At 67.7% G+C, this 55,551-nt stretch carries 54 protein-coding genes and 1 pseudogene (1 of these 55 only partly in view); 35 read left to right on the top strand and 20 right to left on the bottom strand.

Going from position 1 to position 55,551, the window contains the following annotated elements:
- Together AC07XS_RS07045 and AC07XS_RS07050 are read left to right on the top strand one after the other, a co-directional pair.
- Positions 1-809 (top strand): YDG domain-containing protein (locus tag AC07XS_RS07045; RefSeq protein WP_494732660.1); only part of this gene is annotated, 809 nt, incomplete at its 5' end.
- A gap of 299 nt (positions 810-1,108) precedes the next feature.
- On the top strand, positions 1,109-1,720 hold the full coding sequence (locus AC07XS_RS07050; RefSeq protein ID WP_182714171.1) for a MarR family winged helix-turn-helix transcriptional regulator: 612 nt from the start codon (positions 1,109-1,111) through the stop codon (positions 1,718-1,720).
- A gap of 78 nt (positions 1,721-1,798) precedes the next feature.
- Here AC07XS_RS07050 and AC07XS_RS07055 read toward each other — a convergent pair whose 3' ends face one another.
- On the bottom strand, positions 1,799-3,553 hold the full coding sequence (locus AC07XS_RS07055) for a methyl-accepting chemotaxis protein (protein ID WP_224762151.1): 1,755 nt from the start codon (positions 3,551-3,553) through the stop codon (positions 1,799-1,801).
- Between the two features lie 300 nt (positions 3,554-3,853).
- Between AC07XS_RS07055 and AC07XS_RS07060 the strand changes: the two genes are divergently transcribed.
- The 4 genes from AC07XS_RS07060 (at position 3,854) to ligD (ending at position 8,765) form a co-directional block, all read left to right on the top strand.
- Complete coding sequence (locus tag AC07XS_RS07060) at positions 3,854-5,356, top strand: methyl-accepting chemotaxis protein (protein ID WP_182714170.1); 1,503 nt, start codon at positions 3,854-3,856, stop codon at positions 5,354-5,356.
- A gap of 5 nt (positions 5,357-5,361) precedes the next feature.
- On the top strand, positions 5,362-5,874 hold the full coding sequence (locus tag AC07XS_RS07065) for a chemotaxis protein CheW (RefSeq protein WP_054766834.1): 513 nt from the start codon (positions 5,362-5,364) through the stop codon (positions 5,872-5,874).
- Positions 5,855-6,124, top strand: a complete 270-nt coding sequence (locus AC07XS_RS07070) for a hypothetical protein (protein WP_054764773.1) — start codon at positions 5,855-5,857, stop codon at positions 6,122-6,124. Before AC07XS_RS07065 ends, AC07XS_RS07070 begins: the two co-directional genes overlap by 20 nt.
- A gap of 82 nt (positions 6,125-6,206) precedes the next feature.
- On the top strand, positions 6,207-8,765 hold the full coding sequence (gene ligD, locus AC07XS_RS07075; RefSeq protein ID WP_182714169.1) for a DNA ligase D: 2,559 nt from the start codon (positions 6,207-6,209) through the stop codon (positions 8,763-8,765).
- Between the two features lie 136 nt (positions 8,766-8,901).
- Here the strand turns inward: ligD and ku are convergent, their stop codons facing one another.
- On the bottom strand, positions 8,902-9,747 hold the full coding sequence (gene ku, locus AC07XS_RS07080; RefSeq protein ID WP_182714168.1) for a non-homologous end joining protein Ku: 846 nt from the start codon (positions 9,745-9,747) through the stop codon (positions 8,902-8,904).
- Between the two features lie 141 nt (positions 9,748-9,888).
- Here ku and AC07XS_RS07085 point away from each other — a divergent pair, with 141 nt between their 5' ends.
- Both AC07XS_RS07085 and AC07XS_RS07090 read left to right on the top strand, forming a co-directional pair.
- Positions 9,889-10,635 (top strand): cytochrome c oxidase assembly protein, encoded by a 747-nt coding sequence (locus AC07XS_RS07085; RefSeq protein WP_182714167.1) that lies wholly within the window; start codon positions 9,889-9,891, stop codon positions 10,633-10,635.
- Positions 10,632-11,351, top strand: coding sequence for a cytochrome b (locus tag AC07XS_RS07090; protein ID WP_224761256.1), 720 nt, complete (start codon positions 10,632-10,634; stop codon positions 11,349-11,351). The genes AC07XS_RS07085 and AC07XS_RS07090 overlap by 4 nt, the downstream gene beginning before the upstream one ends.
- Positions 11,352-11,400: 49 nt before the next feature.
- Here the strand turns inward: AC07XS_RS07090 and AC07XS_RS07095 are convergent.
- Positions 11,401-11,988, bottom strand: a pseudogene (locus tag AC07XS_RS07095) (c-type cytochrome); the annotation flags it as partial.
- A gap of 96 nt (positions 11,989-12,084) precedes the next feature.
- Here AC07XS_RS07095 and AC07XS_RS07100 point away from each other — a divergent pair.
- From AC07XS_RS07100 to AC07XS_RS07115, 4 genes are read left to right on the top strand one after another with little or no spacing between them, the layout of a single operon-like run.
- Positions 12,085-12,489: a c-type cytochrome gene (locus AC07XS_RS07100; protein WP_054764778.1), complete on the top strand. Its 405-nt coding sequence runs from the start codon at positions 12,085-12,087 to the stop codon at positions 12,487-12,489.
- Complete coding sequence (coxB, locus tag AC07XS_RS07105) at positions 12,479-13,456, top strand: cytochrome c oxidase subunit II (RefSeq protein ID WP_152949537.1); 978 nt, start codon at positions 12,479-12,481, stop codon at positions 13,454-13,456. The genes AC07XS_RS07100 and coxB overlap by 11 nt, the downstream gene beginning before the upstream one ends.
- Entirely contained in the window at positions 13,453-16,005 is a 2,553-nt protein-coding gene (locus AC07XS_RS07110) for a cbb3-type cytochrome c oxidase subunit I (protein WP_182714165.1), read from the top strand. The genes coxB and AC07XS_RS07110 overlap by 4 nt, the downstream gene beginning before the upstream one ends.
- Positions 16,006-16,039: 34 nt before the next feature.
- Entirely contained in the window at positions 16,040-16,291 is a 252-nt protein-coding gene (locus AC07XS_RS07115; RefSeq protein WP_321208037.1) for a hypothetical protein, read from the top strand.
- A 5-nt stretch (positions 16,292-16,296) separates the two neighbouring features.
- On the opposite strand, the gene AC07XS_RS07120 is transcribed toward AC07XS_RS07115, so the two are convergent.
- The 3 genes from AC07XS_RS07120 to AC07XS_RS07130 all read right to left on the bottom strand — a co-directional run bounded on the left by AC07XS_RS07120 (position 16,297) and on the right by AC07XS_RS07130 (position 18,959).
- Entirely contained in the window at positions 16,297-16,620 is a 324-nt protein-coding gene (locus AC07XS_RS07120) for a hypothetical protein (RefSeq protein ID WP_182714164.1), read from the bottom strand.
- Between the two features lie 61 nt (positions 16,621-16,681).
- A complete protein-coding gene (locus tag AC07XS_RS07125; protein ID WP_182714163.1) occupies positions 16,682-17,512 on the bottom strand; it encodes a TIGR02587 family membrane protein in 831 nt (276 codons plus the stop codon).
- Between the two features lie 46 nt (positions 17,513-17,558).
- Positions 17,559-18,959 carry a UDP-N-acetylmuramate--L-alanine ligase gene (locus tag AC07XS_RS07130; RefSeq protein ID WP_182714162.1) on the bottom strand — a complete coding sequence of 467 codons (1,401 nt, stop codon included), beginning with the start codon at positions 18,957-18,959 and terminating at the stop codon, positions 17,559-17,561.
- 69 nt (positions 18,960-19,028) lie between these two features.
- On the opposite strand from AC07XS_RS07130, the gene AC07XS_RS07135 reads away from it, so the two are divergent.
- From AC07XS_RS07135 to rpoD, 5 genes are all read left to right on the top strand, one after another.
- Positions 19,029-19,868, top strand: a complete 840-nt coding sequence (locus tag AC07XS_RS07135; protein WP_182714161.1) for an LD-carboxypeptidase — start codon at positions 19,029-19,031, stop codon at positions 19,866-19,868.
- Between the two features lie 260 nt (positions 19,869-20,128).
- Positions 20,129-21,991, top strand: coding sequence for a DNA primase (gene dnaG, locus AC07XS_RS07140; RefSeq protein ID WP_321208036.1), 1,863 nt, complete (start codon positions 20,129-20,131; stop codon positions 21,989-21,991).
- A gap of 45 nt (positions 21,992-22,036) precedes the next feature.
- A complete protein-coding gene (locus AC07XS_RS07145; RefSeq protein WP_182714159.1) occupies positions 22,037-22,276 on the top strand; it encodes a hypothetical protein in 240 nt (79 codons plus the stop codon).
- Entirely contained in the window at positions 22,273-22,677 is a 405-nt protein-coding gene (locus tag AC07XS_RS07150) for a type II toxin-antitoxin system VapC family toxin (protein WP_182714158.1), read from the top strand. The genes AC07XS_RS07145 and AC07XS_RS07150 overlap by 4 nt, the downstream gene beginning before the upstream one ends.
- Positions 22,678-23,041: 364 nt before the next feature.
- Positions 23,042-24,988: an RNA polymerase sigma factor RpoD gene (gene rpoD, locus AC07XS_RS07155; protein ID WP_182714157.1), complete on the top strand. Its 1,947-nt coding sequence runs from the start codon at positions 23,042-23,044 to the stop codon at positions 24,986-24,988.
- A gap of 42 nt (positions 24,989-25,030) precedes the next feature.
- Here the strand turns inward: rpoD and AC07XS_RS07160 are convergent, their stop codons facing one another.
- The gene (locus tag AC07XS_RS07160; protein ID WP_054764792.1) at positions 25,031-25,294 is read right to left on the bottom strand and encodes a DUF2798 domain-containing protein; all 264 of its coding nucleotides are present in this window, start codon (positions 25,292-25,294) and stop codon (positions 25,031-25,033) included.
- Between the two features lie 202 nt (positions 25,295-25,496).
- Between AC07XS_RS07160 and AC07XS_RS07165 the strand changes: the two genes are divergently transcribed.
- Genes AC07XS_RS07165 through AC07XS_RS07175 form a run of 3 tightly spaced genes read left to right on the top strand, consistent with a single transcriptional unit; the run spans position 25,497 to position 26,960 of the window.
- Positions 25,497-25,676, top strand: coding sequence for a DUF2256 domain-containing protein (locus AC07XS_RS07165; protein ID WP_152949548.1), 180 nt, complete (start codon positions 25,497-25,499; stop codon positions 25,674-25,676).
- 56 nt (positions 25,677-25,732) lie between these two features.
- A complete protein-coding gene (locus AC07XS_RS07170; RefSeq protein WP_182714156.1) occupies positions 25,733-26,473 on the top strand; it encodes an extensin-like domain-containing protein in 741 nt (246 codons plus the stop codon).
- 37 nt (positions 26,474-26,510) lie between these two features.
- The gene (locus AC07XS_RS07175) at positions 26,511-26,960 is read left to right on the top strand and encodes a hypothetical protein (protein ID WP_152949550.1); all 450 of its coding nucleotides are present in this window, start codon (positions 26,511-26,513) and stop codon (positions 26,958-26,960) included.
- Between the two features lie 4 nt (positions 26,961-26,964).
- On the opposite strand, the gene AC07XS_RS07180 is transcribed toward AC07XS_RS07175, so the two are convergent.
- Genes AC07XS_RS07180 through AC07XS_RS07195 form a run of 4 tightly spaced genes read right to left on the bottom strand, consistent with a single transcriptional unit; the run spans position 26,965 to position 28,735 of the window.
- Positions 26,965-27,312: a DUF1428 domain-containing protein gene (locus tag AC07XS_RS07180; protein WP_054764796.1), complete on the bottom strand. Its 348-nt coding sequence runs from the start codon at positions 27,310-27,312 to the stop codon at positions 26,965-26,967.
- Between the two features lie 22 nt (positions 27,313-27,334).
- Positions 27,335-27,817 carry a VOC family protein gene (locus tag AC07XS_RS07185; RefSeq protein ID WP_152949551.1) on the bottom strand — a complete coding sequence of 161 codons (483 nt, stop codon included), beginning with the start codon at positions 27,815-27,817 and terminating at the stop codon, positions 27,335-27,337.
- Positions 27,817-28,275 (bottom strand): SRPBCC family protein, encoded by a 459-nt coding sequence (locus tag AC07XS_RS07190; protein WP_054764798.1) that lies wholly within the window; start codon positions 28,273-28,275, stop codon positions 27,817-27,819. Before AC07XS_RS07190 ends, AC07XS_RS07185 begins: the two co-directional genes overlap by 1 nt.
- A 13-nt stretch (positions 28,276-28,288) precedes the next feature.
- Entirely contained in the window at positions 28,289-28,735 is a 447-nt protein-coding gene (locus AC07XS_RS07195; protein ID WP_054764799.1) for a VOC family protein, read from the bottom strand.
- Positions 28,736-28,791: 56 nt separating this feature from the next.
- Here AC07XS_RS07195 and AC07XS_RS07200 point away from each other — a divergent pair, with 56 nt between their 5' ends.
- Together AC07XS_RS07200 and AC07XS_RS07205 are read left to right on the top strand one after the other, a co-directional pair.
- Positions 28,792-29,487, top strand: coding sequence for a transcriptional regulator (locus AC07XS_RS07200; RefSeq protein WP_182714155.1), 696 nt, complete (start codon positions 28,792-28,794; stop codon positions 29,485-29,487).
- 91 nt (positions 29,488-29,578) lie between these two features.
- Positions 29,579-31,486 (top strand): methyl-accepting chemotaxis protein, encoded by a 1,908-nt coding sequence (locus AC07XS_RS07205; protein WP_182714174.1) that lies wholly within the window; start codon positions 29,579-29,581, stop codon positions 31,484-31,486.
- A gap of 13 nt (positions 31,487-31,499) precedes the next feature.
- Here the strand turns inward: AC07XS_RS07205 and AC07XS_RS07210 are convergent, their stop codons facing one another.
- Positions 31,500-31,709 carry a flagellar basal body rod C-terminal domain-containing protein gene (locus tag AC07XS_RS07210; protein WP_182714154.1) on the bottom strand — a complete coding sequence of 70 codons (210 nt, stop codon included), beginning with the start codon at positions 31,707-31,709 and terminating at the stop codon, positions 31,500-31,502.
- A 205-nt stretch (positions 31,710-31,914) separates the two neighbouring features.
- On the opposite strand from AC07XS_RS07210, the gene AC07XS_RS07215 reads away from it, so the two are divergent.
- The 3 genes from AC07XS_RS07215 to AC07XS_RS07225 all read left to right on the top strand — a co-directional run bounded on the left by AC07XS_RS07215 (position 31,915) and on the right by AC07XS_RS07225 (position 35,173).
- Positions 31,915-33,828, top strand: a complete 1,914-nt coding sequence (locus tag AC07XS_RS07215; protein WP_182714153.1) for a DEAD/DEAH box helicase — start codon at positions 31,915-31,917, stop codon at positions 33,826-33,828.
- A 38-nt stretch (positions 33,829-33,866) separates the two neighbouring features.
- On the top strand, positions 33,867-34,190 hold the full coding sequence (locus AC07XS_RS07220; protein WP_182714152.1) for an Mpo1-like protein: 324 nt from the start codon (positions 33,867-33,869) through the stop codon (positions 34,188-34,190).
- 92 nt (positions 34,191-34,282) lie between these two features.
- Positions 34,283-35,173, top strand: a complete 891-nt coding sequence (locus tag AC07XS_RS07225) for a hypothetical protein (RefSeq protein ID WP_182714151.1) — start codon at positions 34,283-34,285, stop codon at positions 35,171-35,173.
- Between the two features lie 72 nt (positions 35,174-35,245).
- On the opposite strand, the gene AC07XS_RS07230 is transcribed toward AC07XS_RS07225, so the two are convergent.
- The 5 genes from AC07XS_RS07230 to AC07XS_RS07250 form a co-directional block, all read right to left on the bottom strand.
- Positions 35,246-35,806, bottom strand: coding sequence for a 3D domain-containing protein (locus AC07XS_RS07230; RefSeq protein WP_082382608.1), 561 nt, complete (start codon positions 35,804-35,806; stop codon positions 35,246-35,248).
- Between the two features lie 84 nt (positions 35,807-35,890).
- On the bottom strand, positions 35,891-36,715 hold the full coding sequence (locus tag AC07XS_RS07235; RefSeq protein ID WP_182714150.1) for a sulfite exporter TauE/SafE family protein: 825 nt from the start codon (positions 36,713-36,715) through the stop codon (positions 35,891-35,893).
- 35 nt (positions 36,716-36,750) lie between these two features.
- Entirely contained in the window at positions 36,751-37,437 is a 687-nt protein-coding gene (locus tag AC07XS_RS07240; RefSeq protein WP_182714149.1) for a hypothetical protein, read from the bottom strand.
- Between the two features lie 75 nt (positions 37,438-37,512).
- The gene (gene dusA / locus AC07XS_RS07245) at positions 37,513-38,529 is read right to left on the bottom strand and encodes a tRNA dihydrouridine(20/20a) synthase DusA (RefSeq protein ID WP_054764806.1); all 1,017 of its coding nucleotides are present in this window, start codon (positions 38,527-38,529) and stop codon (positions 37,513-37,515) included.
- 218 nt (positions 38,530-38,747) lie between these two features.
- Positions 38,748-39,677, bottom strand: a complete 930-nt coding sequence (locus AC07XS_RS07250) for a LysR family transcriptional regulator (protein WP_054764807.1) — start codon at positions 39,675-39,677, stop codon at positions 38,748-38,750.
- Between the two features lie 93 nt (positions 39,678-39,770).
- On the opposite strand from AC07XS_RS07250, the gene AC07XS_RS07255 reads away from it, so the two are divergent.
- From AC07XS_RS07255 to AC07XS_RS07300, 10 genes are all read left to right on the top strand, one after another.
- Complete coding sequence (locus tag AC07XS_RS07255; RefSeq protein WP_182714148.1) at positions 39,771-41,273, top strand: CoA-acylating methylmalonate-semialdehyde dehydrogenase; 1,503 nt, start codon at positions 39,771-39,773, stop codon at positions 41,271-41,273.
- Between the two features lie 143 nt (positions 41,274-41,416).
- Complete coding sequence (locus AC07XS_RS07260) at positions 41,417-42,556, top strand: isobutyryl-CoA dehydrogenase (RefSeq protein ID WP_182714147.1); 1,140 nt, start codon at positions 41,417-41,419, stop codon at positions 42,554-42,556.
- A gap of 66 nt (positions 42,557-42,622) precedes the next feature.
- Positions 42,623-42,904 (top strand): type II toxin-antitoxin system Phd/YefM family antitoxin, encoded by a 282-nt coding sequence (locus AC07XS_RS07265; protein ID WP_182714146.1) that lies wholly within the window; start codon positions 42,623-42,625, stop codon positions 42,902-42,904.
- Complete coding sequence (locus tag AC07XS_RS07270) at positions 42,885-43,295, top strand: type II toxin-antitoxin system VapC family toxin (RefSeq protein WP_182714145.1); 411 nt, start codon at positions 42,885-42,887, stop codon at positions 43,293-43,295. The genes AC07XS_RS07265 and AC07XS_RS07270 overlap by 20 nt, the downstream gene beginning before the upstream one ends.
- 7 nt (positions 43,296-43,302) lie before the next feature.
- Positions 43,303-44,349 (top strand): enoyl-CoA hydratase/isomerase family protein, encoded by a 1,047-nt coding sequence (locus AC07XS_RS07275; RefSeq protein WP_182714144.1) that lies wholly within the window; start codon positions 43,303-43,305, stop codon positions 44,347-44,349.
- A gap of 51 nt (positions 44,350-44,400) precedes the next feature.
- On the top strand, positions 44,401-45,303 hold the full coding sequence (mmsB, locus tag AC07XS_RS07280) for a 3-hydroxyisobutyrate dehydrogenase (RefSeq protein ID WP_182714143.1): 903 nt from the start codon (positions 44,401-44,403) through the stop codon (positions 45,301-45,303).
- A gap of 242 nt (positions 45,304-45,545) precedes the next feature.
- The gene (locus tag AC07XS_RS07285; protein ID WP_182714142.1) at positions 45,546-46,043 is read left to right on the top strand and encodes an RNA polymerase sigma factor; all 498 of its coding nucleotides are present in this window, start codon (positions 45,546-45,548) and stop codon (positions 46,041-46,043) included.
- Positions 46,040-47,008 (top strand): FecR domain-containing protein, encoded by a 969-nt coding sequence (locus AC07XS_RS07290; RefSeq protein WP_182714141.1) that lies wholly within the window; start codon positions 46,040-46,042, stop codon positions 47,006-47,008. Before AC07XS_RS07285 ends, AC07XS_RS07290 begins: the two co-directional genes overlap by 4 nt.
- A gap of 112 nt (positions 47,009-47,120) precedes the next feature.
- Entirely contained in the window at positions 47,121-50,375 is a 3,255-nt protein-coding gene (locus AC07XS_RS07295) for a TonB-dependent receptor (RefSeq protein ID WP_182714140.1), read from the top strand.
- A gap of 66 nt (positions 50,376-50,441) precedes the next feature.
- Positions 50,442-51,935: a CehA/McbA family metallohydrolase gene (locus AC07XS_RS07300; RefSeq protein ID WP_182714139.1), complete on the top strand. Its 1,494-nt coding sequence runs from the start codon at positions 50,442-50,444 to the stop codon at positions 51,933-51,935.
- A 29-nt stretch (positions 51,936-51,964) separates the two neighbouring features.
- On the opposite strand, the gene AC07XS_RS07305 is transcribed toward AC07XS_RS07300, so the two are convergent.
- From AC07XS_RS07305 to AC07XS_RS07315, 3 genes are all read right to left on the bottom strand, one after another.
- Positions 51,965-54,103 (bottom strand): TonB-dependent receptor plug domain-containing protein, encoded by a 2,139-nt coding sequence (locus tag AC07XS_RS07305; protein ID WP_182714138.1) that lies wholly within the window; start codon positions 54,101-54,103, stop codon positions 51,965-51,967.
- 104 nt (positions 54,104-54,207) lie between these two features.
- Positions 54,208-54,687 (bottom strand): PraA/PraB family alkane oxidation protein activator, encoded by a 480-nt coding sequence (locus tag AC07XS_RS07310; RefSeq protein WP_156314155.1) that lies wholly within the window; start codon positions 54,685-54,687, stop codon positions 54,208-54,210.
- A 217-nt stretch (positions 54,688-54,904) separates the two neighbouring features.
- A protein-coding gene (locus AC07XS_RS07315; RefSeq protein WP_182714137.1) for a TonB-dependent receptor crosses the window boundary here: on the bottom strand, positions 54,905-55,551 show its 3' portion. The gene runs 2,350 nt beyond the window's last position; only the last 647 of its 2,997 coding nucleotides appear in the window; its start codon lies beyond the right edge, outside the window; its stop codon occupies positions 54,905-54,907.

Raw genomic sequence — 55,551 nt, forward strand, 5'->3', positions numbered from 1 at the left:
GCACGACGGCGGGAACCTGGACCTTCGCCGACCGCAACGCCGGAACCGGCAAGACGGTGACGGTCAGCGGCGTCGGTCTGACGGGGGCGGATGCGGGCAACTACACCGTGACCATCCCCGCTACGGCCCTGGCCGACATCCTTCAGCGTGCGATCACCGCCAATGTGTCTGCGTCTAACAAGACCTATGACGGCACGACGGCGGCCGCGGGAACGGTGACATTGAACGGCGTGCTCGGCGGTGACAGCGTCGGCGCCACCGCCGGATCCTTCGCCTTCACCGACGCCAACGCCGGAACCGGCAAGACGGTGACGGTCAGCGGCGTCGGCCTGACCGGCGCCGATGCTGGCAACTATACTCTCACCGTGCCCGCATCGACTCTTGCGACCATCCTTCGACGGTCGATCACCGTGTCCGCCGACGCGGTTTCCAAAACCCAGGGCGCGCCGGATCCCGCGCTAACCTACGCCGTCACTACCGGCAGTCTTGTAACCGGCGATGCGCTGACCGGCGCGCTTACACGGTCCCTAGGCGAGGCGCCAGGCGCCTACGCCATCACCCAGGGAAGCCTTGCGGCCTCGGCGAACTACCAACTCACCTTCATCGGCAACAGCTTGACGATCACGGCGGTCCCGGTCGCTCCGACCACGCAAACAGCGACCGTTCAGGAAATCCAGGGTCTCGTCGCCTATCTCGCCTCGTATGAGACGCCAGGCAGCCGCGAGGGTGCATTGAGTGTCGTAGACGAGCGCGGCGACTGCAATGGCGACCGGGGGACAAGCGACTGCGCGATTGACCCAACACGCTGACCCTGACCGCTGAAGGTTATCCAGGTTCTGCGGGATGCCTAGTCTGTTATTTTTATAGCGTCTCATGAGCGGCGCCTGTGGTGACACCGTCATGTTGCGCGGCCTTGCGGTGGCGGCTTTAACCTGGGACAGGGTCTTGCCGATCGCCCATCATTCAGGCGTGGCCGGGCTTATCCCACGACAGCCTTAACTTGGCCCGACAATGTCTGTTGACGATTACATACCCCGCCCACTCGGGAAAATCCTTATTGCGTGCAGGGTACTTGGGTGAAACTGTCAGGCTAAGAAGGAAACCTGACATGCACGACGGCGCCCGACACGCCGAGCCAGAAGATCGACCCCTCGTCTGTGGCGATCCTGCGACCTGCGCAGGTCACCGCCCGGACGCGAACTGCGGCGACTGCGGCAAGGGCGACGCCGGCAACACCCTGGGGCTGACGGTTGCGATCCTGGCGCGGCGGTGGGCCGCCCACCTGGACGAGGTTTTGGCCGAAGCCGGCTTCGGCGTCGGCCAGTTGGCCGTGCTGACGCTGTTGCAGAACCGGCCTGCCGGCCTGACCCAGCGCGAGGCCGCCGACCTTTTGGCCGTGTCAGAGGCGGTCATGTCTACCCGCACGGCCGCCCTGCTGTCGGCGGGGTTGGTGAGCCGTCAGACCCTGATCGGCGACCGACGGGCGCATCTGTTGCAGATCACCGCCGAGGGACGGTCGGCCCATGACGTCTGGTCTAAGTGCCTGTCCTGCGTTCAGGAGCAGATTCTCGAGTCCGTCGGGGCCGAAGACTTGGCCGTGACCCAGAGAACGCTCGAAAAGATCGGCGCGGCGGTCGAACGGCTGTCTGAGCAGGAGGGGCGCAAGCTCAAGCCCGCCCCGCGTCGACGCCCGCCCGCTGCGTCCGGTCCCAGGGCCTGATCGGCTGAAAATCCAAGCGAGCGCTTGACTGACGCTTTGGCCGGAACCGCTGCGCGGCGCCGGCCAAACGATCGGGTTCTAGAACTCTTCCCAGTCCGCCTCGACGCTCTGGGCGGCGGCGGTCTGACGGCCGGCGACGGCGGCCAGCTTCACCGGCGCGGGACGGGGCGGCGAGGCGGGGCGAGCGGCGGCGAGCGGGGCGGCGGCGAGCAAGTTTGATCCGGCGCCCAGGCGGAACCGCCCGATCATCGAGGCGAGGTTCTCGGTCTCCTGGCGAAGCGAATGGGAGGCGGCTGTCGACTCCTCCACCATCGCCGCATTCTGCTGGGTGACCTGGTCCATCTGGTTCACGGCGGTGTTGACCTCGGCCAGGCCGGTCGACTGTTCGCGCGCCGAGGTGGCGATTTCGGTGATCAGGCCGTCGATCTCGGCGACCCGGTCCACGATGACGGCCAGGGCCTGGCTGGTTTCGCCGACCAGTTTCACCCCCTTGCCCACCTGACTGGTGCTGCCGGCGATCAGGCCCTTGATCTCTTTCGCCGCCTCAGCCGACCGCTGGGCCAGGGCTCTAACTTCAGACGCCACGACGGCGAAGCCGCGACCAGCCTCGCCCGCGCGCGCCGCCTCGACCCCGGCGTTCAGGGCCAAAAGATTGGTCTGGAAGGCGATTTCGTCGATGACGCCGATGATCTGGTTGATTTCGCCAGAGGAGCGCTCGATCTCGGCCATGGCGCCGATCGCTTCTTCCATGACGGCGCCGGACCGTTCGGCGTCGCCGCGCGCCCCGGCGGCGACGGTCGCGGCCTGCTGGGCGTTGGCGGCGCTGCGTTGGACGGTGGCGGTCAGCTGATCCAGAGCCGCGGCGGTCTCCTCCAGACTGGCGGCCTGCTGTTCGGTGCGGCGCGACAGGTCGTCGGAGGCCACGCCGATCTCGTCGGCGCCGGAACGGATGGCGCCCGCCGTCTCGCCGACGCTTTTCATCGTCGCCTGCAAGGCGTCGACGGCCGCGTTGAAGTCGGTTCTCAGCTTGTCCAGTTCCGGGATGAAGGCCGTGGTGATGCGGCGCTCCAGGTCGCCCTGGGCCAGGGCGGTCAGGGCGTCGCCGATCTGTTCCACCGCCTCGACTCGACGGGTCACGTCCACGGCGACCTTGACCACCTTGGCCACCTTGCCGTCCGGATTGACGATGGGGTTGTAGGAGCCCTGGATGATGACGGCCCCGCCGTCCTTGCGGACGCGCCGGAACTCGCCGGACTGGAACTGGCCGGACGACAGGGCGGCCCAGAACTGGCTGTACTCAGGACTGTCGCGATAGGCCGGCTCGGCGAAGATGGCGTGCTTGCGCCCGACGATCTCTTCTAACTGATAGCCCATGGCGTCCAGGAACAGGCGGTTGGCGTTGACGATGGTCCCGTCCAGGGTGAATTCGATCATGGCCTGAGATCGGCCGATGGCCTCGATCTGGGCCGCATAGTCCTCGCTGGCGAGCCGATAGCGGGCGTCCGCCCATTCCACGACGAAACCGGCGGCCTTGCCGCCCTGTTTCAGCGGCGTGACCAACAGGTCGAAGGCGCGACCCCCGACCCGGATGGTGGCCGAATGGGGTTCGCTCAAAGTCGCCAGCATCCGCCGCTGGTGGGCCGGGTTCTTGTGGAAGACGTCGATGTTGGAGCCGACCAGCCGATCAACGCTGAAGTTGGGCAGGTCTGACCGTAGCTCGGCTTCCGCCTCTTGCAGAAGATTGCGAACCGCCGGGTTCAGATAGGTGATGTTCAGGTCCTTGTCGGCCAACATGATGTTGGTGCGAAGAGCCTCTACAGCCGTTTCCAGCATGCCGCTCGCCGGCTTTTTCCCCTTGGCCCACATATCCGCTCTCGATGCTGCGGGCGTTCGTCGCCCTTTGGCTGCAGCGTTAGTGCTCACTCATTACTGGAAAGTGTACGGAATGTTTATCTGAACCCAACATCGCTGTGCTTTTCGGGGATACTAGTACTTTTACTTACAAACGAAGTTAAACTGGTAGTGGCATAGCGGCATCGACCAAGGTTGTAAAAGCTTCGGGCGCGAAGCATCGTATAGCGAAGCGGTAATGTGGGTCTGGGAAAAGGCGGCAAAGAAGAGAAAGCCACCCGAATGCGTAAGCTGTTCAATCGACCGCAGGCGGAAAGCGAGGAGCTCTTGGAGCTTCGCGCCATCGTCGCGGCCGTTCATTTGTCTCAGGCGGTGATCGAGTTCGATCTCGACGGCGTGGTGCTCGACGCCAACGCCAACTTCCTTGCGGTGCTCGGCTATGAACTGTCCGAGATCAAAGGCCGGCATCACCGGATGTTCGTCGATCCGGCCGAGGCCGGCTCGCCGGCCTATGCCGAGTTCTGGAAACGGCTGAACGCCGGGGAATTCGTCGCCGACAAGTTCGTCCGTTACGGCAAGAACGGCAAGCGGGCGGTGATCGAGGCGTCGTACAATCCGATCTTCGACGTCAACGGCAAGCCCTATAAGGTGGTCAAGTTCGCCATTGACGTCACCGCCGTCGAAGAGGAGCGCGAACGCCGCGCCGAGGCTGATCGTCAGGCGGCGGCCGTTCAGGCCATGGTGGTGCGAAATACGGGCCAGGGCCTGTCGGCCATGGCCTCGGGCGATCTGTCCTATCGGATCGAAGAGGATTTTCCGGGCGAGTACGCCGCTCTGCGCGAGAACTTCAACCGCGCCATGGCGGCGCTGGACCAGGCGATCGCCGTCATCGGCGGCAACGCCGAGACCATGCAGTCCGGCGCCAAGGAAATCAGTTCAGCGGCCGAAGATCTGTCCCGTCGCACTGAACGTCAGGCGGCCAGCCTGGAAGAGACGGCGGCCGCCCTGGATCAGATTACGGCCACCGTCCGCCGGACGGCCGAGAACGCCCAGGAGGCCGACAAGGTGGTCAGCCAGACCCGCGCCCAGGCCGAAACGGGCGGCGCCGTGGTCCAACGGGCGGTGGACGCCATGGGCGAGATCGAACGCTCGTCCGACCAGATCAGTCAGATTATCGGCGTCATCGACGAGATCGCCTTCCAGACCAACCTTCTGGCGCTTAACGCCGGAGTCGAGGCGGCGCGCGCCGGCGAGGCCGGGCGGGGCTTTGCGGTCGTGGCCTCAGAGGTGCGGGCCCTGGCTCAGCGGTCGGCGGACTCGGCCAAGGAGATCAAGACCCTGATCTCCGCCAGCGGCGCCCAGGTCAAATCCGGCGTCGTCCTGGTGCGTGAAACCGGCGAGGCCCTGACCGGCATCGCCGGCCGGATCGTCGAAGTCACTCAGCTGATGAGCGAGATTCGCGGATCGACCCAGGAACAGGCGGTCGGCCTGGCCGAGGTCAACACCGCCGTCAATGAAATGGACCAGGTGACCCAGCAGAATGCGGCCATGGTCGAGGAGTCGACGGCCGCCAGCGTGGCCCTGAGCCGCGAGGCCGCCGAACTGGCCCAGCTGGTCGGCCGGTTCACCACCAGCCAGGACGGCGGCTCCAGCCGACCTGCGCCGCTGCAAGAGGCCCATGGCCGGATCGCCGCCTTCGCGGCCGACCGCCCTGCGCCCCGACTGAAACTCGCCGCGGGCGGAGGCCGACAGGCCGCCGTTCACTCCGAATGGGAGGCCTTCTGATGTCCATGGCGCATACTCAAACCGACGCCTTTTCCGTCAACCGCGCCGGCGCCGGCCGTCGTGAGATGGTCGGCTTCCGGGTCGGGGACCAAGCCTTCTGCATCGACATCACCTCGGTGCTGGAGATCCGGGGCTGGACCCCCGCGACGCCCGTGCCCCAGTCGCCCCATTATATGAAGGGGGTGGTCAATCTGCGCGGCAGCGTCCTGCCGATCATCGATCTGGCCGCGCGTCTGGGCCTGCCGACGACTGAACCCTCAGCGCGTCACGCCATCATGGTCGCCAACTGCGGCGGGCGGACCGTGGGCCTGCTGGTCGAGGGAGTGTCCGACATCGTCCAACTGGACGACGCCGACCGCCAGGCGACGCCGGACATGGGCCATGGCCAGGGTGGGGTCGTCGCCGGAATCTTCGCGGTGGACGGCGCCATGCTCAGCCTGCTGGACCTGGACAATCTGCTGCCGCCGGACCGCAGCCGTCCCGCCGACGAGGCTTTCGATGCGATCGCCGCAGCTTGAGATCCCGGCCGCAGACGCCTCCTGGCCCCCGTACGGCGTGGCGGCCTGGCTGGCCGATGAGGTCGATGAGCGCGATCTGAGCCCTGTCATGCCGGACGGCTGCGACAGGGCCGGCATGGTCTCGGCCCTGCTTCAGATGGCCCTGTCGGTGTCTGAAGAGGGCGCGCCCTGGGCCGACGACGTCTGCGTCCTTCTTCTGTCGGGATGGGGCGCCTTGCAAGCCGCCGCTTCGGCCAACGAAACCGTCTGACGGTCGCCGGAGAGCCGGGTGATCGAATTCGCCCCATGCACGTTGTCGTCCGACCAGGGACGAAGACGGGCGAGGCGGCGACATGGCGAACGGATTGGAAGCCTATCGGGCCAAGCGCGACTTCACCCGCACCCCCGAACCGGCGGGAAAGACCAAGGCCGGACGCAAGGGCCGGCTGACCTATCTGATCCAGCGCCATGCGGCCACCCGGCTGCACTACGACTTCCGCATCGAACATGACGGGGTCCTGAAGTCCTGGGCCGTCACCAAGGCGCCGTCGCGCGATCCGGCGGTCAAACGACTGGCGGTGGAGGTGGAGGACCACCCCCTGGCCTATGGGACGTTCGAGGGGACCATTCCTTCCGGCAACTACGGCGCCGGGACCGTCCAACTGTGGGACCGCGGCGAATGGGAGCCGCAGGAGCCCGACATAGAGGCGGCGCTGAAGCGCGGCTCGCTGAAGATGATCCTGCACGGCGAGCGGCTGAGCGGCGGCTGGGCCCTGGTGCGGCTGAAGTCCGATCGCGGCAAACCGTCCAAACGCAACAACTGGCTGCTGATCAAGGAGAAGGACGAGGCGGCCGTGCCCGGCGAGGGCGACGCCAATATGGAGATCGACGCCTCCGTCGCCAGCGGCCGGAGCCTGGCCGAAATCGCCGATGGCAAGACCCAATGGACCGCCTCCCGCCCCGTGGCGCGCAAGGGCCCCAAGCCGCCGAAGGCCAAGCCGCGCGAAGCGGACCTGGCCCAGCCGCCCGCCTTCCAGCCGATCCAGCTGTGCAAGGTGGCGGACCATCCGCCTGGGGGCGCCGGCTGGGTGCATGAGATCAAGTTCGACGGCTATCGCATCCAGATCGCCGTCGGCGGCGGGCGTGCGCGGCTCTACACCCGTCGGGGCCATGACTGGACCGACCGCTTTCCCGAACTGGCGGCCGATGCGGCCCAGTGGCCCGACGGGGTGGTGGACGGCGAACTGTGCGCCCTGACCGAGGACCATACGCCGGACTTTTCCGCCCTTCAGGCCGCCATAGCCGACGGAAAGACCCAGGACCTGGTCTATTTCGTCTTCGACCTGCTGAAGGAGGGGCGGGACGATCTGACGGCCCTGCCGCTGTCGCACCGGAAGGCGCGGCTCCAGGCCCTGATCGACCGGATCCCGGCCAAGGCGCGGGGGAGGGTGCGCTATGTCGATCACTTCGCCTCCACCGGCCAGGCGGTTCTGGACAGCGCCTGCCGAATGGATCTGGAGGGGGTGATCTCCAAGACGCTGAACGCCCCCTATCAGCCGGGCCGGTCCTCGACCTGGGTCAAGTCCAAATGCCGGGGCAGGGATGAGGTCGTCATCGGCGGCTGGTCGTCGGAGGGCGGGACGCGCTTTCGCTCCCTCCTGGTCGGCGTGGCGGAGGAGGAGGGGGGGCTGCGCTACCTCGGCCGCGTCGGGACCGGCTATTCCGCCCCCCTGCTGAAGACCCTGCTGCCCGCGCTGAAGGCGGCGGCGGCCGAGACCTCGCCCTTCGTCGGCAAGGGGGCGCCGCGCGGCGGCAAGGACATCCACTGGCTGCGGCCGGTTCTGGTGGCCGAGCTGGAACACGGCGGCCTGACCGAAGGCGGCTCCCTGCGCCATGCGGCCTTCAAGGGGCTGCGCGAGGACAAGCGGGCTCAGGAGGTGGTCGATAAGCCGCAACCGCCGTCGTCGAAACAGGCGGAGAAGGCCGCGCCCGCGCCGCGCAGAACGGGCAAGGACAAGGTGATCGTCGCCGGCGTCACCCTGTCCAGCCCGGACAAGGTTCTGTGGCCCGCCGCCGGGGGGCGGCCGGCGATCACCAAGACGGATCTGGCCCGCTACTATGAACAGGCGGCCGAACGGATCCTGCCCCATGTCGCCGACCGGCCGGTGTCGATCATCCGCGCGCCCGACGGGATCGAGGGCGAGACCTTCTTCCAGCGCCACGCCATGCCGGGCTCGAACCCGCGGCTGAAGCTGATCGACGTGCATGAGCGCAAACCCTATGTCGCCGTGGTCGATGTCGGGGGGCTGGTCGCCGTCGCCCAGTCGGGCGGGCTTGAGCTGCACCCGTGGGGCTGTCGGCCCGGCGATCCGGAGACGCCCGAACAGGTCACCTTCGACCTCGATCCCGACGAGGGGTTGGATTTCGAAGCGGTCATCGCGGCGGCCAAGACGGTGCGAAAAACGCTGGAGGCCAAGGGGCTGAACCCCTTCGTCAAGACGACCGGCGGCAAGGGGCTGCACGTCGTGGTTCCGATCCGCTCGGACGGCCGCAGCCGGATCGAATGGGACCGATGCAAGGCCTTCGCCAAGGCCGTGGCCGAAGAGGTGCGCCGCGCCGATCCCGACCGGTTCACCACCACCCTGGCCAAGAAGGCGCGCGGCGGAAAGATCTTCATCGACTATCTGAGGAACGGTCGGATGGCGACGGCGGTCGCCCCCTGGTCGGTGCGGGCGCGGCCGGGCGCAGGCATCGCCTTTCCCCTGTCCTGGGGCCAGGTCAAGGCGGGCCTGGATCCCCGGGCCTTCACCCTTCACGACGCCCCGGCCCTGCTGAAGAAGTCCGATCCGTGGAAGGACTTCAGGGCCGGCGAGGTCAGCCTGCGGCCCGTGCTGAAGGCGATGGGGCTTTAGAGGGGCGGTTCTGGTGAGTATTGCTAGTGCTAGTGAGCAAGGCATGAGCAGTGGAAGTGTCCGCTGGTCCGCGCCCAGCCCACCTCTTGCTCACCAGCGCTAATCACTAGCACTAATCACTATAACCCCGACCCCATCACGCCGCCGTCTTGCGCGTCGCCGGCTTCTTCTTGGCGGGGGCCTTTTTCTTCGGCTTGGCGCCGGTCGCGGAGCCCTTGAGGCTGTTGCGCAGGGCCTCCATCAGATCGATCACATTGGTGTCGTCGGGCTCGGGCGCCTCGACCACCGACTTGCCGCCCTTCTGCTTGGCCTTGACCATCTCGCGCAGGGCCTCGTCATAGCGGTCCTTGAAGTCGGTCGGATCGAAGTCCGTCTCCTTCTGGGCGATGATCCGGCCGGCGATCTCGACCATGTCCTTGTCCGCCTTGACCGAGGGAATGTCGTCGAAATAGTCCTCGGCGGGCCGCACCTCGTCATGCGCCCGCAGGGAATAGGCCACCAGCCCCTTGCCGCGCACCTCCAGGGCCAGCTGCCGTTCCCGCCCGCGCAGGACCAGGGTCCCAATGGCGATCTTGCCCGCCGACTTCATCGCGTCGCGGATGACGGCGAAGGCCTCGGCCCCCACGCCCTTTTCGGGCACCACATAGAAGGGGTCGTCCCAGTACAGACGGTCGATCTCGTCCTCGTCCACGAAGCTGTCGATGCAGATGGTGCGGGTGGTCTCCAGCTTGACCTTGTCGAAGTCGGCGTCGTCGAACAGGACATATTCGTCCTTGGCCACCTCATAGCCCTTGACCAGATCCGACCGTTCGATCGGGCCGGTGTCGGGGTCGGTCGGCACCATGCGGATGCGGTTGTTGGTCTCGGGGTTGATCAGGTGGAAGCTGACGTGGGCGTTGGAGGCGGTGGCGGTGTAGAGGGCGACCGGACAGGTCACCAGCGACAGTTTCAAATGCCCCTGCCAGGTGGGTCTTGCGGCCATGATCGTCTCCTCGCCTCCGGTTCGGTGACCTAACGCCGCAGGGCTGCGGGCGTTTCCGCGCGGAACCGGCCGGCCTGTCGCACCTTTCCGATGTGAAGCTTGCAGCAAGGGCGGGCCCATGCAGCCGACCAGACGATCCTGATGAACCAGAGCCTGACCCCCGTCTTGGGCTGGACGCCCTATTGCGGCCCCGCGCCCGCCGCCGGCGACTGGCGCTGGAACCTGGACCCCGTGCTGCTGCTGGTCATGGCCGGGGCGACGGCCCTGATCCTGATGTGGACGCACGGCCGGTCGCGGGGCTTGGGCCTGGCCGCCATGGTCGTGCTGGGCGTCAGCTTCGTCTCGCCCCTTTGCGCCCTCAGCTCGGCCCTGTTTTCGGCCCGGACCGTGCACCACGTCCTGCTGGTCGCCGTGGCGGCGCCCCTGCTGGCCGAGATGCTGCCGAGACGGCGATACGGGTCTCTGGCCCTGGCGACCTTCGTCCAGGCGGCGGTGCTGTGGGTCTGGCATGCGCCCGCCGCCTATGGCGCCGCCCTGTCCAGCGACCTGGTCTATTGGATCATGCAGCTCAGCCTTCTGGCCTCCGCCGTCTGGTTCTGGGCGGCGGCGCGGGCCGCCAGCGCGCCTGCGGCCGTGGTCGGCCTGTTGGCGGCCATGCTGGCGATGGGGCTCTTGGGCGCGGTCCTGACCTTCGCCGGCCAGGCCGTCTATGCGCCCCACGCCTATACGACCCTGGCCTGGGGCCTGACCCCGCTGGAGGACCAGCAGGCGGCGGGGCTGATCATGTGGGCGCCGGCGGCGGGCCTCTATCTGCTGGCGGCCCTGTGGCGGCTGGGCCGGATGCTGGGGCCGGACCTTCCCGCCGAGGCCGGGGTGCGTCCGGCGTGATCGAAAAGCTCTTCACCCAACTGTTGGAATGGGCGGCGGGCCACCATGACCAGGGCCGCTATTCGCCGGTCGGCATCCTGTTTCACTGGGTCATGGCCGCCCTGGTGATCTTTCAGCTGGGCTGGGGCTGGTGGATGGGGCGTCAGCCGGTCGGCGGTCAGATGCTGGCCGCCTATGATCTGCATTTCGCCGTGGGCGTCCTGATGCTGATCCTGGTGATCGGACGGCTGTCCTGGCGGCTGCTGGCGCCGGACCTGATCAATGATGCGGACAAGCCGGGGTGGGAGAGCTGGGCCGCCCACGTCACCCACTATGTCTTCTACATCTGCCTGTTCGGCCTGCCCCTGTCGGGCTGGGCCATGATCTCGGCGACGGACCGGACGCGCGAACTGGAGACGCTGGGCTTCATTCCCTGGCCCCTGCTGCCCTTTCAGGACCTGTCGAACAGTCAGCTATGGGCGATCGAGGCGGCGGCGGAATGGATGCATTGGGGCCTGGTGGTCACCCTGCTGCTGATGATCCCCATCCACGCCGGGGCCGCCCTCAAGCACCATCTGATCGATCGGGACGACGTGTTTCACGCGATGCTGCCGGTCGTGCCGCTGCGTCGACGGAAGCGGACCCGGTGGCAGAGGCGCTGGCGGGCGCTGGAGAAGCAGGTTGCGCGGACAGCCAAAGCCCTATGGCGCGGACTTCTAGGTCCGAAAGCGGTTTGACGGCGGCGGCCATGACGCCGCGCGGATCGTTGCGGCGTTCGCCCGACTTCCACCGCTCCATCTGTTCGACCAGATAGGGGTAGGGCTGACCCGCGATCTGAGGATTGCCGCCCAGGCCGGTTCCTTCGCCGTTCAAGCCGTGACAGGCGGCGCAGGCCACCACCCCTCGCGCGGGATCGCCCCTCAGATAGACCAACGGCGCAGGGGCGGCGGCGTTCCGTTCCGTCGGCGGGATCGGCAGTGCGGCGTAATAGGCCGCCACCTCGCGTCGGCTTCTCTGATCCAAGGCCTTGGCGATGCGCGTCATCTGGTCGTCGGCCCTGAGGCCCGAGGCGTAGTCCTCCATCTGTTTCTGCAGATAGCCGACGTCCAGGCCCGCCAGGCGCGGCGCGGCGGCCCCGTCGCCGCCGCCGTCCAGGCCGTGACAGGTGAAACAGGCGTTGGCCGCACCGCCGGCGCCGCCGCTGAGGGCGATGACTTCGCCATTGGCCGAAAGAACGCGGTCGGTGTCGGTCGCCGCCGCCTCGCATCCGGCCAGCAGCATCAGGAGCATCAGAGGGGCAAGGGGCGCGCGCACCTGCATCCAACCCCCGCCTACGGCCCCGGTTCCGAAGGCGCCGCCCGACGGAGACGCCATGTCGCAGCCGGGGAACTTCCTCCTCCTGCGGGGATTGGTCTGGCGAAGCTTTCGAGGCCTGGCCCGAGGCGATTCAGGGCGGGGGACCGGGCGGCGATGAGATGGGGCGGACAGGGCGAGGCAGGGCGGACCGCCGCCGCGGCTCTGCTCGCGCTCGCCTCGGCGGGCCTCGGCGCCTGCGTCGACAAGGCGGATCAGCCCCGGCCGGTGGCCCAGGGCGATCCGGCGCGCGGCCTGGCGGTCATCGAGGCCGTCGGTTGCGCCGCCTGCCACACGATTCCCGGCGTCGCCTGGCCCGAAGGCCGCAGCGGCGGCGACCTGGCGGGCTTCGGGGCGCGCCCCTTCATCGCCGGGCGCCTGCCGAACCAGCCCGGCGTCCTGACCCGCTGGCTGATCGACGCGCCGTCCCTGGATCCCGGAACCGCCATGCCCCCCATGCCCCTGAACCACGCCCAAGCCCGCGACGTCGCGGCCTATCTGTATACGCTCGATGACGACTGAACCGACGCCGGGAACCGCGGGCTGGCCCCCGCCTGTGCTGGACCCGGCCGGCCCCTTCGCCGGGCCGATCGAGGTGGTGGCCTGGGTGCTGTTCGTCATGGCGGCGGTGGTGATGACCGTGGTGCTGATCGCCCTGGGGATCGCCCTGTTCGGCCCCCGGCGGTGGAAGCGGCGGGTCAGCGGCGAGCGTCTGGTCTGGATTGGCGGCCTGGCCTTTCCGATCGTGGTTCTGACCGGCCTTCTGATCTACGGCCTGACCACGACCGCGCGGGTCGCCGAGGCGCCGCGACCGGGCGAGATGCGGGTCCGCGTCACCGGCGAGATGTGGTGGTGGCGGGTCGCCTATCTGGACGACCAGGGGCGCGAAATCCTTCAGGACGCCAATGAGGTCCATATCCCCGCCGGTCAGCCCGTGGTGTTCGAGCTGGAAAGCGCCGACGTGATCCACAGCTTCTGGGTTCCGCGCCTGGGCGGCAAGACCGACATGATCCCCGGCCGGCGCAACTTCATGCGGCTGCAGGCCGATCAGCCGGGAACCTACGGCGGCCAGTGCGCCGAATACTGCGGCGGGCCCCATGCGCTGATGGGGCTGGTCGTGGTGGCCCATACGCCCCAGGAATTCGCCGCCTGGCGCGCGCGTCAGGCCGGGCCGGCCGTAGCCCTGGATGCGGCCGCGCCGACCGCCGCAATGATCGCGCGCGGCCGCGACGTCTTCGCCGCCTCCGGCTGCGGCGCCTGCCACACCATTCGGGGAACCGAGGCCAATGGTTTGGCCGGTCCCGACCTGACCCATGTCGGCTCCCGCCAGACGATCGGGGCGGGCATATTGCCGAACAATCAGGGCACTCTGGCGGGCTGGATCTCGGACAGCCAGGGCGTCAAGCCCGGCAACCGCATGCCCTCCTATCCGGTCCTGACGGGCCAGGACCTGCGCGCCGTCTCGGCCTATCTGGACAGTCTGAAATGAGTTCGGAAACCGGGTTCGATCCCGAACTCTATAAACGCTTGCCGAGCCGCGACCCCCGCCCCGAAGGCGAGCTGGAGCAGCTGGAACAGGTCTGGTGCGCGCCGCGAAAGCCGTGGGAATGGATCACCGCGATCAACAACAACTATATCGGCGTCTATTACGTCGGCGCGGCCATGCTGTTCTTCGTGCTGGCCGGGGTTCTGGCCCTGTTGATGCGGACCCAGCTGGCCCTGCCGATGACGGGCTTCTTGGCCCAGGAGACCTACAACCAGATCTTCACCATGCACGGCACGGTGATGATGTTCCTGTTCGCCGTGCCGGCGGTCGAGGCCCTGGGGGTGCTGCTGCTGCCCCAGATGTTGGGGGCGCGCGACCTGCCGTTCCCGCGTCTCAGCGCCTACGCCTTCTGGGCCTATCTGATCGGTGGATTGTGTTTCTTCTGCTCCCTCTTCTTCGGCCTGGCGCCGAACGGGGGCTGGTTCATGTATCCGCCCCTGACCTCCATGGCCTATTCGCCGGGGATCAACGCCGACTTCTGGCTCCTGGGCATCGGCTTCATCGAGATTTCGGCCATCGCCGGCGCCATCGAGATCATCGTCGGGGTCCTGAAGACGCGGGCGCCCGGCATGACCCTGGACAAGCTGCCGATCTTCGCCTGGGCCATGCTGATCTTCGCCTGCATGATCATCATCGCCTTCCCGTCGATCATCCTGTCGACCCTGCTGCTAGAGTTGGAGCGAGCGCTGGGCTGGCCCTTCTTCGACGCCGCGCGGGGCGGCGATCCGATGCTGTGGCAGCACCTGTTCTGGTTCTTCGGCCACCCGGAGGTCTACATCATCTTCCTGCCGGCGGCGGGCGCCATGTCCACCATCATCCCGGCCGTGGCCCAGACCCGGCTGGTGGGACACAGGCTGGTGGTCCTGGCCATGCTGGCGACGGGCTTCATCAGCTTCGGCGTCTGGGCCCACCACATGTTCACCACCGGCATGCCCCAGATCTCGATCAACTATTTCAGCGCCGCCTCCATGGCCGTCAGCGTGCCCGCAGGGGTTCAGGTCTTCGCCTGGATCGCCACCCTGGCGGCGGGGAAGATGCGGTTCAACACGCCCGGCCTGTTCGCCGTCGGGGGGCTGGTCATCTTCGTCATGGGCGGTCTGACCGGGGTCATGGTCGCCATGGTCCCCTTCGACTGGCAGGCCCACGACAGCTATTTCATCGTCGCCCATCTGCACTACGTCCTGATCGGCGGCATGGTGTTTCCGCTGTTCGCCGCCATCTACTATTGGACCCCCATGTCCAGCGCCCGGCCGCTCAGCGAACGGTGGGGCAGGTGGGTGTTCTGGCTGATGTTCGTCGGCCACAACGTGACCTTCCTGCCCATGCATCTGACCGGGCTGATGGGGATGCCGCGGCGGGTCTACACCTATCTGCCGGATCGGGGCTGGGACCTGCCCAATATGATCTCGACCGTCGGCGCCTTCCTGTTCGGCCTGGCGGTGCTGATCTGGGGGGTGGACATGATCCGCAACTTCCGCCCCTTCGGGCGACGCGAGGCGGGCAATGTCTTCAATGGGCCGGGGCTGGAGTGGCTGCCGGCCGGCCTCTATTCGCTGCGCTCCATTCCGGTGATCAAGAGCCTCTATCCCGGTTGGGAGCAGAAGGGGCTGGCCGAGGACGTCGAGGCCGGCCGCTATTTCCTGCCCGGCGCCCCGCGCGGCGAACGCGAGACCATCGTCACCAGCCCGCTGAACGCCGAACCCCAGTATCTGCTGCAAATCCCCCGGCCCTCCAGCTGGCACGTCTGGGGGGCGGTGTTTACGGCGGGCTTTTTCCTGATCCTGACCATCCAGGCCTATCTGGCTTCGGTGATCAGTGGAATTCTGGCCGTATATTGCATCCTCAAATGGTGCTGGAAGCTGGACCGGCCGGATCGGCGCGAGGGCGGGGCGGCTGTGGTGGACATCGGGGCGGGGGTGCGCCTGCCGACCTATGTCTCGGGTCCGACCGGCCACGGCTGGTGGGCCATGGTCATCACCCTGATCGTCGCCGGCATGGTCGCGGTCATGGCCGGCTTCTCCTATGTCTTTCTGTGGAGCCGCCGACCCGATCTGTGGCAGGCGCCGCCGGAAATGGGAACTCTGATCCAGGTCGTGGGCCTTTGCGCGGCGGCGGCGCTTCTGGCCTGGGCCTCCCTGCGAGCCCTGGCGCTGGATCGTCCCCGCAGTGGGGTGATCGCCGCCCTCCTGATGCTGCTGGCGGGCCTGGCGATCGGGGCGGGCTGGGCGGTCGAGGCGTCCGCCTGGTGGGGGGCGGGCCTGCGTCCCCAGGCCAGCGGCCAGGGGGCGACCGTCTTCGCCCTGATCGCCTGGCAGGGGCTGTTCGCGGCCATCTGCGCCATCATGGCGGTCTTCGCCCTGATGCGCTGGATCTTCGGCCTGCTGTCGGCCCGGAGACCGGCGACCTATCAGCTGATCGCCCTGTTCATCGGCTTTTCCGCCGCGCAAGGGGCGGGCGCCGCCCTGTTGACCCATCTGTTCCCGGGAGGCTGACATCGGACGCTGGCTGATCCTGACGGGCGGGCTGTTGATCTGGGCGGCCCATTTCCTGGGCGTCTATCTGATCTCGTCCACGGCGGACGTGGTGGCCACGGCCGAGGCGCCCCTGTGGCGCCTGATCGGCGGGGGATTCAGCCTGGCCTGTCTGGCGGGCGAGGCGGGGCTCGCCCTGTTGATCCTGAGGACCCGTCGGGGATTCGAGCCGGCCGTCGGCGTCGGCGGCTGTTTCATCGGCGGGGTCGGGGTGGTGTTTCAGACCCTGCCCCTGCTGCTGATCTGAGCCCTTCAGGGCGCCGACCAGCCCTTGACCGTCACCACCGCCGCGCGCGGATCGGCGTCGAACCGCATATAGGCGGTCGCATGGCCGCGGCCGGGCACATAGTCCAGGGTGGCGGTCGCCGTCTGGTCGCCCACCACGGCCTCGACATCGACCCCGGCGGCGGTTTCGTCGCCGTCATTGACCACCTTGATCGCGGCTACGTGGCCGTGGGCGGTGGTCTCGACCCTCTCGATCCGCGCGCTCAGGGTCGCCGGGGCGGCGGGGTGCACGGCCTCCCACACGATCACCCCGACGGCGGCCAGGGTCGCCACCCCGCCCAGAGCGGCCATGGCGGTCTGTAAAAGCGGGCGGGGCGGGGCGGCTTTTCGGCGCGTGGCTCGGTTCATCGGATCAGACCAGCAGACGGGCGGCGGCCGCGCCGATCGCGGCGGGAAAGCCCAGGACCGCCGTCGCCTGGACCACCCCGGCCAGAGAATGCCCTTCGATCCGCCCAAAGACGAACAGGGCGAACAGGCTGACCCCCAGGGCGATCGCGTAGCCGGGCAGGGTGAAGTGGAAGAAGGCGTGGGCCGGTCGATCCGCCTCTTCCTGACCGGCGAAGCCCGCGCGAAAAACGATGAGGTGCAGCAGCAGGATCGACACGGCCATCAGCCCCAGGACGTTGAGGGCGCCGGCCTTGTAGGCGATCAGGATCATTTCCTCGGTCGGGGCGACGTTCAGGGCGAAGAACAGGGCGCCGGCCGCCATCAGAAACAGCTCCCCGACATAGGAGGCCTGATCCTCCTGGGTCTCGCCGCCGTCCGCGTCGCCGCTCAGCTGGCGGCGGGCCAGCAGGGCGCCCATGGCGCCCGGAACGGCCTGAAGCGCAATCCTGCCCAGGGCTTCTCGCGGGGGATCGCCCCATCGGACCACGCCGAACAGGCTCAACAGCACGCCGGCGGTCAGGAAGCCGACCGCCAGGGCGACGGCCGTGTCCATCAGATCGTTCGCCAGCCCCCGCCGGTCGGAGAAGCCAGCATAATAGGCCAGGCCGTAAAGCAGGGGCAGGCCGGCGACGATGAAGGTCAGCAGCCGGCCCCGGTCCATGGCCACGCCCTGCTCCCACATCTCCATCGTCATCAGCAGGGGGATGCTGAACACCAGGGCGCCCCCGAACGCGCGGCCCAGGTCGCGCAGATAGGCGCGTTCTCGGCTCAGATCGATCAGGGCGGCGGCGCTCATCTTCCGGCAACGTCCGAAGCGGCGCCTTGGCTCCGAACGTCAGGCTTCAGCGCGCGCCCAGCCGCTCCAGCAGGTCGGCGGCGAAGCTGGACAGGGTGTCGTCGCGCGCTCCCATGACCAGGACGCGGTCGCCGGGTCGGGCCATTTCGACGATGCGGTCGCCGCAGGCCGCGCGGTCGGGCAGGGCCTCGGCCTGGCGGCCGGCCTCGCGCACCCCTTCAGCGACGGCCTCGCTGCCGACGCTGCGGTCGGTGGTTCCGCCGTAATAGACCGGCTCGGGCATCAGCAGGACGTCGTCTTCGCGCATCAGGCCGACGAAACCGTCGATGAACTCCCGCCGCATCAGTTTCAGGGGGCCGAAGCCGTGGGGCTGGAACAGGATCAGCAGGCGGCCGTCGAAGGCGTGCAGCGTCTTCAGCGTGGCGGCGATCTTGTCGGGGTTGTGGGCGAAGTCGTCGATGACGGTGACGGCGTTGACGGTCCCCACCACCTCCATTCGCCGCCGGATGCCGGCGAAGCTTTCCAGGGCCTTGACCGCCTCGGCCGTCGAGACGCCCAGGGCCTTGACCGCGCCGAGCGCCGCCAGGGCGTTGGCGACATTGTGGGCGCCGGGCACGTTCAGCCTGACGTCGAACTCGCTCCAGCCCTCGATCAGGCGGAACCGCATGCCGGTCGGCTGGGGCTGAAGATCGTGGGCGGACAGGTCGGCCGCCTCTTCGCCCAAAGCGAAGGTGATCGCCTTTCCGGGCGGTAATTCCTGCGCCAGGGCCGCCGTCTCGGGATTGTCCAGGTTCAGCACCGCCGTGGCCGCCCGCTGGACGAAGCCGCCGAACAGGTCGCGCAGCTCCTCCATCGACTTGTGGTCAAGCGAGATGTTGGAGACGACCGCCACGGTCGGGACGTAACGGGCGATCGAGCCGTCCGATTCATCGACCTCGGACACGAACAGATCCGACCCGCCGATCAGGGCGCTGGCGAACGGATGGTCGGCGTCGGCGAAATTCTTCATCACCGCCCCGTTCATGACGGTCGGATCGCGGCCGGTCTGGTGCAGGATCCAGGCGATCATGCCGGTGATGGTGGACTTGCCGCTGGTGCCCGCCACCCCGATCGAGGTGGGGGCGGCGTTGAACAGCTCGCTGAGCAGTTCGGGCCGGGTCTTGATCGCCGCCCCGACGCGGCGGGCCGCGCCGATGTCGGGCACCGTCTCCTCGACCGCGCCGGTGGCGACCACGATCTGATCGGGCCGGGTGACGCCCGATCCGTCCTGGGGGTGCAGGGTGACGCCGTGGGCGCGCAGCCAGTCGAACTTTTCAGGGGTGCGGCCCTGGTCCAGCGCCCGGTCCGAGCCTTCGATCCGGGCGCCCTGGGCCTGGACGATCAGGGCCAGGGGCAGCATGCCCGACCCGCCGATGCCGCAGAAGAAATAGGAGGCGTCTTGGTTCATGCCCCCTTAGAACAGGGGATCGGGCCGATCCGCCAGAGCCGGATCGCAATTTCGACGAAGAAGACGGGCGTGAACGCAAACACCTTCAAGATCGGCGCGGTCTGCGCCAGTTCCCGCTTTTCAAAGGAGCGGGCCGAGGCCGTCGAACAGTGGATGGCCGAACATCACCCGGATCGCGACGTGGCTGTGGTCTTCCACCCCGCCTGCTTCTTGAAGCACGGTCACTTCGCGGGGGACGACCGGGCGCGGGCCGAGGCCTTTATCGAGTTCGCCAATGATCCGCGCATCGACGCCGTCTGGTTCGCCCGCGGCGGCTATGGCTCTTGCCGCATCGCCGAGGCGGTGATCCCCCGGCTGAACGCGGTGGCGCGCAAGAAGCGCTATCTGGGCTATTCCGACGCGGGCAGTCTGTTGGCCGGCATGTACCGGGCCGGATTCGAACATCTGGCCCATGGGCCGATGGCTTCGGATTCGGTGCGGGACGATGTGACGGCTAAAGGCGCCCTGGCCTGGCTGACCACGGGCCGGACGGACTGGATCGAGCCGTCCCTGGCCGCCGACCCGCGTCCCGCCGTCGCCTTCAACCTGACCATCATCGACCAGCTCGTCGGCACGGCGCTGGAGCCGGATCTGACCGGCCATGTCCTGATGCTGGAGGAGGTGTCGGAGGCCGCCTATCGGATCGACCGGATGATGTTTCACTTGACGGGTCAGGCTTCTATCAGAAGTGTGGCTGGAATTCGCCTGGGGCGTGTTTCCGATGTCACGCCAAACGATCCTGATTTCGGCCAGACTCCGGAGGAGATCGTTCGATACTGGTGCCTGAGATCGGGCATAGACTACCTGGGCTCCGCTGATATCGGGCACGATACGGCCAATAAGGTGGTGCCCTTTGGACCTCGCCGCTGAAAAGCCGTTGCGACGCGAAAGACACAGTCCGGCCATGATCCGCATCACGCCGGTCGCCGGCCTCTCGACAGCCGACGCCGTCGAACGTCAGATGAAGGTCCGCGAGGCGTTAGGACTTCGTTAGCCAAGGCGTTGGGGGACGCTGCGGCTTACGCCTTCTGCGATGCGGCGGTTCGTTCGGCTATCGGGGGATGCCCGGACGAACCGCCTGATCGTCCCGAACATCGACGGAACCTGTCGCAAGGCTTATGGATCGTCGTGTGCGTTTCGACGAAAGATTCATCGATGAACTGAAGGCCCGCCTTCGGCCGTCCGACGTGATCGGGCGGACGGTGAAGCTCAAGCGGCAGGGGCGGGAATATGTCGGCCTGTCGCCCTTCTCGAAGGAGAAGTCGCCCTCCTTCTTCGTCAATGACGACAAGGGCTTCTTCCACGACTTCTCGTCCGGCAAACACGGCGACATCATCTCCTTCCTGCAGGAGACCGAGCGGCTGAGCTTCGTCGAGGCGGTGCAGCGGCTGGCGGGCGAGGCGGGCATGCAGCTGCCGGCCGAAGACCCCAAGGAGGCCGAGCGCGAGCAGAAGCGCTTAGGCCTGTCCGAGTGGATGGACCTGGCCCAGAAATGGTTCGCCGCCAATCTGCGCCGCACGCCGGGCAAGGCGGCGCGCGAATATCTTGAGAAGCGCGGCCTGCCCGAGGATCAGTGGGAGCGGTTCGGCCTGGGCTATGCGCCCAATGACCGCGAGGGGCTGAAACAGGCCCTGGTCCAGCGCGGGGCGCGGCCGGCCGAACTGGTCGAGGCCGGGCTGCTGATCGCGCCGGACAGCGGCGGCCAGCCCTATGACCGGTTCCGCGACCGGCTGATCTTCCCCATTCTGGACGCGCGGGGGCGGATCGTCAGCTTCGGCGGCCGGGCCATGAACCCCGACGACCGGGCCAAATATCTGAACGGGCCGGAAAGCCCGCTGTTTCACAAGGGCTCCACCCTCTACGGCCTGCCCGAGGCGCGGCGCATTCTGGGGGCCGAGAGCCGGAACGACCAGCCGATCATCGTGGTCGAGGGCTATATGGACGTCATCGCCTGCCAGCGCGCGGGCCTGCCGGCCGTGGCCCCCATGGGCACGGCCCTGACCGAAGAACAGATGGAGCGGCTGTGGCGGGTCAGCCATGAGCCGGTGCTGTGTTTCGACGGGGATGCGGCGGGCCTGCGGGCCGCCTATCGCGCCATCGAACGGTCGTTGCCGCTGCTGAAGCCGGGGCGATCGTTCCGCTTCGCCCTGCTCAGCGGCGGGCAGGACCCCGACGACATACTGCGCGACAAGGGGGCGCCGGCCCTGCGCCAGGCCTTGGCCGAGACCCATGGTTTCGCCGAGGTTCTGTTCCGTCGCGAACAGGATGTGGAGCCGCTGGACACGCCCGAGCGCAAGGCCGGGTTCAAGGCGCGGCTGCGGGCGGCGGCCGGCGCCATTCAGGACAAGGATCTGGCGGAACAGTATCGCCGCGACCTGTTCGACCGGTTCGACGCCCTGTTTCCCCGCAACCCTCCGCGCGCGCCCTGGACGCCGGGGCAGGGGCGGGGCCGTTTCGGCCCGCCGCCGAAGCTGGGCCAGACCGTCGAGGGGGCCCAGGCCATGCAGTCGCTGTTCCGCGCCGTCAGTCCGGTGGCGGCGGCCCTGGCCTATGCCGCGATCGACGACATCGAGCGGCTGGACGATCATCTGGAAGAAGTCAGCGTTCAGGGATTTGGCGACGCAGCCCTGGAGGGGTTGGCCCAGGAGCTGGTGCGGCTGCGGCTGTCGGGCCAGGCGTCGGACGCGGCCGTGGTGCGACATCGGCTGCGTGACTCCGGCTTTGATCCGCTGTTGAAAGAGATCGAGAAGGCGGCGTCCAAGTCCGGCGCCGCCTTTCTGTCGTCCGACCTTACCGTGGCGGAATCGCGCGCCCAATGGCTGAAGGTGTTCGGTCTGATGACCCACCTCGCCGCCCTGTCGCGCGCCATAGAGACGGCGAAACAGGACCTGGGCCAGGGGACGGGCATCGAGGCTCTGATCCGGCTGAAGGCCGAGCGGGACGCCATCACCCGCTCGTTCGCGGCCCCCGACTTCTGGACGACCCTGGTCTGAGCCGCGCCGATTGGCGGGCTTGACGATCTGGAGTAGTCTCGCCCCATGGATGGCTCCCAACCCGTCAGGATCACCCGCGAAGGCGACCATCAGGTCGTCCACCTGCCGAGCGGCGTCGCCGTTCCGGCGGACGCCGTGGTGCGTCAGGAGGGGGAGCGGTTGATCATCGAACGGGGACAGGCGTCGAATCGGCACAGACTGCTCGACACCCTGGCGCGCCTCGAGCCGATCGAGGAGGACTTCGCTCCTATAGACGACCTGCCTTCGAGCCCTGTCCGCTTTTGATCCTCTATCTGCTGGATACGAACGCGCTTTCGGATCTGGTGCGCAATCCGCATGGGCAAGTGGCTCAACAGTTCAGTCTGCGTTTGGAAGACGCCGCGACCAGCATCATCGTTGCGGCCGAGTTGCGGTTCGGCGCTGAAAAGCGCGGGTCCGCAAGACTTTCGGGCCAGTTGGAGGCGATTTTGGCCGACATCCCGGTCCTGCCCTTCGATGCGCCGGCTGATCGCGCCTATGCGCGGACTCGCCAGGCGCTGGAAAGGTCAGGGGCGAGCATCAGCGCCAACGACCTGCTGATCGCCGCCCACGCCCTGGCGCTGGACTGCATCCTCGTCACCGACAATGAGCGGGAGTTTTCCCGCGTTCCGGGTCTGCGCGTCGAAAACTGGTTGCGCGAGCCGTAGGGCGGCCTTGACTCCGCCCGCTTGCGACGCCATCTGGCGCAATCGGATCATGACGCCTTAGTGCGCGAGGTCGAGAAGGCGGCGGCGAAGTCCGGCGCGCCATTCCTGGCCGCAAATGCGCCCCTCGCCGAGGCAAGGGTCCGATGGTCGCAGGCGTTTGACGACGCCTCGGTCCCGGCGCGAGAGGCGTCGGGGCGGGATGAGGGGGTTCCGTCGGCGGCAGCTGCGCGGGATGTGCTTCGCCGTGCGATCAAAGCCGGGACGATTTGGGAAGACAGCGCGGGCGCGTAACCTTACGCCTCGCCAGGCATTGTATTTTCGCCGGGGTGGACTGATCACCCCTCCGGCCGGAGACAGACTGACTATGAACGCACAGACCGAGACGCAGGACACCGAGGTTTCGACCGATGGCCCCCTGCTCGATCTGACCGACGCCGGCGTCAAGAAATTCATCAAACAGGCCAAGGCGCGCGGCTATGTGACGATGGAGGAGCTGAACAAGGTCCTGCCGTCCGAAGAAGTCACCCCCGACGCCATCGAAGACACCCTGGCCATGCTGTCGGAAATGGGCGTCAACGTCGTCGAGGCCGAGGAGGACGCGCAGGAGCAGCAGTCCACCGACGTCGCCGCCGCCGCCTCCACCGGCGTGGCCGAAACCCCCGCCAAGGCCGCCTATGACCGCACCGACGACCCGGTGCGGATGTATCTGCGCGAGATGGGTTCGGTCGAACTCTTGAGCCGCGAGGGCGAGATCGCCATCGCCAAGCGGATCGAGGCTGGCCGCGACGCCATGATCTCGGGTCTGTGCGAAAGCGCCCTGACCTTTGAGGCCATCATGGTCTGGCGCGACGAGCTGGAGAACAACCGCATCCTGCTGCGCGAGGTCATCGACCTGGACGCCACCTACGGCGTGCTCAACCCCTCCTCCCTGCCGGGCGCCGCCCAGCCTGAGGGCGAAGAGGAGGAAGAGGCCGAGGACAAGCCGGTCGCCGAGGACAAGCCCGAATCCGACGACGAGGACGAGGACGACTTCGACGACGGCGGCGGCATGTCGATCTCGGCTCTGGAGGCCGAGCTGCGCGACGGGGTGATGGAGGTTCTGAACGCCATCGCCGCCGACTTCGGCGCCTTCCGTGCGTTGCAGGACAAGCTGGTCCAGGCCCGGCTGAAGGGCGAGACCCTGAGCGCCAAGGACGAAAAGACCTATCAGACCCTGACGACGACCATTTCGGATCGTCTGAAGACGATGAAGTTGAACAACAACCGCATCGAGGCCCTGGTCGAGCAGCTGTATGCGATCAACAAGCGCCTGATTGGTCTGGAAGGCCGTCTGCTGCGTCTGGCCGACAGCTACGGCATTTCGCGGCCTGAGTTCCTGAAGGCCTATTTCGGCTCCGAACTGGACCCGACCTGGACCGACCGGATCAAGGACCAGGGCGTGCGCTGGACCAAGTTCAGCGAGAACGAAGCCGGCCAGATCGCGACCATCCGCGCCGACGTCGCCGCCGTGGCCCTGGAGGCCGGCCTGCCGATCGACGACTATCGCCGCATCGTCCAGACGGTGCAGAAGGGCGAACGCGAAGCGCGGCAAGCCAAGAAGGAAATGGTCGAGGCCAACCTGCGCCTCGTCATCTCCATCGCCAAGAAATACACCAACCGCGGCCTGCAGTTCCTGGACCTGATCCAGGAGGGCAACATCGGCCTGATGAAGGCGGTCGACAAGTTCGAGTACCGCCGCGGCTACAAGTTCTCGACCTACGCCACCTGGTGGATCCGTCAGGCGATCACCCGCTCGATCGCCGACCAGGCGCGCACCATCCGCATCCCGGTGCACATGATCGAGACGATCAACAAGATCGTCCGCACCAGCCGCCAGATGCTGCACGAGATCGGCCGCGAGCCGACCCCGGAAGAACTGGCCGAAAAGCTGGCCATGCCGCTGGAGAAGGTGCGCAAGGTCCTGAAGATCGCCAAGGAGCCGATCAGCCTGGAGACCCCGATCGGGGACGAAGAGGATTCGCACCTGGGCGACTTCATCGAGGACAAGAACGCCGTCCTGCCGATCGACGCCGCCATCCAGTCGAACCTGCGCGAGACCACCACCCGCGTCCTGGCGTCCCTGACGCCGCGCGAGGAACGGGTGCTGCGCATGCGCTTCGGCATCGGCATGAACACCGACCACACGCTGGAAGAAGTCGGCCAGCAGTTCTCGGTGACGCGCGAACGGATCCGTCAGATCGAGGCCAAGGCCCTGCGCAAGCTGAAACACCCCAGCCGGTCGCGCAAGCTGCGGTCCTTCCTGGACAGCTGAAGACGATCAGGGGCGGCGCCGAAAGGGCCGCCCCTTTTTCGTTCAGCGGGCGGGCTCGACCAGGGCTGCGACGATGCGCCGGACCAGGGGCAGGATCAGCAGCAGGACCGGGAAGGCGATCAGCCAGGACAGGCCCCAGGCCTGCATCCACGCGCTGGGAAAGGCCGGGGCGAAGCCCAGGGTTCGAGCGGTGGCGATGGCTGAGACCACAAAGGTCATGATCAGCGACAGGATCAGCGGCATGACCAGTCCGGCGTAGCGGGCGGGCAGGCGTCGGAACCGGACGACGGCGGGATGAGGGTGCATGGTTTGCGTCTCTCTTAAACTCAGGTCTTCGGCGCGGGCATCCGCCGGACGAACCGGCCCCGGCCGAAGACCGGGATGGATGCGTTGCCTGACGTGAGACGCTTACGGCCGCCGAGGCGACGTGCGCCCTGTAGCAAGGTTGAGAGTGTTTCGCAACAATGGCGGCGCGGTCCCTCGCCCGCCGTTTCAAATAGAGGACCGGATGGGCCGCAAACACGTCAATCTGGGCACGGCGCCGGCCAAGGCCGATCTGCCGCAGAAGGTCTGCGCCGCCTGCGGCCTGCCGTTCGTCTGGCGCAAGAAATGGGCGCGGGACTGGGATCGTGTGCGGTTCTGCTCGGACCGCTGTCGGGCCAAGGGCGTGTCGGAAGAGCGGCGATAGGCGGCTCTCCGCCTCGTGACCGCCGGACCCGGCGGGAATCGGCTAGGACCGGAGCCATGTCCTCGTCGCCTCGTCTGATGCGCCTTTGCGCCGGCCTTTCGCTCCTGCTGATTTTGGCCGGCTGCGTCCGGCGCGCGCCGGAGCCCTTGCGGCCGTCGCCCTATCCGGGCCAGACGGCGGCGCCTCTCATCGGGGGGCTGATCGACCGGCCGATCGACGGGGGCACCCAGGCGGCGGTGGTGCGCGAAGGCTCTGAGCTGGGGCGGTGCATGGCCCAGCTGACCGCGGCGCGGGTGCGGTTCAGCCCCGTGCCGGATCGGCAGAACTCGGCCGTCTGCGGCCTGAGACAGGGCGGGGTGCTGGGGCCGGACCTGGGGACGGTGGCGCGGATGGCGCCCGGCGACGTCGAGATGACCTGCCAGACCGCCCTGGCGCTGAGCGTCTGGCGGCGTCAGTCGCTGGAACCGGCGGCGCGCGAAATCCTGGGGTCGGACGTGGTCCAGATCGACCATATGGGCGCCTACGCCTGTCGCAATGTGAACAACGGCGTGGGCTCCAGCCGGATCAGCGCCCACGCCCAGGCGGCCGCCCTGGACTTCGCCGGGGTGCGGCTGAGGGACGGGCGGCGGATCACGGTGACGAAGGATTGGAGCGGCGATGCGCCCGAGGCCCGATTCCTGCGCCGTATCCGCGACGACGCCTGCCGCATCTTCGGCACGGTGCTGAGCCCAGACTACAACGCCGTCCATTTCGACCATCTGCATCTGGAAGCGACCGACACACGTTTCTGCCGCTGAGACGGCGCCGAGTCGGGCCGTCGGCCGGGAGAGGCGCATGGCGAAACGGTTGAAGGTCTTCACCTGGTCGGACGGGTTTCACGCCTTCACGGTCGCGGTCAGCTCGCGGCCCAAGGCGCTGGAGGCCTGGGGCTCCAAACAGGATCTGTTCGCCACGGGCCTGGCCAGCGAACTGAGCGGCGGCCCCGACTATGAGGCGGCCTTAGCCGCTCCAGGCGAGGTGATCGAACGCGGCCTGGCCATCGACGTCGGCAAGATCAAGAAGGCGGCCGGACCGAAGAAGGCCGCCGGTCCGTCCAAGGCCCGGCGCGCCAAGATCCAGCGGCTGGAAGCCGAGCTTGAGACCCTGGACGCCGAACATCAGCAGGCGATGGCGGATCTGGCGGATCGGCTGAAGGCCTTGGAGGACGAACAGGCCGAGCGGGAGCGGACCCATGCAAAACGCCGCAAGGCCCTGACGGCGGCCCTGAAGGCGGCGCGCCGCTGAGCCCCTATGACTGGAAGATGGTTTCGAAACCGCCCCACATCATCCGCTTGCCGTCGAAGGGCATGTCCATCTCGGCGAAGCCGGGGTCGGTCTCCATCTGCGCCCAGCAGGCGTCGGCGGTGGCGCGGTCGGGCCAGGTGACCCAGGAGAAGACCACCACCTCGCCCGGCTCCAGCTTTACGGCCATGGGAAAGCTGGTCAGCTTGCCGTCGGGCACGTCCTCGCCCCAGGTCTCGACCTGGGACAGGGCGCCGTATTTCTGAAACAGGGGCCAGGAGGCCTGGGCGGACTTGACGTAGCGCGCCTTGTCCTCGGATTTCACGGGGGTCAGGAAGCCGGTCACATAGGTCATGGGGTCGTCCTTTGCTGAGGGTTCAGAGGTCGGCGACGGCGCGTTCCAGGGCCGCGACGTCGATCTTGATCATCTCCATCATGGCCTGCATGGCGGCCTTGGCGCGGGCGGGATCGGGGTCGGTCGTCAGTTCCACCAGGCGCCGAGGCGTTATCTGCCACGACAGGCCCCAACGGTCCTTCAACCAGCCGCAGGCGTTCTCGCGGCCGCCGTCAGCGGTCAGGGCGTCCCACAGCCGGTCGGTTTCGGCCTGATCCTCGGTCATCACCATGAAGGAGACGGCCTCGGTGAAACGGAAGTTCGGCCCTCCGTTCAGGGCCAGATACTCACGGCCCGCCAGGACGAACTGCACCGTCAGGACCGAACCGGCCGGGCCGGACGGCGTGTCGACCGGCGAGCGGTTGACGGCGGTGATACGGCTGTCGGGCAGAAGCGACACATAGAAGGCGGTGGCGGCTTCCGCCTCGCCGTCGAACCACAGGCAGGGAACGATCTTGTCGGCCATCACGCCACGCCCTCGGCCAGTTCGGCCAGTTGATCGGCGACGGCGGCCCAGCCCTGTTCGAAGCCCATGGCTCGGTGCGCCGACATGGCCTTTTCGTCCCAATGGCGGGCGACGGCGGTGTAGAGGGTCGCATCGTCCTCGGCCTCGAAGGTGTCGATGCGGACGAAGTTCATCTCGCCGGCCTGGGGAACCCAGCCCTCGGTGAAGGCGCCGGTCGAGACCAGTCTGCGGCCCGGAACCACCTCCAGGAAGACGCCGGAATAGGGATGACGCTCCCCCTCGGGCGAGGCCATTTCGACATTGGCCCGGCCGCCGACGCGCAGGTCCCAGTCCACCACCGGCGTGGTCCAGGGGCGGGGGCAGAACCATTCGGCGGTGCGTTGCGTATAGACGTTCCAGACCGTTTCCGGCGCGGCCCTGATCAGGCGGCTGATGCGGAGTTCGAAAATCTCGGACATGACGATCTCCGCCTCAGGCCGGCGTCAGGTCATGGGCGGCGAAGGCCTCGGGCCCGGCGGCGACGGCTGTGGGGTCCATCCACATGACCTCCCAGATATGGCCGTCGGGATCGGCGTAGCTGCGGCCGTACATGAAGCCGTAATCCTGGGGGCTGTTGGGGTCGGGCAGACCCCCGGCGCCGGCGGCCTGGGCGACCGTCGCATCCACCGCCGCCTTGTCCTCGCGCGACAGGCACAGCAGCATCTGGGCCGAGACCTGGGCGTCGGGAATGGCCCGGTCGGTGAAGCTGCGCCACTTGTCGTGGGTCAGCAGCATGACGTGGATCACGTCCGACACCACCATACAGGCGGCCGTCTCATCGCTGAACATCGGGTTTTTCGTCGCCCCGACGGCTTCATAAAAGGCGATCGAACGGTCAAGGTCGGCGACGGGCAGGTTGATGAAGATCAGTTGGGTCATGCGGCGGTCCTCTCCCTCTTTGCGGACCGTGCCTTTGGTAGTTAGAATAGTCAATAATGAAGTTAGAAAAAGTAACTGCAAAGCCAGGGCGTCGTTATCATGACGCCTGCGGGGCCGCCCATGGGCTGGATCTGATCGGCGAACGCTGGGCCCTGCTGGTCGTGCGCGAGCTGATGCTGGGCCCGCGCCGGTTCGGCGATCTGAAGAAGGACCTGCACGGCATATCGGCCAATGTCCTGACCCAGAGGCTGGAGGGGCTGGAGGCGTCGGGAGTTCTGCGGCGTCGCAAACTGCCGCCGCCCGCCTCGGTCCAGGTCTATGAGCTGACCGACTGGGGGCTGGAGATCGAGCCGGTCTTCATCGTCCTGGGGCGCTGGGCGGCGCGGTCGCCCCAGCATGATCCGACCCTGCCGATCAGCGCCGTCTCGATCATGCTGTCGTTCAAGACCATGTTCGATCCCGCCCTGGCCGGCGACGCCGCCCTGGTCCTGGGCTTCGTCTTTGAAGACGAGACCTTCCGGGTTGAGATCCGGGACGGCGGTCTGGACGCGCGGCGGGGGCCGATCGACGACACCGCCGTGGTCCTGACCACCCGCCCCGAACTGGTGGCGGCGGCCGTTTACGGCAAGGTTCCGACGGCGGCGCTTGAGGCCGAAGGCGGGCTGAGGATCGTCGGCGACCGGGCGGTCTTCGAACAGTTCACTGGGTATTTCCACCTACCAGAAAAGGCCGGATTGGAAGCGTCGCCTTAGAAGGTTTGGTAAGGCTTGTCCGGTAGTTGCGACGGGTTAACCGCTTTCGGAGCCGGTCGTGTTCAAGTCCTTGTCCATATCCATCAAGCTGATGATCGCGCTCGGGGCGATGATGAGCGCGTGCGGCGTGGCGACCCTGGTCGTCCTGTTCAGCCTGGTGACGCTGCAACGGTCGGACACGGCCGAACGGTCCGCCTATCAGATCAGCGAGGCGGCCACTCTGACCCTGGCCGCCGCCGTCGAACAGCAAAACGCCCTGCGCGCCTATGTGGCGACGGGCCAGGAGACGGCGCGACGGGACTATCTGGCGCGCAAGGCCGCCTTCGACCAGGCGGCCCAGGCCCTGGACGCCAGCGACGCCGATCATGTCTACGCCGCCCAGCATCAGGCGCTGAAGGCCGCCAGCGACGCCTTTCACCAGCAGTCGCAGGGGCTGATAGCCCAGGCCGCCGATCCGGCGACCCGGCTCCAGGCCGAAGCGCGGCTGTTGCAGACGGCGGACCTGAAGGACATTCGCGCCGCCGTCACCGCTGTCGATCAGGCCGCCGATGCGGTGCTGAGTCAGAGAAGCGCCGCCAAGAAGGCGGCTTTCGGACGGGGCTATGCGGCCCTGGTCGTCGGCGGGATCCTGGCCCTGCTGGTCGCCGCCGCCATGACGGTCTGGCTGGTCCGGGCGCTCAGCCAGCCGATCGTCGCCATGACCCGCGCCATGGCGCAGCTGGCCGGCGGCGATCTGAAGGTCTCCATCCCGGCCCAGGAGCGTGGCGACGAGATCGGCCGGATGGCCGCGGCCGTCGGCACCTTCCGCGACAACGCCGTCGAAAAGGCCCGGCTGGAAGCCGAGGCCCAGTCGCAGCGGGCGGTCAGCGAGGCCGAACATCGCGCCAATGAAGCCGAAAAGGCCCGGATCGCCGAGGAGGATCGGATCGCGCTTACGGCCCTGGCCGAGGGGCTGTCGGCCATGTCCAACGGCGACCTGACCTATCGGATCGAAACCGAGTTCGCGCCCAAGGCCGCCCAGCTCAAGTCCGACTTCAACGCCGCCATCGCCCAGCTGCAACAGGCGATGGGCGTCGTCCTGGGCAATGTGGCGGGCATTCGTTCGGGCGCGGCCGAGATTTCCCAGGCCGCCGACGACCTGTCGCGCCGCACCGAACAGCAGGCCGCCTCTCTGGAAGAGACGGCGGCCGCCCTGGACGAGATCACCGCCACGGTGAAGAAGACCGCCTCCGGCGCTCGCCAGGCGGCCGACGTCGTCGACGCCGCCAAGGGCGACGCCGAGACGTCCGGCGTCATCGTCCGCGACGCGGTCGAAGCCATGCAGGCGATCGAATCCTCGTCCTCGCAGATCAGCCAGATCATCGGGGTCATCGACGAGATCGCCTTCCAGACCAATCTTCTGGCCCTGAACGCCGGGGTCGAGGCGGCGCGGGCGGGCGAGGCCGGTCGCGGCTTCGCCGTCGTGGCCTCCGAGGTCCGGGCCCTGGCCCAGCGGTCGGCGGAGGCGGCGAAAGAGATCAAGACCCTGATCTCGACCTCCACCAGCCAGGTGGGCACGGGCGTGACCTTGGTCGGCCAGACCGGCGAGGCTTTGCAACGGATCGTGGACCGGGTGGCCGAGATCGACGGCCTGGTGGCCGACATCGCCGCCTCGGCCCAGGAACAGGCGGTCGGCCTGGCCCAGGTCAATACGGCCGTGAACCAGATGGACCAGGTCACCCAGCAGAATGCGGCCATGGTCGAACAGTCGACCGCCGCCAGCCACGCCCTGGATCAGGAAGCCCAGTCCCTGCAAGCCTCTGCGGCCCGGTTCAAGGTCGGGACCGTGGGTCAGGCCTCCCCCGCCAAGTCCGCGGCGCAACGTCCGGCGGCGCCGGCTCCGGCTTCGGCGCGGGCGTCTACGCCCCATATGGCGGCGGCCTTGAAGACCCTGGGGCGCGGCGGCGCGGCCCTTGCGCCCAAGGCGGCGCCCGAAGCCGACGGCTGGGAAGAGTTCTAAACGGCGTCGCGGCTCAGGCCAGGATGTCCAGCAGGGTCGCCGTCATTTCGTCGGCGGTTCGGACCACGGCGGCGTTGGCGCTGAAGGCGGTCTTGGCCTGAAGCCGTTCGACGGTTTCCTCGGCGAGGTTGTCGAGCGGCGCGGTCGCAGTGCGGCGCGCGCTGTTTTCGAACCGCATCTGGGCGCTGGTCATTCCGGCGGCGGCGATGGAAAGCGCTTGCATGATAGGCTCCGAACGAGGCGGGTTTGATCGCCAGACTGTCGCCCTCAGGTCAACGTCGCCTGAAGGAACAGGGTGAACGGCGTTTTCCGCCCCGCTTCAGCCTTTATCCGTGTATAGAGCGCCCATCATTCGCCCGGCCTGAGGTCTGTCCTCGGCCGGGCGCGGTCGTTTCGACGACCGCCTCGTCCGTCATTCCAGGTAGCCGATGCCCTTTCCCGCCGTTCACCCCGCGCTCGACCGCGCTCTGATCAACAAGGGCTATGCCGAACCGACCCCGGTTCAGGCCGCCGTGCTGGAAGAGGGCCATGCGGACCGCGACCTGCTGGTCTCGGCCCAGACCGGATCGGGCAAGACGGTGGCCTTCGGCCTGGCGGCGGCGCCGACCCTGCTGGGCGACAGTCCCCAGTTCGGCCCCGGCGGCGCGCCCCTGTGCCTGGCCATCGCGCCCACGCGGGAGCTGGCCATGCAGGTCGCCGCCGAGCTGCAATGGCTGTACGCCGACTCCGGCGCCAAGATCGCCACCTGCGTCGGCGGCATGGACGCGCGCCGTGAAGCGCGTGCCTTAAGCTTCGGCGTCCACATCGTCGTCGGCACGCCCGGCCGTCTGAAGGACCATATCGACCGGGGCAATCTGGACCTGTCCGAGCTGAAGGTCGCGGTGCTCGACGAGGCCGACGAGATGCTGGACATGGGCTTCCGCGAGGACCTGGAGCACATTCTGGACCAGGCGCCGGAAGGCCGCCGCACCCTGCTGTTCTCGGCCACCATCGCGCGCGAGATCGTCACCCTGGCCAAGCGCTATCAGAAGGACGCGGTGCGCATCGACGCCACCGACAAGTCGCGCCAGCACGCCGACATCGAATATCGCGCCTATCGCATCGCCCCCAATGAGATCGAACACGCCGTGGTCAACACCCTGCGCTGGTTCGAGGCGCCGCGGGCCATGGTCTTCTGCTCGACGCGGGATTCGGTGCGTCACCTGCAGTCGTCGCTGCTGGAGCGCGGCTTCTCGACCGTCAGCCTGTCCGGCGAAATGGGCCAGCGCGAACGGACCGACGCGCTGCAGTCGCTGCGGGACGGACGCGCCCGCGTCTGTGTCGCCACCGACGTGGCCGCGCGTGGGCTCGACCTGCCCGATCTGGGCCTGGTCATCCACGCCGAACTGCCGATGAACCGCGCCGGCCTGCTGCACCGTTCGGGCCGCACCGGGCGGGCGGGCAAGAAGGGCGTTTCGGTCATGCTGGTGCCCCACTCGCGCCGTCGCAAGGCCGAGCGGCTGATGGACGAGGCGGGGATCGACGCCGTCTGGTCCGGCGCGCCCACCTTCGACGAGATCCGCAAGGCCGATGAGGACCGTCTGCTGTCGCCGTCGCATTTCGAGGCCGAGGTGTCGGACGAGGACATGATCGTCGCCAAGCGGATGATCGCCGAGCGCACGCCCGACGAGATCGCCGCCGCCCTGGTTCGCCTGCTGCGCAAGGAACAGCCGGCGCCGGAAGAACTGTCCGATCCGGGCGCCGATCGCGGACCGGCCAAGCGCGACCGGGCCGCGCGCACCGACGACGGGACCGCCGCCCAGCCCTGGCCCGGCGAACGCCTGGGCGCCGATGAGGTGGTCTGGTTCCGCCTGGACGTGGGCCGCAACAAGAACGCCGACCCCAAATGGCTGATCCCCCTGATCTGCCGCATTGGCGGCATTTCCAAACCCCAGATCGGCTCGATCCGCACCTTCCCTGAAGAGACCCGGTTCGAGATCGCCAAGACCCATGAAAAGGCCTTCCGCGAGGCGATCGCCGCCTCGAAGGAAGAGGTGAAGATCACGCCGTCGGAAGCGCCCACGCCGGGGTCGATGAAGGCGTCCCGCTACGCCGGCAAGCCGCGCGAGGACGGCGACCGCCCCTTCAAGAAGACGCCCTACAAGCGCGCCGAAGGCGGGGAGGGCGACGCCCGTCCGCCGTTCAAGAAGAAGCCCTGGGCGCCCAAGACCGACGGCGCCGCCAATCCGCGGTCGAATGCGGCGGGCGACAAGCCCTTCGCCAAGAAGCCGTTCAAGGCCAAGCCGGGCTTCAAGAAGGACGGGTTCAAGAAGGACGGGTTCAAGGGCAAGCCCAAGGGCTGAGACTTGATTGATCCTGGGCGGAGGCGCACCCTCCGCCCATGACCACGCCGTCCGAACCCCAGGGCCGATACGCCTCGTTCGAGGCCTTCTACCCCTATTACATCCATGAGCATTCCAACCGGACCTGTCGGCGCATCCACGTCATGGGCACCGGACTGGTGATCCTGGCCCTTCTCGCCTTCGTCGTGACCCTGAATCCCTGGTGGCTTCTGGCCATGCCCCTGGTCGGCTACGGCTTCGCCTGGGTCGGACATTTCTTCTTCGAGAAGAACAAGCCTGCCACCTTCAAATATCCGCTGTGGAGCCTGATGGGCGACTTCCGCCTGTTCTTCGAGACGGTGTCGGGCCGACGCAAATTCTGACCGCGCGCCCTGGGTTTCGGAAGCTGCGCCTTTCTGGAAAATGGGTTATGCAGAAGGTGCGGCGAGGGGCCGCAGGGAAGGGGAAACGCTTCATGAAACGCATCGCCGCCGCGGCCGCCGCCGCCCTTATGCTTACGCCGGGCGTCGCCCTGGCCCAGAAGTCGGGAAGCCGCCCGGACTTCACCCTGTCGCCCAACTATGGGGAGGTGGAGCTGGAAAGCGGCTTCACCCCCGATCCATGGACCAAGTCCATCCTGGCGGGCGGTTCCGTGGCCGCCTCGGCCGCCCGTTCGGGCTGCGAAGGTTCGGTCAGCGCCGCGCCGGATCTGCAACTGACCTATGAGGCCGGCGAACTGGACCTGACCATCCGGGCCACGGCCTCGGAAGACACCACGCTTCTGATCAATACGCCCGACGGTCAGTGGCTGTGCGACGACGACAGCGGCGGCGATCTGAACCCTCAGGTGCTGATCTCCGATCCGCAGAGCGGCCGCTACGACATCTGGCTGGGCACCTATAATGACAAGATGGTCCAGGCGACGCTGGAGGTCAGCGAACTGGGCGGCTCCAGCAGCGGCGGCGGCGAAAGCCCCGATACGGATAAGGAGCCGAACTACGGCTCGGTGCGCCTGCGCACCGGCTTCACCCCCGATCCCCACGAAAAGTCGATCCTGGCCGGCGGCTCGGTCCCGGCCGCCAACGCCAAGGCGGGCTGTGAAGGTTCGGTCAGCGCGGCGCCCGACTATCAGGTCTTCTTCGAGGCGGGAAATCTGGACCTGACCTTCCTGGTCGAGGCGTCGGAAGACACCACCCTGTTGATCAATACGCCGAACGGCCGCTGGTACTGCGACGACGACAGCGGCGGCAGTCTGAACCCCAAGGTCCAGATCACCAATCCGCAGAGCGGCCGCTATGACGTCTGGGTCGGCACCTATGGCGACGACATGGTCCAGTCGACGCTGAAGGTCAGCGAACTGGACTAAGCCTTCGCAAATCCCGCACATGAAAACGCCAGCCCCTGACGGAGCCGGCGTTTTTAACGTCTTGAAGGTGATTTAGCGGGCGGCGCTTTCCCAGGCCGGGGGGCAGCCGTCGAAACGACCGGCGTCGGCGATGGTCAGGGTCCGCATGTTCAGACGACGCGCCTGGGCCATCGAGCCGCGGCCGTTCCCGGTATAGAGGTCGATCTTCTGACCCTTGATCGCCCCGCCGGTGTCGGAGGCGTACCAATAGCCGTCATGGATCGAACCGTCGGCCAGACGCATCCCCACGGTTTCGCGGATGAAGAGTTTGGTGCGACGCGGAATGACGCGGGGATCGACCGCCACGGTGCGCATGGCGATGGGACGGCAACCCAGGGAATCATTGCCCGTCGCTCCGCCGCCGCCCGCATGATAGAGCCGGGCCGAGGCGCGCCAGTCGGGATCGCCGGCCATAAGCTCGGCCTGTTCCTCCGTCAGGGCCGCAGCCTCCAGATCGGGGGAACCGATGTCGTCCGCCGGGGTTTCAACCCTGGCTGCATCCGCCGCGACAGCGACATTGTAAGGGACTGGCTCGCTCGAAACCGAGGACAGAGCGGTCCACAACAAGGCGAAGGCAGCGGAGGCGCCGATCATCCGATTTGCTCATAGAGGCGCCGGCTCCCAACGCCGCCGGCGCGCGTTTTGTCGCCGGGACTTGTGGCCAGAAAGGGGCGCGGCTCAAAACGCCTTGATGACGACCGATAGGGCTGTCGCCAACAGATAGACTGCAAAGGCTTTTTTCAGGACGCGCCGATCCAGCCGGTGCGCCAGCCGCGCGCCCAGCGGCGCCGACAGGGCCGTCATCATCCCCATGATCACGGCGGCGGGCAGATTGACATAGCCGAGCGACAGGGGCGGGCGGCCCGGCGCGTCCCAGCCGAAAACGACGAAACCGGCCGCCGCCGCCGCTCCGATCGCGACCCCGAAGCCCGAGGCCGTCGCCACCGCCTGGTGGATCGGCCGGCCGAACAGGGTCATGGTCATGCCGCCCAGACTGCCGCCCCCCACGCCCATCATGGCCGAGAACAGGCCGATCAGGCTTCCCAGGACGCCTCGGGTCCAGCCCGTCGGCATGTCCGTGCGCAGCACGTAGCGCTCGGGCAGCAGGCCCATCTGAGCCGCCACCAGGATCAGCAGGACGCCGTAAACCAGGGCCAGCCCCTCCATGGAGGTCACGCCGGCGATGGCCGCCCCCGCTACGGCGCCCAGGGCCACCCAGGGCGTCCAGGTCCGCAGCACCTGTTCGTCCACGGCCCCGTGCTTGCGGTGGGCGGCCAGGGACCGCAGGGCCGTGACCACGATGGTCGCCAGCGAGGTGCCGATGGCGGTGTGCAGATCGCCCTCGCCGCCCACGCCCAGGACAGTGAAGGCGTAGAACAGCACCGGCACCAGAACCGTGCCGCCGCCCACCCCGAACAGGCCGGCGATGATCCCGCCGAACAGCCCCGCCCCGATCAGGGCCAGAACCAGCAGGGCGATTTCAGACAGGGGCAGGCCGAACATGCCGCGCCCTTAGCAGGCGCGGGGCGCCTTCACCATCAGAACCGGTAGTTGAGCCCGATCTGCACGACGGGCAGGACCTTGTAGTCGTCGGCGTCGGCCTGAATCTCACGCTCCTCTTCCGCCAGACGATCCTGGAAGGCCGGCTGGTCGGACAGGGTCCCGCCCGCGGCGTTCAGATCGACCTGGGGCGCATCGCCGAAGGCCGCGCCGGCCAGCAGCCGCAGGCCCCAGCGCCCGTCATGGGTGAAGGTGTTGTCGAACCCGAGGCCGACGAAGGGGGCGGTGCTTTCCAGGTCGATGCGGCCGGTCAGGGTTCCGACCTGCTCAGGGGTGAAGACCAGGCCGCCGATATTGACCGGCTCGGTCGGGGTGGCGTTCAGATCGACCTTGCGCGTGCCGAAATAGGCGCCGGCCGAGACGAAGAAGGGGTTCTTGAACGGATGCAGATCCACGAAGGCGCCCGGCGACTTGAAGTCGATGTCGGCCTCATAGTCGATGCCGTCATAGGTGTCGTCGCGGTCCCACTGAAGCGCGTCATAGCCGCCGCGCAGCACCAGATAGTCGTTCACGGCGAACTGGGCCTGAAGCCCGGCGCCCGGCGTGCCGACCTGGGCGCCCAGGGCGAACCGGCCCCGCTCCGCACTGGAAACGGGCGTCTGGGCTGCGGCCTGGGCGGCGGGCAGGAGGGCGGCCGCGGCGGCGGCGAGGGCGATGAGCTTCATGGCGGACTCCGGTCGCGAAAAGGGTTCGACGCTGAAAGGCGCGGCGACCCGGACGGTTCCCGTCCCGGCTGGGCGTCAGGCCGCCGCGTCGCGCCGCGCCTCGGCCTCGCGCACCGCCTCGGCGGCGCGGTCCAGAACCTCCAGCCCAGCGCCCGGCCGGATGGCCTCGACCGTCAGGATGCGGCGGAAGGCCCGCGCGCCCGGCCGTCCGTGCATCAGCCCCAGCATGTGGCGCGTCATGGCCGCCAGCCGCACCCCCTCCGCCAGCCGGGCCGCCATATAGGGGCGATAACGGTCCAGCGCCGTAAAGGCGTCGACGTCGATCGTCTCGGCCCCGAACAGGCGCCGATCCGCCTGACCCAGGAGGGCCGGCTCATGATAGGCGGCCCGGCCCAGCATCACCCCGTCCAGCCGCACCCCGTCGGTGTCGTCCAGCAGGGTCTCGGCCTGATCCAGATCGGCGATCCCGCCGTTGATCGAAATGTTCAGCTGGGGCCGCTCGCGCTTCAGCCGGCGCACCAGTCCATAATCCAGGGGCGGCACGTCCCGGTTCTCCTTGGGCGACAGGCCCTGAAGCCAGGCCTTGCGCGCATGGACGATGAAGACCTCGATCCCGACGGCGGCGCAGGCGTCCACGGTGGCGAACAGGCTGACCTGGGGGTCCTGGTCGTCGACGCCGATCCGGCATTTGACCGTGGCGGGCACGGACACGGCCTCCCGGATCGCCGCCATACAGTCGGCGACCAGCGCCGGCTCGCGCATCAGACAGGCGCCGAACCGGCCCGACTGAACCCGGTCCGAGGGACAGCCGACGTTCAGATTGATTTCGTCATAGCCGTAGGCTTCGCCGATCCTGGCCGCCTGGGCCAGTTCTTCAGGATCGGACCCGCCCAGTTGCAGGGCGACCGGATGTTCGACCGCATCGAACCCCAGCAGATGATCCCGATCCCCATGCAGCACCGCCGGCGCCGTCACCATCTCCGTATAGAGCAGGGCCCGCGCGCTGAGGGCGCGGTGAAACGCCCGGCAATGCCGGTCGGTCCAGTCCATCATCGGGGCCACGGACAGCCTACGTGCGTGGGTTATAGGCATTGTTCAGTAATATCAAAACTTTGGTTGGCAGACTGTGCGCTCGATCTTGCGCCGGTTTGCGACGTTGTTTCCGGCTTTTCGACATCTCACGCACGCAGGGCGCACACGAAAATGGCGAGGTATTCGAAGCTCCCGTCCGGAACATGCGAGTCCAGGAGGAAGGGTCGCTATATAGGCGAGACCGTCCTCAAACGCGATGATGCGCGGGACAGCGGCCGTCAGCGCCGCTTCGATCCCTGTCGAGCCGGACGGTCCTGATCGGACCCGCGACGCTCGTGGGGAGACAGTCGTGTGCGGTGCATGTCGCAGATGTCCTTTATCCAGGCGTGAACAGCCTTGATCCGTGCACTGCCGTGGACCTCCCGGTGGGTGCTGAGCCAGAAACGACGCTCTATCCAGAGGTCTGGAAGCACGCGTTGGAGGCCGGTCGCCATGAAGCAGGGCAGGACGCCGATTCCCCCGTTCCCGGCGATGATTTCCCTCTGCGCGCGGATGGATGAAGAGGAAAGGACGGGCTTCAAACCCGGTGAAACCTCATCGAGATACCTGAGCTCCGGCGCATAGATCAGATCCTCGACATAGCCGACGATGTCGTGCCCGGTCAGGTCATTGGCGTCCTGGGGCGTCGGGTGTCGCTCGAGATACTCCGGCGAGGCGTAGAGCCCGAGCTGATAGGGCGTCAGCGGCTCCACGACCAGGCGAGCGCTGTCGGGCGCGCTCAGGGTGACGGCCATATCCACCTCGCGACGGCTGGGAGAGAGAAAGCCCGAACTGGCCGCCAGTTCTATCCGGAGATGAGGATGCTGTCGGCGAAGCCCGGAAAGGGCAGGCGCCAGGATGGTGGCGCCGAATCCCTCGGCGGCGCTGATCCGCACGGTGCCCGCGATGCGATCGGGATGGCCGACGCTCGCCGCAGCTTCCATCGCCACCTCAGCCTGGGCGCCCGTTTCGAGGAGGTAGGCGCCGGCGGCTGTCAGCCGAAGGCCGCTTTTGGACCTCACAAGCAAGGTGGCCTTCAGGGCCGACTCCAGCCTCGCGATCCGGCGGCCCACGGTCGCCGCGTCAATCCCGAGCCGGATGGACGCTGTCGAAAGGGAGCCGCTGCGGGCTGCGGCGAGGAACACTCGGAGATCGTCCCAATCGAACATGCGGAAATGCAATCTCAAACACGCAAAAACGCAGTTCAAGTCCGTAGATGAACAGTCTAGGTCTGGGCAAGATAAAAAAAGGCAGGAACGCTCATGCGCGACATCAACCATTTCATCGACGGCGCCGTCTTCGCGGGCGCGTCGGGCCGGTTCGGCGAGGTGTTCGATCCCAATACGGGGGCGGTTCAGGCGCGGGTCCAGCTGGCCGCGGCCGGCGAGGTCGATCGCGCCGTCCAGGCGGCCCAGAACGCTTTCGAGGGCTGGTCCAGCACCAATCCCCAGCGTCGCGCCCGGGTCATGTTCGACTTCAAACGCCTGGTCGAGGCGAACATGAACGAACTGGCCGAACTGCTGTCCAGCGAGCACGGCAAGGTCATCGCCGACTCCAAGGGCGACATCCAGCGCGGGCTTGAGGTGATCGAGTTCGCCTGCGGCATCCCCCATGCGCTGAAGGGCGAATACACCCAAGGGGCCGGGCCCGGCATCGACGTCTATTCGATGCGCCAGCCGCTGGGCGTGGTGGCGGGCATCACCCCGTTCAACTTCCCGGCCATGATCCCGATGTGGATGTTCGGCGTGGCGATCGCGGTGGGCAACACCTTCGTGCTGAAGCCGTCCGAACGCGATCCGTCGGTGCCGGTGCGGCTGGCCGAACTGATGCTGGAGGCCGGGGCGCCCAACGGCGTGCTGAACGTGGTGCATGGCGACAAGACCGCGGTCGACGCCATCCTGACCCATCCCCTGGTCCACGCCGTCAGCTTCGTCGGCTCGTCCGACATCGCCCACTATGTCTATCAGACAGGCGCGGCCAACCATAAGCGGGTCCAGGCCATGGGCGGGGCCAAGAACCACGGGATCGTCCTGCCTGACGCCGACATGGATCAGGTGATCAAGGATCTGGCGGGCGCGGCCTATGGCTCGGCCGGCGAGCGCTGCATGGCCCTGCCGGTGGTCGTGCCGGTCGGCAAGAAGACGGCGGACGAACTCCGTGAACGGATGGTCGCCGAAATCCCCTCGCTGCGGGTCGGCGTCTCGACCGACGCCGGCGCCCACTACGGTCCCGTCGTCACGGCCCAGCACCGCGAGCGCGTCGCCGGCTGGATCGAGAAGGGCGTCCAGGAAGGCGCCGAACTGGTCGTCGACGGTCGCGACTTCAGCCTGCAGGGGCATGAGAAGGGCTATTTCATCGGCCCGTCCCTGTTCGACCATGTGAAGCCCGAGATGTCGTCCTATCAGGAGGAGATCTTCGGCCCGGTGCTCCAGATCGTCCGCGCCGAAACCTTCGAGGAGGCCCTGGCCCTGCCGTCGAACCACCAGTACGGCAACGGCGTCGCCATCTTCACCCAGAACGGCCGCGCAGCCCGCGACTTCGCCGCCCGGGTCAATGTCGGCATGGTCGGGATAAACGTGCCTATCCCGGTGCCGGTCGCCTATCACACCTTCGGCGGCTGGAAGCGTTCGGCCTTCGGCGACATCAACCAGCACGGCATGGAAGGGGTCCGCTTCTGGACCAAGACCAAGACCGTGACCGCCCGCTGGCCCGACAGCGCCCTGGAGCATTCGGACAGTTCGTTCGTCATTCCGACGATGCGCTGACCCTTCGCCGCCGTCACCCTCGGGCTTGACCCGAGGGCCGGATTGTCCGCGCTTGTGCGCCGACGCGGATGAACAGACGCGCCCGCCTCCGATCCTCGGGTCAAGCCCGAGGGTGACGGGGTCGGGGCGGGGAGTGACGATAGATGGACTTCGCCCTTACCGACGACCAACGCGCCATCCAGGACGCGGCGCGCGCCTTCGCCGAGGCCGAGCTGGCGCCCCATTCGGCCCGCTGGGACGAGGAGAAGCAGTTCCCCGTCGAAGTGATGAAACAGGCGGCCGAGATGGGCTTCTGCGGCATCTATACGGCCGAGGAACACGGCGGCATGGCGCTCGGCCGGGTCGAGGCGGCGCTGATCTTCGAGGAGCTGTCGCGCGGCGATGTGGCGACGGCGGCCTTCATCTCGATCCACAATATGGCGACCTGGATGATCGACCGGTTCGGGTCGGACGCTCTGCGCGCGCGGTTCGTGCCGTCGCTGGTCGGGATGGAGAAGATCGCTTCGTACTGCCTGACCGAGCCGGGCTCCGGCTCCGACGCGGCGGCGCTGCGGACCACGGCGGTGCGCGACGGCGACCACTATGTGCTGAACGGCTCAAAGGCCTTCATCTCGGGCGCGGGGACCAGCGACCTCTATGTCGTCATGGTCCGCACCGGCGGCGAAGGCCCCAAGGGGATCAGCGCCCTGGTCGTCGAGGCCGGGACGCCCGGCCTGTCGTTCGGGGCCCAGGAGCGGAAAATGGGCTGGAACGCCCAGCCGACCGCCATCGTCCAGTTCGACGACTGCCGCGTGCCCGTCGCCAATCTGCTGGGCGAGGAGGGGGCGGGCTTCCGCTACGCCATGGCCGGTCTGGACGGCGGGCGGCTGAACATCGCCGCCTGTTCCCTGGGCGGGGCGCGGCTGGCGCTGGAGACGGCGCAGGACTATGTCGCCACCCGCAAACAGTTCGGTCGGCCGATCGGCGAGTTCCAGGCGTTGCAGTTCCGCCTGGCCGACATGGCGACCGACCTGGAGGCGGCGCGGCTGATGGTGCTGCGCGGCGCCTGGGCCATCGACGCCGACCATCCGGAAAAGACCAAATGGTGCGCCATGGCCAAGCGAATGGCCACCGACGCCTGTTTCCACATCGCCGACGAGGCCCTGCAACTGCACGGCGGCTACGGCTATCTGAAGGACTATCCGCTGGAACGGATCGTGCGGGATCTGCGGGTCCACCGCATCCTGGAAGGGACCAATGAGATCATGCGGGTGATCATCGCGCGGGAGATGGGGCGGTCATGACGCCGCCTATGGCTCCAGCCCCTTGGACGGTTTATGTTCTGACCATAATGGTCAGGAGGCGGAGCCATGCGTGAGATCGGAGTGCTGGAAGCCAAGACCTCGTTCACCAGCTTGATCGCCGAGGTGGAGCGGACGGGCGAAGAGGTGCTGGTCACGCGACGGGGGCGGGCGGCGGTCAAGATCGTGCCGGCGTCGCCGCAGCGCCGGACCCGGTCGCCGGAAGAACGCCGCGCCATAGCCGAGGAGATCATCGCCTGGCGCGACGCCCAACCCATAGACTCGACCCTGGCGGAGATGAGCTGGGACGAGCTTAAAAAAGTGATCCGCGATGAAGACCGTCACGATTGACGCCTCCTGCGCGATCAGCTGGCTGTTCGCCGAACAGCGCACACGGGCGGCGGATCGATTGCTGCTGGACGAGGCGATTTATCGGACGGCGCCGGATGTGTTCGCGTGGGAGATCGGCAACTTCATCTCATTGCGGGTGGGGCGAGGCCGCGCCGATCTTGACCCGTTGCGCGAGAAGCTGGGTCAGCTGGACATTCGCGTGACGCCTCCCAGGGACAGCGAGGCGACGTTGGCCCTGATCGGTCCGTCCGTGACGCACGGACTCAGCCTGTTCGACACCGCCTATCTGCTTCATGCCTTGGGCAATGGGGGGGCGCTGGCCTCCCGAGACGCTGCCTTGTTGGACGCCTGCCGCGCCGTCGGCGTCGATGTTTTTGATTTGCGGGATTGAGCCGAGAATGACCACCGAAGCCGAAATCATCGCCCGCATCGAGAACGGCGTGGGCCGCATCACCCTGAACCGGCCCAAGGCGATCCACGCGCTGAACCGGCCGATGTGCGAGGTCATGACCCAGGCCCTGCTGGCCTGGCGCGACGATGCGGCGGTCACGTCGGTGCTGATCGACCATGCCGGCGAGCGCGGCTTCTGCGCCGGGGGCGACATCCGCACGCTCGCCGAGAGCGGGGCGGGCGATGCGTCGGAGGCCAGGGCCTTCTTCCTGGCGGAATATCGGCTGAACCATCTGATGTTCGACTATCCCAAGCCGATCACGGCGATCGTGGACGGGATCGTCATGGGCGGCGGCGTCGGGATATCGGAACCCGCCGCCATCCGCGTCGCCACCGAGCGGACCACCTACGCCATGCCCGAGACGGGCATCGGCCTGTTCCCGGACGTCGGCGGCGGCTGGTTCCTGCCACGCCTGCCGGGCCAGACCGGCGTCTGGCTGGCGCTGACGGGGGCGCGGCTGAAGGCGCAACAGACGATCGAACTAGGCATCCACACCCACTATGTTCCGTCCGATCAGATCGAGGCGCTGAAGGCGGACATAGTGAAGGGCGACGCGCCGATCGCGGTCGCCGAACGTTACGACTTCCGCATTCCGCCGGGCCTTTCGGACCACCGCGCGGCCATCGACCGGCTGTTCGCCTTCGACACGGTCGAAGAGATCTTCGCAGCCCTGGAGGCGGACGGTTCGGACTGGGCCCTGGCTCAGCTGGCGGTTCTGAAGACCAAGTCGCCCCAGTCGTTGAAGGTCTCGCTGCGCCAGATCCGCACCGGGGCCAGGCTGACCGCCTTCGCCGACAATATGGCGATGGAATACGCCCTGGGCGGCCGGATGGTGCGGACCCACGACTTCCAGGAGGGTGTCCGCGCGGTGATCGTCGACAAGGACAATGCGCCGAAATGGTCCCCTGCGGACCTGTCGGGCGTTACCGAGGCGACGCTGGCCGCCCTGTTCGCGCCTCTGCCTGAACATGAACAATGGACGCCGCTGCCCTGACAGCGTCCCCGCTTTCGCGGGGATGAGCGGGCGACAATAGGGAGAGAGACCATGACCAAGATCGCCTTCATCGGCCTGGGCAATATGGGCGGGGGCATGGCCGCCAACCAGGCCAAGGCCGGCCACGCCGTCGCCGCCTTCGACCTGTCGCAGGCGGCCCTGGACAGGGCTGCCGCCGCCGGCTGCACGCCTGCGGCTTCGGTCGCCGAGGCCGTGCGCGACGCCGAGGTGGTGATCACCATGCTGCCCGCCGGCCCCCATGTGCATAAGGTCTATGCCGAACAGATCATTGGGGCGGCGCCGTCCAGCGCCCTGCTGCTGGACTGCTCCACCATCGACGTGGAGACGGCGCGCAAGGTGGCGGGCCTGGCCAAGGCGGCCGGCTACGCCTTCGCCGACGCGCCGGTGTCGGGCGGGACGGCGGCGGCCGATGCGGGAACCCTGGCCTTCATGGTCGGCTGCGACGAGGGCGACTTCGCCCGGGTCGAGGCGGCGCTGGAGCCGATGAGCCGGATCACCATCCGCGCCGGCGATCACGGCGCGGGCCAGGCGGCCAAAATCTGCAACAACATGCTCCTGGGCATTTCGATGCTGGGCGCGTGCGAGGCGATCGCCCTGGCCGAGAAGCTGGGCCTGGACCCGGAGCGCTTCTTCGAGATCGCCTCCAAATCCTCGGGCCAGTGCTGGAGCGTGACCAGCTATTACCCCTGGCCCGGCCCCGTACCCGCCGCCCCGTCGAACCGCGGCTATCAGGGCGGATTCGCCACCGCCATGATGCTGAAGGATCTGAAACTGGCCCAGGACGCGGCGGCCAAGTCCGGCGCCTCCACCCCCCTGGGCGCCCAGGCCGAGGCCCTCTACGCCCTGTTCGACGGCCTGGGCCACGGCGGCCGCGACTTCTCGGCCATGCTGCAGATGCTGCGCGGACGGCTGGACGCGCTGGAGGTCCAATGATGGCCGACACCCCGGCCCCAGGCGCTGAATTCGCTGGATTCGGCCCTGTTCGCCGGGCGAGGCGCCGCGCCAAATCAGCCGCCTGATGCGGGAAGGGTGAAACGCGGTCGCGCTTTTCCGAGCGGTTTCGCCCTCTTGGGCCGATCTTTGGTTGAAAGCCGAGGGCGGCCGTCGAGGCGTTATGAGTCTGTCAAAAGCGCCTGCTAAGCCCGGCTCCGGGTCTGGAGAGACGGGCGACAGTCTTGGACGATCACGCGCGCTTCTCCGAAGCCTTGGAAATCGACGGGCAGCGCCGGCCGTTGATGCGATTTCTGTCGCGTCATGTGCGAGATGAGAGCGTGCGCGAGGATCTGGTGCAGGAAAGCCTGGTCCGCTTGCTGCTGTTTTCCCGTCGACACGCCGTCCAGAACATCTCGGCGGCGGCCAGGACCATCGCCTGGAACGTCATGCGCGACCACTTCCGCCGCCGTCGCCGTGTCGAGGCCGAGCCCTTGAGCGACGGCCAGAGCAGCGATGCGCCCCTGCCGGACCAGATGCTGCTGCACAAACAGCGGCTTCAACAGTTCGTCCAACTGCTCGAAGAGATGCCGCCGCTGCGTCGGGAAGTCTTCATCCGGCGTCGACTGCACGGCCAGACTCATGCGGAGATTGCCGAGGCTCTGGACCTGACGCCGGATGCCGTGGAAAAACACATCGTGCGCGGCATGCGGCAGTTGTGCGAAGCGATCGACCAGAGATGACCTCCTCCCTCAAAGATCAGGCCGCGCGGTGGGTGGACCAGGGCGGCGGCGCCGAGGCTTTGAACGACTGGCTCCAGGCTTCGCCCGAACACAGGCGCGCCTATGATCAGATCGATCAGACGATGCGCGATCCCGCGCTGGTCGAGGCCATGCGGCTGCACGACGCCCGACCCAAGGTCGTCGGGTTGCGCCCCCAGGCGCGCGCAGGGGCCTTCACACGCCCGGTCCGGGGCTGGACGCCGGCCCTGGCGGCCGCCCTGGTCGCCGGCCTGCTGCTGGCCGGCGTCTTGAGCGCGCCGCCGCTGCGCGAGCGGCTCTATCCGGTCGCGGCGCCTAGGTCGCCTCTGTTGGTGGCCACAGCGCCCGGACAACTGCGGACGATCACCCTGTCGGACGGCAGCCGAATCCACCTCAACGGCGACACCCGGCTGAGCCTGGCGCAGCAAGGCGGCGGACGACATGCGCGGCTGATCCGGGGCGAGGCCCTGTTCGACATCCGCCACGACCCGGAACGGCCCTTCGTCCTTGCGCTGGATCACGGCTCGCTGACCGATCTGGGAACCACCTTCAATGTCAGCATCTCCGGCGATCAGGCCGCCGTTCAGGTCTATTCCGGCACGGTTCGACTGAAGGGTGAGACGGGGGTGGCGACGCTGAACGCCAATCAACAGGCCGATTTGACCCGAGGAGTCGTCGGATCGGTCAGCGGCTTCGACGCCCAGGCCGGCGACTGGCGGGGCGGTTGGATCGAGGCGCGCGATTGGCCGCTTCACCGCGTGGTCGAGGCGCTGAGACGGCGCAGCGGCGTCGCCATCGTCGTGGCCAGCCCGGCCCTGGAGTCCAAACGCATCACGGGCCGGGTGCGGCTGGACACCCCGCGCGAGGATCTGGACGCCCTGGCCGACCTGCACGGCTTCGTCGTTCGAGAACGTTCGGGCGGTCTGGTGCTGACCCAGGGCGGCTGAGGCGAAGGCGCCTTTCACAAAACCTTGTCAAAACTCCCTGTCCGGTTTCGCCGGGCCCCGGCGTCGTAACTCCCGTCATCTCGGCCAGAGCGCCGGAATATCGGGGGATAGAATGACCAAACGGATCTACGACTTCCGCGCCTCGGCCCTGGCCGTGGCGCTCGCCGCCGGCGCCTGCGCCGCTGTGGCCACGCCTGCGGCCGCCGTCGCTCCGGCGGCGTCCGACGCCGCGGCGCCGATCGCCTTCAACATTCCCCCCGGCGCGCTGGGCGAGGCTCTGATCCGCCTGTCGCGCGCCACGGGCCTTACTGTGGTCGCCGACCCTGAGGTCGTCGCGGGGCGGACGACGCAGGGCGCGGTCGGCCGCCTGACCGTCGAGCAGGCGCTGGATCAGCTTCTGCGCGGCCAGGACCTGTCCTATCAGCGCAGGTCCAATGTCGTAGTCATTCGGCCTGCGGCGCGCGCACCTCAGGCGGCGGCGGATCGCGCCGTTCGCCAAGCCGATCAGCAAGCCGCAGCGCAGCTGGAAGAGGTGGTGGTGGTCGGCACCCGCCGCGACGCCGGTTTCAGAGCGTTCCAGGCGATCCAGCCCGTGTCGATGCTGTCGGCCGCCGACCTACAGCATACCGCCACCCACAACGCCGCCGAGATTCTGGGGCTTCTGCCCAGCGTCAACGTCATGCAGAACGGCAGTTCCTTCCTGAGCGGCAGCAACGCCTATGCGATCGACGGCGCCTCGCGCGGCGAAGGCCAGTTCGTCTCGATCCGGGGCATGAACGCCGAATACAATGTGACCCTGCTGAACGGGGTGGAGGTGGCCCAGGCCCAGGCCTACTCCCGCGCGGTGCAGCTGAACCTTCTGCCGCCCGCGGCGGTGCAGACCGTGGTCTTGCGAAAGACCTCCACCCCCGACATGAACGGCGACGCAATCGGCGGGACAATTGATTTCCGCACCCCCACCGCCTTCGACTCTTCGGGACGGTCGCGCGGGTCGTTCAGCGTCAGCGGGCGTCTTGAAAGCCAGGCCCTGCGGCTGGACGCGGACGGCGCCGGTCAGGGCGTCGCCGCCGAATACGGCCGCAAGCTGGATGCGGAGGAACGGTTCGGCGTCTACGCCAGCGGCTATTATTCGGTACGAAACTACGCCAATTCGCTGATGGGCGGATTGCAGGCTGCGGCCAGCGGCGACGATTCCCGCGCCTATGCCGTGGTGGACGCCGACGGGAACAATCCCGCCGGGGTCGACCCGATCTCCAACATCCTCCTGGCGGGGATGAACATCGGCGTGTCCAGCGGCCGGACGGAGATGTGGGGGGGAACGCTTTCGCTGGATTGGCGGCCGGACGCCGACACCAGCGTCTATCTCCGGGGAACCTCCGCCCGCTATTTCACGACCCAGAACTCCAGCCTGAACCAGATCATCGGCGAACACGCCGTCAATCGCGAGGGGCGCAGTCCGTTCAAGACCGACCTGGACGGGAATTTCATCCTCGACAGGAACGGCGCCAAGATCGTCAGCGACAATGTGTACAAGACCGACGCCGCAGGCGGCTACATCCTGGATGCCGACGGCAACAAGGTCTTCCAGGGCAAGTACATTGACCTGGGCGGCGGTCGCTACGGCACCACAATTCCCTTCGTCTCGAACCGGCTCTGGTACGAGACCAACCCGGAACGGGCGGAGCTGATCACCCTGTCTCTGGGCATGGACAAACATGCGAACGGCTGGACGTTCGCTCCCAACGCCTTCTATTCACAGGGGCGCAACGATCGCCCGGACCATCTGGAGCTTTGGACCACTTCGGTGCCGATCGGCGGCGCCAGCGCCGGGGCCTCCCCGTTCGGACGGCCGACCCTGGTGAGCTATAATTCCAGCGGCTACCCCGTGCCCCAGCTGACGCCGGACATGGAAAGGGCGGCCTCCAGTCCCGGCTCCATGCCCGCCGCCTGTTGCTACGAAAAGACCACCGGCCTCAGCGAGCAGACCAAATACGGCGCCAAGCTGGACGTCAGCCGCGAAAGAGACGGCGATTTCGCCCGTCTGATCAGCGGGGGGCTTCGGTATGTGCGCAGCAGCCGCGACGTCAGCAACCGCGACTGGACGGTGAACGAACCCAATCCTTTAGCCACGATCGCCGATGATCGCCGACTGCTGAAGGGGTATTTTCCGGGCTTTCCCGGCCAGTACGACTATCCGATCCCCGATTTCGATCTGGATGAACTGTCGCGTCGCTTCGGCGCCCTGACCGACACCCAGGCCAAGCTGGACGCCGCCAGCGACATCTGCACCGGAAGCGACGCCGCCTGGAAGGTCGTCACCAACGAGAACTGCAACACCCTGAGCGGCAGCGAGGCGGTGTGGGCCGGCTATATCAACACCTTGTCCGTTTTCGGCGACGCCCAGGTGGTGGCGGGCCTGCGTTATGAAAAGAGCATCATCCACAACCGCTACTGGGTGCGCCAATGGAATGAGGCGGGGGACGAGGTTCTGGGCGCCTTCGACAGCAACCGATCCGCCTATTCAAAACTGCTGCCCAGCATCGCCCTGACCTATCGCCCCAGCGATCGCTCCGTCTATCGCGCCAGTCTTTGGACCAGCTACACCCGGCCGCCCTTCTTCCAACTGGGGGGATCGGCGACCCAGACCTATGATCCGGCGACGCGCGTGACCTCGATCACGCGCGGCAATCCGGACCTCAAGGCGATCGACGCGATCAATTTCGACGTCAGCGGCGGGTGGACCTTCGATCAACACGGCTATCTGAACGTCGGCGCCTATTACAAGCACCTGTCCAACTACATCTACGGCAGCGGCTCGAACTATGTGAACTCCGAACGCGGCCAGGTCAGCCGAGTCATCGTCAACCAGCCCCGTAACGGCGGCGACGGGGATCTGTTCGGCGTCGAGTTCGAAGGGCAGCAGAAGCTGGGCGCGCTGAACCCTGTGCTCGAGGGTTTCTCCATCGGCGGAAATCTGACGCTGCAGCATTCCGAAGTCGACATCGGCGCCGAGTGGGGCCGCCATCAGCGCATGCAGAACGCGCCGAACGTGACCGGCAATATCGGCGTCTTCTATGCCGACGACCGCTTCACCCTGGATCTTCTCTATCGCTACACCAGCGACTTCCTGCAGAAGTATGATCTGTTCTCGACGGGCTCGAGCTGGAGCGACGTCTGGGTCCGCCCGACGAGGCGGGTCGATCTGCACGCGGGCTATCGTCTGGGCGCGGTCGATCTGGATCTTTCGATTGCGAACCTGACCGGAACCCACAGCTATTGGTCGCATGTCGGCCGCAACAGCTCCGCCATCTCCGACATCGTCCAGTCGGGACGGACGGCCCTCCTGACCGCCAAGTACAGCTTCTAGTCCAGCCTTTCCGGCGCGCGGCGACGCCGCGCGCCGTCCCGGCTCTGATGAAGAGGAAAGATCCTCATGAAAACGCCGCTCTGCGCGACGCTCGCCGCGCTCGTCCTTTTCGCCGCCGGCTCGGCCTTGGCCGCCGACCGCCGCGTCGATCCTCCCGAACAGGTCATCACCGGCCGTCTGACTCGCGCCGATCACCAGACCCACCGCGAAGTGGTCTTCACGGTGCCGCCCGGCGCCACCCGGGTGACCGTCCGTTTCCGCTATCTCAGGCGCACCCAGGATGCGGGGGTCGATATCGGCGTGTTCGACCCTGAGCGCTTCAGGGGTTGGAGCGGCACGACGCGCGACGTCTTCACCCTGTCCGCAGAAGAGGCGACGCCGGGCTATCTGCCCGGCCCGCTGCCGGCAGGACGTTGGCGGCTGGTTCTCAGCGCCTCGCAGATCCGCCCCGGCGCCGAGATCGAGTACGAGACCCGCGTCGCCGTCGAAACCCGCCCTCGCCCGGTCGAGTTCGCAGACGCCCCGATCAATCCCGCGCCGGGCTGGTATCGCGGCGATTTCCACGTCCACACCGGCGATTCCGACGGCAGCTGCGCGGCCCAGAGCGGACGGGAGACTCACTGCCCCGTCTATCGCGCCGTCGAAACGGCTGCGGGCCGAAACCTGGATTTCGTCGCCATCACCGATCACAACACCACCGCCCACTACAATGAGATGCGCGAGTTGCAGGAGCATTTCGACAAAATGCTTCTGGCGCCGGGGCGGGAGATGACGACCTTCTTCGGCCACGCCAATGTCTTCGGCCTGACGCAGTTTCTCGAATATCGGATGACGCAGCCCGACGCCGCGGACGCCTTGTCGTGGATTCAGGCGGCCAACGACTCCGGCGGCCTGGTGTCGGTCAACCACCCCGGCGTAGCGACCGGAGAGGAATGTATGGGCTGCGGCTGGTCCGTCGATCCCCTTCCACCCGGCTCCATCGGCGCGGTCGAGGTGGTGAACGGCGGCACCCTGGACGAGTTCGGCACGCCCGAGGGCCCTAAACAGGGGTTCGACCTGTGGGACCGACTGCTCAATCAGGGCGAACACGTCACCGGGATCGGCGGCAGCGACATCCACAATCCGGACCTTCCGACCGAACGTCTGGGCACGCTCGGCTCCCCTACCACGGCGGTCTATATGCCCGAGCTTTCGGTCAAGGGGCTGCTGGCGGGCGTCCGATCCGGGCGGGTGTTCATAGATATCGACATGCGGCCTGATCGGCTGCTGGATCTACGGGCGGAGGCGGGGCCCGCCCGGGCCGAGATGGGCGGATCGCTCCCGCTGGCTCGGGGAGCGACGGCGACCTTCTTCGTCACCGCGCGCGGCGTGCCCGGCGGGCAGATCGAGGTGATCGAGGACGCGGCTCTGGTTCCGGCCCTGGCCCGTCCGACCCCGGCGGAGGGCGAGGCGAGCTTCGCCGTATCCGGAGATGGCGCGCGCCACTGGATCCGGGTTCAGGTCCGCGACATCCACGGTCGCCTCGTCCTCATCGGCAATCCGATCTACATCACGCCCTGACGCAGGCTCTCGCTGTGGGGCCTCCACATCTAGAACCGCTGGCCCAGGGTGATCTCGATGCGGCGGCCGACGGGGTCGCGGCTGTCGCGCCCGTAGCCGGGGGCGGGTGCGCCGTCGGCGAGGCGGGCGGAGGGGCGTTCGTCGGTCAGGTTCTGGATCGACAGCTCCAGCCGCGCCCCTTCCGCCCGTCGCCCGGACACGTCCCGGAAGAGGCGATAGGTCGCCTTCAGGTCCAGGCGGGCGAAGTCGCTGATCCGCAGGTCGGCCGGGCCGTCTTCACCGATGGTCGCCCGGCTGCGATAGCCCGCCGTCCACCGGCCGGTGACGTCGATCTTCAGCGGCCCCTTCATCCGGCTGAGCGTCCATCCCAGGTCCTGGCCGGACACGCCGCCGCCGTCACCGGCCAGACGATCCAGGACCGGCAGGCCCCGGCCCAGCTCGGTCCGGTCGGTCAGCCGCCAGGTGTGAAACAGGTTGACCGTCCAGGTCGCGGCGGAGGCCTCCGGATCGACCGGCGGGTTCAGGCTCAGACTGGTGGTCAGAGACCGGGTCTCTGAAGCCGTGGCGTTGAAGGGGCGCAGGTCGATCCGAACGAGACGGCCCGACGCATCGCGCAGGAACCGGTCGGGATAGGCGGCCTCGGTCTGTGGCGTCGGCTGAAGACTCGACGAGATCCCGTCGCGCGTGCGGGCCAGGGACAGGCCCTGGTTGAAGCCGACGCTCCACCGGGTGAAGGGGCCCAGCGACAGGTTTAGAGCCGCGCCTTCGGACTGGGCGGCGGTCAGGTCGGGATTTCCGCCGACCAGGGTCTGGACCTCGACCGCCTGGCCGGTGCGGAAGTCATAGACGACGGCGTTCGGGCCCCGGCGCGGCGGGGCGAAACGGTCCAGGTCGCTGGGCGCGGTCAGGGTGCGGTTCCAACTGGCGCTGAGGCTGATCTGGTCGCGCGGCTGCCAGGCGGCGCCCAGGTCCAGACTGTTTCCGCCCCCGGCGTCGGTGTCGCGGCCCCCCGCGCCCAGGCTGACGGACAGGCCGCCCAGGCTCACGCCCCCGATTTTCAGGGTCTTCGCCTCGCCCTCGAGACCAGGCGGCGGCGCAGGCTGGGACAGGGGGACGGTGATCTGCCCCTGCCAGGCGGAGGCCGTCGTGGCGCGCCGGTCCGCCTCTCCCCCAGTCTCCGTCCGGGTTCGGTTCCGGTTCGCATCGGCGGACAGATTGACGGCGATCGGGCCGGCGCCCAGGCCCGGCAGGCTGCGGTTCAGGGCGACCGCGCCGCTCCAGCTCATCAGGTCGGTCTGGGAAGGCGTCGGGCCTTCGGCCTCGACGACATCGGCCGTGGCGAGGAGATTGACCTGGGCGGTCCAGTCGAGAACCGAACCGCTGAGGCCGCTGCGCACCTCCCAACGGCGGGTGTCGGTGGAGAGAACCGTCAGGCCGTCGGCGTCCCGCGCGGTCGATCGGCTGGAGGTCTGGCTCGCCGAGGCGTTCAGGCTGGCGGCCCAGTCGCCCAGGCTGCGGTTGAAGGCGGCGTTGGCCGACAGAAACCGGCTCTCGGGCGTCAGGCTGACGCCCGCGCTGTCGGGGTGATCACGCAGATAGGCCTGGCGATCATCGGCGAGAAGCGCAGAGACGTCGCGCAGGGTCAGGGTCAGGTTGGTGATGTTGCGGTCCTGGAGCCCGGACTGGCGCGCCGTGGCGGAAAGCTCGCGGAATCCTCCGGCGGTCGGAGCGGCCGCCGTCAGGGCGCCGTCGCGGCTGGCGAAACTGCGCTGAAGGACCAGGTTGAAGACCCGGCCGGAGGGAGAGCCGCCGTATTCCGCCGCCGAACCGGCCGGCAGGACCTCCAACCGCTCCAGGGCGTCGGGCGGCAGGTCCAGAAAGACGGAGGGGTCCGGCATGCGGACGCCGTTGATGATGATCACGGGCGGCTGGCCGGGGCTGAACTGACGCGCGGCCTGGCCCAGGACGTCGCCGACGCTGCCGCCGGCGAGGGCGTCGATGCGGGCGGCGTCATATTCATACTGGGGCGGGGTGCGCGCCGCTCCTCGCCGGGCGGCCACCTCCACGTCGGGCAGGACGGTCACCGGGGGCGGATCGGCCTGCGGCGCTGGCGTCGCCTGGACGGCGGCGGCGCTGAACCCGGCGAGCGTGAGACAGAGGGAGATCACAGGGACAATCTAGGAGCGAGCCGGACCGCGCGGAAAGAAAAAAGGCCGGGCGTCGCGGACGCCCGGCCAGGCTTTCAGGTTTAGGATCCGGGGACCAGCCGAGCCTAGAGGATTTGCAGACCCGGAATACGGATCGAGCCGCTGACGATGGTGCAGTTGCGACCGCCGGCGTTCACGGGGGGCAGGACGTTGTTGTTGAAGGTCGCCGTGCTGGTCGCATTGTTCCAGGCGACCACCACCGTGCCGTAGCAGGGATCGTTGGCCACGGTGTTGGCGCCGATGGTCAGGGCGATCGAGGTGGTCGATCCCGGCACCACGGCCGCGCTCCAAGCGCCGGACGGCGCAACGGCCAAGCAGGCGATGCCGCCGGGCGAGATGCTGCGAGTCGGGATGGGCGCGCTGGTCGCGCTCAGCGGGCTTGCGGTGATGGAGACGTTGCAGGTGACGCTGATCGTTTGCGACAGGGTCACAGAACCCGATCCGGATACGCTGCCCGAGCTGGGCGAGAAGGATTGGGCGAAGCTGGGGGAAGCGACGGCGACGGAAGCGAGCGCCGCAGCGGCGATGGAAAGCGTCTTGATCATGATAGTCCTCCCTTTGAGTGGGTCCTTGGTCGGACCCGTTGAGCGTGTGTTCACCCGCTAGGGGCGATGTACTTACAACGCGGAAGGTAGGTCGGAGTCAAGGAGAAATACGTATATTTTTCAATGATATAAAACGACATAAGGCCGTCCGATCGGCGTCTCTCGACGCCGGGGACGGCCTCACAGGGCGGCCGGGAAGACCGGCCTGTCGTCAACCTCAGAACGACTTGGTCAGCCGCACGGCGAACAGCCGCGGGTCCAGGGTGAAGACGTTGGTCGTCAGCCCAGTGTCGTCCGAGTTGGTGAAGGCGTCGACGATGGGCGCATCGTCGAAGACGTTCTTGACATAGGCCTGGAGCTTCAGGCCTCGCGCCTCATTGGTCAGGGACACCGAGAGGTTCAGATTGTCCCAGCCCTCCAGCCGGTCGTATTCAGTGTTGTAGACGCGGAAGAAGCTCTCGCCCTGGCGATAATAGTCGCCGCGCAGGGTCAGGTCCCAATCGCCCAGGAACCAGCTGTACTGGGCCCCGATGTTGGCGGTCCAGTTGGGCGAGTTAGGAAGTTCATTGCCGCCCAGGTCGGCCTCGAAACCCCGCCCGCCGTTCGGCGCCTCGGTCAGGGGATCATAGGTGAAGCCGTAGAGGGCCCAGAAGGGAAGGATGGACTCGAAGTTGGGGTTGAAGGTGCCGAACCGCGACGAGCCGGCGCACAGGGCGCTCAGCGCCAGATTGGCCGCATCGGGTCCGAAAGCGCTGTTGAGGATGGTCTCAGCGTAGGCGCGCGGGGCGATGCAGTTCGACGGCACCTGGATCCAGGGACGGATGGTGATCCAGTCGGGGTCGCCTTGGGTGCGGTCCATGACGT

This window comes from Brevundimonas sp. GW456-12-10-14-LB3, assembly GCF_059424365.1.

What these genes read in the sequence shown, in the direction of transcription:
- AC07XS_RS07050 (WP_182714171.1), top strand. Translation starts at nt 1,109, where the DNA reads ATGCACGACGGCGCCCGACACGCCGAGCCAGAAGATCGACCCCTCGTC.
- AC07XS_RS07210 (WP_182714154.1), bottom strand. Translation starts at nt 31,709, where the DNA reads ATGCAAGCGCTTTCCATCGCCGCCGCCGGAATGACCAGCGCCCAGATG.
- AC07XS_RS07130 (WP_182714162.1), bottom strand. Translation starts at nt 18,959, where the DNA reads ATGAACCAAGACGCCTCCTATTTCTTCTGCGGCATCGGCGGGTCGGGC.
- AC07XS_RS07165 (WP_152949548.1), top strand. Translation starts at nt 25,497, where the DNA reads ATGGGCCGCAAACACGTCAATCTGGGCACGGCGCCGGCCAAGGCCGAT.
- AC07XS_RS07290 (WP_182714141.1), top strand. Translation starts at nt 46,040, where the DNA reads ATGACCTCCTCCCTCAAAGATCAGGCCGCGCGGTGGGTGGACCAGGGC.
- AC07XS_RS07110 (WP_182714165.1), top strand. Translation starts at nt 13,453, where the DNA reads ATGAGTTCGGAAACCGGGTTCGATCCCGAACTCTATAAACGCTTGCCG.
- AC07XS_RS07205 (WP_182714174.1), top strand. Translation starts at nt 29,579, where the DNA reads ATGATCGCGCTCGGGGCGATGATGAGCGCGTGCGGCGTGGCGACCCTG.
- AC07XS_RS07170 (WP_182714156.1), top strand. Translation starts at nt 25,733, where the DNA reads ATGTCCTCGTCGCCTCGTCTGATGCGCCTTTGCGCCGGCCTTTCGCTC.
- AC07XS_RS07200 (WP_182714155.1), top strand. Translation starts at nt 28,792, where the DNA reads ATGAAGTTAGAAAAAGTAACTGCAAAGCCAGGGCGTCGTTATCATGAC.
- AC07XS_RS07250 (WP_054764807.1), bottom strand. Translation starts at nt 39,677, where the DNA reads ATGTTCGATTGGGACGATCTCCGAGTGTTCCTCGCCGCAGCCCGCAGC.
- AC07XS_RS07295 (WP_182714140.1), top strand. Translation starts at nt 47,121, where the DNA reads ATGACCAAACGGATCTACGACTTCCGCGCCTCGGCCCTGGCCGTGGCG.
- AC07XS_RS07310 (WP_156314155.1), bottom strand. Translation starts at nt 54,687, where the DNA reads ATGATCAAGACGCTTTCCATCGCCGCTGCGGCGCTCGCTTCCGTCGCC.
- AC07XS_RS07265 (WP_182714146.1), top strand. Translation starts at nt 42,623, where the DNA reads ATGCGTGAGATCGGAGTGCTGGAAGCCAAGACCTCGTTCACCAGCTTG.
- AC07XS_RS07185 (WP_152949551.1), bottom strand. Translation starts at nt 27,817, where the DNA reads ATGGCCGACAAGATCGTTCCCTGCCTGTGGTTCGACGGCGAGGCGGAA.
- AC07XS_RS07230 (WP_082382608.1), bottom strand. Translation starts at nt 35,806, where the DNA reads ATGATCGGCGCCTCCGCTGCCTTCGCCTTGTTGTGGACCGCTCTGTCC.
- AC07XS_RS07220 (WP_182714152.1), top strand. Translation starts at nt 33,867, where the DNA reads ATGACCACGCCGTCCGAACCCCAGGGCCGATACGCCTCGTTCGAGGCC.
- AC07XS_RS07255 (WP_182714148.1), top strand. Translation starts at nt 39,771, where the DNA reads ATGCGCGACATCAACCATTTCATCGACGGCGCCGTCTTCGCGGGCGCG.
- AC07XS_RS07160 (WP_054764792.1), bottom strand. Translation starts at nt 25,294, where the DNA reads ATGCACCCTCATCCCGCCGTCGTCCGGTTCCGACGCCTGCCCGCCCGC.
- AC07XS_RS07055 (WP_224762151.1), bottom strand. Translation starts at nt 3,553, where the DNA reads ATGCTGGAAACGGCTGTAGAGGCTCTTCGCACCAACATCATGTTGGCC.
- AC07XS_RS07300 (WP_182714139.1), top strand. Translation starts at nt 50,442, where the DNA reads ATGAAAACGCCGCTCTGCGCGACGCTCGCCGCGCTCGTCCTTTTCGCC.
- AC07XS_RS07225 (WP_182714151.1), top strand. Translation starts at nt 34,283, where the DNA reads ATGAAACGCATCGCCGCCGCGGCCGCCGCCGCCCTTATGCTTACGCCG.
- AC07XS_RS07085 (WP_182714167.1), top strand. Translation starts at nt 9,889, where the DNA reads ATGAACCAGAGCCTGACCCCCGTCTTGGGCTGGACGCCCTATTGCGGC.
- AC07XS_RS07190 (WP_054764798.1), bottom strand. Translation starts at nt 28,275, where the DNA reads ATGTCCGAGATTTTCGAACTCCGCATCAGCCGCCTGATCAGGGCCGCG.
- dusA (WP_054764806.1), bottom strand. Translation starts at nt 38,529, where the DNA reads ATGCCTATAACCCACGCACGTAGGCTGTCCGTGGCCCCGATGATGGAC.
- AC07XS_RS07070 (WP_054764773.1), top strand. Translation starts at nt 5,855, where the DNA reads ATGCGATCGCCGCAGCTTGAGATCCCGGCCGCAGACGCCTCCTGGCCC.
- AC07XS_RS07240 (WP_182714149.1), bottom strand. Translation starts at nt 37,437, where the DNA reads ATGAAGCTCATCGCCCTCGCCGCCGCCGCGGCCGCCCTCCTGCCCGCC.
- AC07XS_RS07125 (WP_182714163.1), bottom strand. Translation starts at nt 17,512, where the DNA reads ATGAGCGCCGCCGCCCTGATCGATCTGAGCCGAGAACGCGCCTATCTG.
- AC07XS_RS07260 (WP_182714147.1), top strand. Translation starts at nt 41,417, where the DNA reads ATGGACTTCGCCCTTACCGACGACCAACGCGCCATCCAGGACGCGGCG.
- AC07XS_RS07060 (WP_182714170.1), top strand. Translation starts at nt 3,854, where the DNA reads ATGCGTAAGCTGTTCAATCGACCGCAGGCGGAAAGCGAGGAGCTCTTG.
- rpoD (WP_182714157.1), top strand. Translation starts at nt 23,042, where the DNA reads ATGAACGCACAGACCGAGACGCAGGACACCGAGGTTTCGACCGATGGC.
- AC07XS_RS07270 (WP_182714145.1), top strand. Translation starts at nt 42,885, where the DNA reads ATGAAGACCGTCACGATTGACGCCTCCTGCGCGATCAGCTGGCTGTTC.
- AC07XS_RS07215 (WP_182714153.1), top strand. Translation starts at nt 31,915, where the DNA reads ATGCCCTTTCCCGCCGTTCACCCCGCGCTCGACCGCGCTCTGATCAAC.
- AC07XS_RS07145 (WP_182714159.1), top strand. Translation starts at nt 22,037, where the DNA reads ATGGATGGCTCCCAACCCGTCAGGATCACCCGCGAAGGCGACCATCAG.
- ku (WP_182714168.1), bottom strand. Translation starts at nt 9,747, where the DNA reads ATGGCCGCAAGACCCACCTGGCAGGGGCATTTGAAACTGTCGCTGGTG.
- AC07XS_RS07065 (WP_054766834.1), top strand. Translation starts at nt 5,362, where the DNA reads ATGGCGCATACTCAAACCGACGCCTTTTCCGTCAACCGCGCCGGCGCC.
- coxB (WP_152949537.1), top strand. Translation starts at nt 12,479, where the DNA reads ATGACGACTGAACCGACGCCGGGAACCGCGGGCTGGCCCCCGCCTGTG.
- AC07XS_RS07180 (WP_054764796.1), bottom strand. Translation starts at nt 27,312, where the DNA reads ATGACCTATGTGACCGGCTTCCTGACCCCCGTGAAATCCGAGGACAAG.
- AC07XS_RS07275 (WP_182714144.1), top strand. Translation starts at nt 43,303, where the DNA reads ATGACCACCGAAGCCGAAATCATCGCCCGCATCGAGAACGGCGTGGGC.
- AC07XS_RS07100 (WP_054764778.1), top strand. Translation starts at nt 12,085, where the DNA reads ATGAGATGGGGCGGACAGGGCGAGGCAGGGCGGACCGCCGCCGCGGCT.
- AC07XS_RS07235 (WP_182714150.1), bottom strand. Translation starts at nt 36,715, where the DNA reads ATGTTCGGCCTGCCCCTGTCTGAAATCGCCCTGCTGGTTCTGGCCCTG.
- AC07XS_RS07175 (WP_152949550.1), top strand. Translation starts at nt 26,511, where the DNA reads ATGGCGAAACGGTTGAAGGTCTTCACCTGGTCGGACGGGTTTCACGCC.
- AC07XS_RS07195 (WP_054764799.1), bottom strand. Translation starts at nt 28,735, where the DNA reads ATGACCCAACTGATCTTCATCAACCTGCCCGTCGCCGACCTTGACCGT.
- AC07XS_RS07120 (WP_182714164.1), bottom strand. Translation starts at nt 16,620, where the DNA reads ATGGCCGCTCTGGGCGGGGTGGCGACCCTGGCCGCCGTCGGGGTGATC.
- mmsB (WP_182714143.1), top strand. Translation starts at nt 44,401, where the DNA reads ATGACCAAGATCGCCTTCATCGGCCTGGGCAATATGGGCGGGGGCATG.
- ligD (WP_182714169.1), top strand. Translation starts at nt 6,207, where the DNA reads ATGGCGAACGGATTGGAAGCCTATCGGGCCAAGCGCGACTTCACCCGC.